Source organism: Nocardioides immobilis (assembly GCF_003515065.1).
Classification (GTDB): domain Bacteria; phylum Actinomycetota; class Actinomycetes; order Propionibacteriales; family Nocardioidaceae; genus Nocardioides; species Nocardioides immobilis.
Genome location: NZ_QXGH01000023.1, coordinates 1 through 56,862, shown reverse-complemented (window position 1 = coordinate 56,862; position 56,862 = coordinate 1). Strand labels below are relative to the sequence as shown.

54 protein-coding genes (1 of these 54 only partly in view) are annotated in these 56,862 nt (G+C 70.5%); 21 read left to right on the top strand and 33 right to left on the bottom strand.

Annotated features, from left to right (window positions below):
• A protein-coding gene (locus D0Z08_RS18675) for an ABC transporter permease (protein WP_245994108.1) crosses the window boundary here: on the top strand, positions 1 to 422 show its 3' portion. The gene continues 340 nt to the left of window position 1, outside the view; the window shows 422 of its 762 coding nt (coding positions 341-762); the start codon falls outside the window, past its left edge; its stop codon occupies positions 420 to 422.
• Entirely contained in the window at positions 413 to 1,318 is a 906-nt protein-coding gene (locus D0Z08_RS18670) for a COX15/CtaA family protein (RefSeq protein WP_118926773.1), read from the top strand. Before D0Z08_RS18675 ends, D0Z08_RS18670 begins: the two co-directional genes overlap by 10 nt.
• 247 nt (positions 1,319 to 1,565) lie before the next feature.
• Here the strand turns inward: D0Z08_RS18670 and D0Z08_RS18665 are convergent, their stop codons facing one another.
• A complete protein-coding gene (locus D0Z08_RS18665; protein ID WP_425454064.1) occupies positions 1,566 to 2,543 on the bottom strand; it encodes a heme o synthase in 978 nt (325 codons plus the stop codon).
• A gap of 124 nt (positions 2,544 to 2,667) precedes the next feature.
• Between D0Z08_RS18665 and tkt the strand changes: the two genes are divergently transcribed.
• From tkt to pgl, 4 genes are read left to right on the top strand one after another with little or no spacing between them, the layout of a single operon-like run.
• The gene (gene tkt / locus D0Z08_RS18660) at positions 2,668 to 4,779 is read left to right on the top strand and encodes a transketolase (protein ID WP_118926772.1); all 2,112 of its coding nucleotides are present in this window, start codon (positions 2,668 to 2,670) and stop codon (positions 4,777 to 4,779) included.
• 29 nt (positions 4,780 to 4,808) lie between these two features.
• Positions 4,809 to 5,903 carry a transaldolase gene (tal, locus tag D0Z08_RS18655; protein ID WP_118926771.1) on the top strand — a complete coding sequence of 365 codons (1,095 nt, stop codon included), beginning with the start codon at positions 4,809 to 4,811 and terminating at the stop codon, positions 5,901 to 5,903.
• A gap of 27 nt (positions 5,904 to 5,930) precedes the next feature.
• The gene (pgi, locus tag D0Z08_RS18650; RefSeq protein ID WP_118926770.1) at positions 5,931 to 7,595 is read left to right on the top strand and encodes a glucose-6-phosphate isomerase; all 1,665 of its coding nucleotides are present in this window, start codon (positions 5,931 to 5,933) and stop codon (positions 7,593 to 7,595) included.
• Positions 7,592 to 8,329 carry a 6-phosphogluconolactonase gene (gene pgl, locus D0Z08_RS18645; RefSeq protein ID WP_118926769.1) on the top strand — a complete coding sequence of 246 codons (738 nt, stop codon included), beginning with the start codon at positions 7,592 to 7,594 and terminating at the stop codon, positions 8,327 to 8,329. The genes pgi and pgl overlap by 4 nt, the downstream gene beginning before the upstream one ends.
• A 138-nt stretch (positions 8,330 to 8,467) precedes the next feature.
• On the opposite strand, the gene D0Z08_RS18640 is transcribed toward pgl, so the two are convergent.
• The 15 genes from D0Z08_RS18640 to uvrA form a co-directional block, all read right to left on the bottom strand.
• The gene (locus D0Z08_RS18640) at positions 8,468 to 8,827 is read right to left on the bottom strand and encodes an RNA polymerase-binding protein RbpA (protein WP_118926768.1); all 360 of its coding nucleotides are present in this window, start codon (positions 8,825 to 8,827) and stop codon (positions 8,468 to 8,470) included.
• Between the two features lie 92 nt (positions 8,828 to 8,919).
• Positions 8,920 to 9,153 (bottom strand): preprotein translocase subunit SecG, encoded by a 234-nt coding sequence (gene secG / locus D0Z08_RS18635; RefSeq protein WP_118926859.1) that lies wholly within the window; start codon positions 9,151 to 9,153, stop codon positions 8,920 to 8,922.
• 85 nt (positions 9,154 to 9,238) lie between these two features.
• A complete protein-coding gene (gene tpiA, locus D0Z08_RS18630) occupies positions 9,239 to 10,048 on the bottom strand; it encodes a triose-phosphate isomerase (protein WP_182481382.1) in 810 nt (269 codons plus the stop codon).
• 7 nt (positions 10,049 to 10,055) lie between these two features.
• Positions 10,056 to 11,273, bottom strand: a complete 1,218-nt coding sequence (locus D0Z08_RS18625) for a phosphoglycerate kinase (protein ID WP_118926767.1) — start codon at positions 11,271 to 11,273, stop codon at positions 10,056 to 10,058.
• A gap of 2 nt (positions 11,274 to 11,275) precedes the next feature.
• Positions 11,276 to 12,274: a type I glyceraldehyde-3-phosphate dehydrogenase gene (gap, locus tag D0Z08_RS18620; RefSeq protein ID WP_118926766.1), complete on the bottom strand. Its 999-nt coding sequence runs from the start codon at positions 12,272 to 12,274 to the stop codon at positions 11,276 to 11,278.
• Between the two features lie 165 nt (positions 12,275 to 12,439).
• Positions 12,440 to 12,625, bottom strand: coding sequence for a DUF1918 domain-containing protein (locus D0Z08_RS18615; RefSeq protein ID WP_118926765.1), 186 nt, complete (start codon positions 12,623 to 12,625; stop codon positions 12,440 to 12,442).
• A 41-nt stretch (positions 12,626 to 12,666) separates the two neighbouring features.
• A complete protein-coding gene (gene whiA, locus D0Z08_RS18610) occupies positions 12,667 to 13,650 on the bottom strand; it encodes a DNA-binding protein WhiA (protein WP_118926764.1) in 984 nt (327 codons plus the stop codon).
• A 47-nt stretch (positions 13,651 to 13,697) separates the two neighbouring features.
• Positions 13,698 to 14,684 (bottom strand): gluconeogenesis factor YvcK family protein, encoded by a 987-nt coding sequence (locus D0Z08_RS18605; protein ID WP_118926763.1) that lies wholly within the window; start codon positions 14,682 to 14,684, stop codon positions 13,698 to 13,700.
• Entirely contained in the window at positions 14,681 to 15,550 is an 870-nt protein-coding gene (gene rapZ, locus D0Z08_RS18600) for an RNase adapter RapZ (RefSeq protein WP_118926762.1), read from the bottom strand. Before rapZ ends, D0Z08_RS18605 begins: the two co-directional genes overlap by 4 nt.
• On the bottom strand, positions 15,547 to 17,475 hold the full coding sequence (gene uvrC / locus D0Z08_RS18595) for an excinuclease ABC subunit UvrC (protein WP_118926761.1): 1,929 nt from the start codon (positions 17,473 to 17,475) through the stop codon (positions 15,547 to 15,549). The genes rapZ and uvrC overlap by 4 nt, the downstream gene beginning before the upstream one ends.
• A gap of 29 nt (positions 17,476 to 17,504) precedes the next feature.
• Entirely contained in the window at positions 17,505 to 17,840 is a 336-nt protein-coding gene (locus D0Z08_RS18590) for a PIN domain-containing protein (RefSeq protein WP_118926760.1), read from the bottom strand.
• Positions 17,841 to 17,843: 3 nt separating this feature from the next.
• Positions 17,844 to 18,938 (bottom strand): hypothetical protein, encoded by a 1,095-nt coding sequence (locus D0Z08_RS33085; protein ID WP_245994103.1) that lies wholly within the window; start codon positions 18,936 to 18,938, stop codon positions 17,844 to 17,846.
• 282 nt (positions 18,939 to 19,220) lie between these two features.
• Positions 19,221 to 19,643 (bottom strand): Rieske (2Fe-2S) protein, encoded by a 423-nt coding sequence (locus D0Z08_RS18580; RefSeq protein ID WP_118926759.1) that lies wholly within the window; start codon positions 19,641 to 19,643, stop codon positions 19,221 to 19,223.
• Complete coding sequence (locus tag D0Z08_RS18575) at positions 19,640 to 20,137, bottom strand: Rieske (2Fe-2S) protein (protein ID WP_220454252.1); 498 nt, start codon at positions 20,135 to 20,137, stop codon at positions 19,640 to 19,642. Before D0Z08_RS18575 ends, D0Z08_RS18580 begins: the two co-directional genes overlap by 4 nt.
• Positions 20,138 to 20,199: 62 nt before the next feature.
• On the bottom strand, positions 20,200 to 23,139 hold the full coding sequence (gene uvrA / locus D0Z08_RS18570; protein WP_118926757.1) for an excinuclease ABC subunit UvrA: 2,940 nt from the start codon (positions 23,137 to 23,139) through the stop codon (positions 20,200 to 20,202).
• A gap of 182 nt (positions 23,140 to 23,321) precedes the next feature.
• On the opposite strand from uvrA, the gene D0Z08_RS18565 reads away from it, so the two are divergent.
• Genes D0Z08_RS18565 through D0Z08_RS18555 form a run of 3 tightly spaced genes read left to right on the top strand, consistent with a single transcriptional unit; the run spans position 23,322 to position 25,886 of the window.
• Positions 23,322 to 24,008, top strand: a complete 687-nt coding sequence (locus D0Z08_RS18565; RefSeq protein ID WP_182481381.1) for a maleylpyruvate isomerase family mycothiol-dependent enzyme — start codon at positions 23,322 to 23,324, stop codon at positions 24,006 to 24,008.
• Entirely contained in the window at positions 24,005 to 24,682 is a 678-nt protein-coding gene (locus tag D0Z08_RS18560) for an MBL fold metallo-hydrolase (protein WP_118926755.1), read from the top strand. The genes D0Z08_RS18565 and D0Z08_RS18560 overlap by 4 nt, the downstream gene beginning before the upstream one ends.
• A gap of 7 nt (positions 24,683 to 24,689) precedes the next feature.
• Positions 24,690 to 25,886: a cytochrome P450 gene (locus tag D0Z08_RS18555; RefSeq protein ID WP_118926754.1), complete on the top strand. Its 1,197-nt coding sequence runs from the start codon at positions 24,690 to 24,692 to the stop codon at positions 25,884 to 25,886.
• A gap of 306 nt (positions 25,887 to 26,192) precedes the next feature.
• Here D0Z08_RS18555 and D0Z08_RS18550 read toward each other — a convergent pair whose 3' ends face one another.
• A complete protein-coding gene (locus tag D0Z08_RS18550) occupies positions 26,193 to 26,396 on the bottom strand; it encodes a cold-shock protein (RefSeq protein WP_118926753.1) in 204 nt (67 codons plus the stop codon).
• 337 nt (positions 26,397 to 26,733) lie between these two features.
• Here D0Z08_RS18550 and D0Z08_RS18545 point away from each other — a divergent pair, with 337 nt between their 5' ends.
• The 5 genes from D0Z08_RS18545 (at position 26,734) to D0Z08_RS18525 (ending at position 33,228) form a co-directional block, all read left to right on the top strand.
• The gene (locus D0Z08_RS18545) at positions 26,734 to 28,650 is read left to right on the top strand and encodes an ABC transporter permease (protein ID WP_118926752.1); all 1,917 of its coding nucleotides are present in this window, start codon (positions 26,734 to 26,736) and stop codon (positions 28,648 to 28,650) included.
• The gene (locus D0Z08_RS18540) at positions 28,647 to 29,549 is read left to right on the top strand and encodes an SDR family oxidoreductase (RefSeq protein ID WP_118926751.1); all 903 of its coding nucleotides are present in this window, start codon (positions 28,647 to 28,649) and stop codon (positions 29,547 to 29,549) included. The genes D0Z08_RS18545 and D0Z08_RS18540 overlap by 4 nt, the downstream gene beginning before the upstream one ends.
• Positions 29,550 to 29,551: 2 nt before the next feature.
• Positions 29,552 to 31,006 (top strand): flavin-containing monooxygenase, encoded by a 1,455-nt coding sequence (locus D0Z08_RS18535; RefSeq protein WP_118926750.1) that lies wholly within the window; start codon positions 29,552 to 29,554, stop codon positions 31,004 to 31,006.
• Positions 31,007 to 31,036: 30 nt separating this feature from the next.
• Positions 31,037 to 32,977, top strand: a complete 1,941-nt coding sequence (locus tag D0Z08_RS18530; protein ID WP_118926749.1) for an FAD-dependent oxidoreductase — start codon at positions 31,037 to 31,039, stop codon at positions 32,975 to 32,977.
• Positions 32,978 to 33,039: 62 nt separating this feature from the next.
• On the top strand, positions 33,040 to 33,228 hold the full coding sequence (locus D0Z08_RS18525; protein ID WP_118926748.1) for a hypothetical protein: 189 nt from the start codon (positions 33,040 to 33,042) through the stop codon (positions 33,226 to 33,228).
• Between the two features lie 84 nt (positions 33,229 to 33,312).
• Here the strand turns inward: D0Z08_RS18525 and D0Z08_RS32690 are convergent, their stop codons facing one another.
• Positions 33,313 to 33,924 carry a TolB family protein gene (locus D0Z08_RS32690; protein WP_220454251.1) on the bottom strand — a complete coding sequence of 204 codons (612 nt, stop codon included), beginning with the start codon at positions 33,922 to 33,924 and terminating at the stop codon, positions 33,313 to 33,315.
• Between the two features lie 325 nt (positions 33,925 to 34,249).
• Between D0Z08_RS32690 and D0Z08_RS33445 the strand changes: the two genes are divergently transcribed.
• Positions 34,250 to 34,381: a hypothetical protein gene (locus tag D0Z08_RS33445; protein ID WP_281271748.1), complete on the top strand. Its 132-nt coding sequence runs from the start codon at positions 34,250 to 34,252 to the stop codon at positions 34,379 to 34,381.
• Positions 34,382 to 34,423: 42 nt separating this feature from the next.
• Here D0Z08_RS33445 and D0Z08_RS18515 read toward each other — a convergent pair whose 3' ends face one another.
• The 3 genes from D0Z08_RS18515 to D0Z08_RS18505 are packed head-to-tail and all read right to left on the bottom strand — an operon-like array spanning position 34,424 to position 36,987.
• A complete protein-coding gene (locus tag D0Z08_RS18515) occupies positions 34,424 to 35,521 on the bottom strand; it encodes a ferredoxin--NADP reductase (protein WP_118926746.1) in 1,098 nt (365 codons plus the stop codon).
• A 42-nt stretch (positions 35,522 to 35,563) separates the two neighbouring features.
• Positions 35,564 to 35,863, bottom strand: a complete 300-nt coding sequence (locus D0Z08_RS18510; RefSeq protein WP_118926745.1) for a hypothetical protein — start codon at positions 35,861 to 35,863, stop codon at positions 35,564 to 35,566.
• Complete coding sequence (locus D0Z08_RS18505) at positions 35,863 to 36,987, bottom strand: 3-ketosteroid-9-alpha-monooxygenase, oxygenase component (protein ID WP_118926744.1); 1,125 nt, start codon at positions 36,985 to 36,987, stop codon at positions 35,863 to 35,865. Before D0Z08_RS18505 ends, D0Z08_RS18510 begins: the two co-directional genes overlap by 1 nt.
• Positions 36,988 to 37,059: 72 nt before the next feature.
• Between D0Z08_RS18505 and D0Z08_RS18500 the strand changes: the two genes are divergently transcribed.
• Complete coding sequence (locus D0Z08_RS18500) at positions 37,060 to 38,247, top strand: acyl-CoA dehydrogenase family protein (protein WP_118926743.1); 1,188 nt, start codon at positions 37,060 to 37,062, stop codon at positions 38,245 to 38,247.
• Positions 38,248 to 38,257: 10 nt separating this feature from the next.
• Positions 38,258 to 39,271 carry an acyl-CoA dehydrogenase family protein gene (locus tag D0Z08_RS18495; RefSeq protein ID WP_118926742.1) on the top strand — a complete coding sequence of 338 codons (1,014 nt, stop codon included), beginning with the start codon at positions 38,258 to 38,260 and terminating at the stop codon, positions 39,269 to 39,271.
• Here the strand turns inward: D0Z08_RS18495 and D0Z08_RS18490 are convergent.
• The 6 genes from D0Z08_RS18490 to D0Z08_RS18465 are packed head-to-tail and all read right to left on the bottom strand — an operon-like array spanning position 39,228 to position 43,687.
• Positions 39,228 to 39,671 carry a DUF6463 family protein gene (locus D0Z08_RS18490; RefSeq protein ID WP_118926741.1) on the bottom strand — a complete coding sequence of 148 codons (444 nt, stop codon included), beginning with the start codon at positions 39,669 to 39,671 and terminating at the stop codon, positions 39,228 to 39,230. The two genes, D0Z08_RS18495 and D0Z08_RS18490, sit on opposite strands and share 44 nt — an antisense overlap.
• Positions 39,668 to 40,681, bottom strand: coding sequence for a hypothetical protein (locus D0Z08_RS18485; RefSeq protein WP_118926740.1), 1,014 nt, complete (start codon positions 40,679 to 40,681; stop codon positions 39,668 to 39,670). Before D0Z08_RS18485 ends, D0Z08_RS18490 begins: the two co-directional genes overlap by 4 nt.
• Complete coding sequence (locus D0Z08_RS18480; protein ID WP_118926739.1) at positions 40,678 to 41,289, bottom strand: DUF2867 domain-containing protein; 612 nt, start codon at positions 41,287 to 41,289, stop codon at positions 40,678 to 40,680. The genes D0Z08_RS18485 and D0Z08_RS18480 overlap by 4 nt, the downstream gene beginning before the upstream one ends.
• Positions 41,290 to 41,347: 58 nt before the next feature.
• Entirely contained in the window at positions 41,348 to 42,025 is a 678-nt protein-coding gene (locus D0Z08_RS18475) for a response regulator transcription factor (protein ID WP_118926857.1), read from the bottom strand.
• Between the two features lie 5 nt (positions 42,026 to 42,030).
• On the bottom strand, positions 42,031 to 43,215 hold the full coding sequence (locus D0Z08_RS18470; RefSeq protein WP_118926738.1) for a sensor histidine kinase: 1,185 nt from the start codon (positions 43,213 to 43,215) through the stop codon (positions 42,031 to 42,033).
• Between the two features lie 4 nt (positions 43,216 to 43,219).
• Positions 43,220 to 43,687 (bottom strand): MarR family winged helix-turn-helix transcriptional regulator, encoded by a 468-nt coding sequence (locus D0Z08_RS18465; protein WP_182481380.1) that lies wholly within the window; start codon positions 43,685 to 43,687, stop codon positions 43,220 to 43,222.
• A 61-nt stretch (positions 43,688 to 43,748) separates the two neighbouring features.
• Between D0Z08_RS18465 and D0Z08_RS18460 the strand changes: the two genes are divergently transcribed.
• Positions 43,749 to 45,218 carry a MurL-like N-terminal domain-containing gene (locus D0Z08_RS18460; protein WP_118926736.1) on the top strand — a complete coding sequence of 490 codons (1,470 nt, stop codon included), beginning with the start codon at positions 43,749 to 43,751 and terminating at the stop codon, positions 45,216 to 45,218.
• On the opposite strand, the gene D0Z08_RS18455 is transcribed toward D0Z08_RS18460, so the two are convergent.
• Positions 45,170 to 46,591, bottom strand: a complete 1,422-nt coding sequence (locus D0Z08_RS18455) for an LVIVD repeat-containing protein (protein ID WP_147381469.1) — start codon at positions 46,589 to 46,591, stop codon at positions 45,170 to 45,172. The two genes, D0Z08_RS18460 and D0Z08_RS18455, sit on opposite strands and share 49 nt — an antisense overlap.
• Positions 46,592 to 46,902: 311 nt before the next feature.
• Here D0Z08_RS18455 and D0Z08_RS18450 point away from each other — a divergent pair, with 311 nt between their 5' ends.
• On the top strand, positions 46,903 to 48,054 hold the full coding sequence (locus D0Z08_RS18450; RefSeq protein WP_118926734.1) for a WD40 repeat domain-containing protein: 1,152 nt from the start codon (positions 46,903 to 46,905) through the stop codon (positions 48,052 to 48,054).
• 20 nt (positions 48,055 to 48,074) lie between these two features.
• On the opposite strand, the gene D0Z08_RS18445 is transcribed toward D0Z08_RS18450, so the two are convergent.
• Entirely contained in the window at positions 48,075 to 49,181 is a 1,107-nt protein-coding gene (locus D0Z08_RS18445) for an NAD(P)H-dependent flavin oxidoreductase (protein WP_118926733.1), read from the bottom strand.
• Positions 49,181 to 50,851, bottom strand: coding sequence for an acyl-CoA synthetase (locus D0Z08_RS18440; protein ID WP_118926732.1), 1,671 nt, complete (start codon positions 50,849 to 50,851; stop codon positions 49,181 to 49,183). The genes D0Z08_RS18445 and D0Z08_RS18440 overlap by 1 nt, the downstream gene beginning before the upstream one ends.
• Positions 50,852 to 50,898: 47 nt before the next feature.
• Here D0Z08_RS18440 and D0Z08_RS18435 point away from each other — a divergent pair, with 47 nt between their 5' ends.
• Positions 50,899 to 51,726 (top strand): crotonase/enoyl-CoA hydratase family protein, encoded by an 828-nt coding sequence (locus D0Z08_RS18435; RefSeq protein WP_118926731.1) that lies wholly within the window; start codon positions 50,899 to 50,901, stop codon positions 51,724 to 51,726.
• Between the two features lie 19 nt (positions 51,727 to 51,745).
• Complete coding sequence (locus D0Z08_RS18430; protein ID WP_118926730.1) at positions 51,746 to 52,477, top strand: type III secretion system chaperone family protein; 732 nt, start codon at positions 51,746 to 51,748, stop codon at positions 52,475 to 52,477.
• 2 nt (positions 52,478 to 52,479) lie between these two features.
• Here D0Z08_RS18430 and D0Z08_RS18425 read toward each other — a convergent pair whose 3' ends face one another.
• The 3 genes from D0Z08_RS18425 to D0Z08_RS18415 all read right to left on the bottom strand — a co-directional run bounded on the left by D0Z08_RS18425 (position 52,480) and on the right by D0Z08_RS18415 (position 56,667).
• A complete protein-coding gene (locus D0Z08_RS18425; RefSeq protein ID WP_118926729.1) occupies positions 52,480 to 53,877 on the bottom strand; it encodes a hypothetical protein in 1,398 nt (465 codons plus the stop codon).
• Between the two features lie 299 nt (positions 53,878 to 54,176).
• Positions 54,177 to 55,790, bottom strand: a complete 1,614-nt coding sequence (fadD8, locus tag D0Z08_RS18420; protein ID WP_118926728.1) for a fatty-acid--CoA ligase FadD8 — start codon at positions 55,788 to 55,790, stop codon at positions 54,177 to 54,179.
• A gap of 142 nt (positions 55,791 to 55,932) precedes the next feature.
• Positions 55,933 to 56,667 (bottom strand): DinB family protein, encoded by a 735-nt coding sequence (locus tag D0Z08_RS18415; protein WP_118926727.1) that lies wholly within the window; start codon positions 56,665 to 56,667, stop codon positions 55,933 to 55,935.
• Positions 56,668 to 56,862 lie beyond the last annotated feature (195 nt).

The window sequence follows — 56,862 nt, the reverse complement described above, 5'->3', positions numbered from 1 at the left end:
GCGGCAAGGTCGGCGCGCTGCTGATCGTGGAGGTGCTCCAGTTCGTCGTGATCGGCGCCGCCGGCCTGCTGCTCGGCTGGTCGCCGGACTTCTCCGTGCCCGCCCTGGTCCTCGCGGTCCTCCTCGGGACGGCGGCGTTCGCCGGCCTCGGCATGCTGCTCGCCGGCACGCTGCGGGCCGAGGCGACGCTCGCCGCCGCGAACCTGGTCTACCTGCTGCTGCTGGCGGGTGGTGCCGTCGTACTCCCGGCCGAGGCGTACGGCGGCCTCGGCGATGTCGTGTCGTGGCTCCCGTCGGGCGCCCTCGGTGAGGCGATGCGCGCGGCCTGCGAGGGCACCGTCGCTGCCCGGGAGCTGGTCGTGCTCGCGGCCTGGGCCATCGTCGGCAGCGCCGCAGCGGCGCGGTGGTTCCGGTGGGAGTGACCACCGCCGTGCGCACGGCGCCGTCCCCCCTGCTCGTCCGACTGGCGTGGGCCAACCTGGTCGCGAACATCGGGATCGTCGTGACCGGCGGCGCGGTGCGCCTCACGGGTTCCGGGCTCGGCTGTCCGACCTGGCCGCGCTGCACCGAGGACTCGTACGTCGTCCACGGTGAGCTCGGGATCAACGGAGCGATCGAGTTCGGCAACCGGACGTTGACGTTCGTGCTCGCCGCGATCGCCATCGCCTGCTGGGTGGCTGCGATCCTCCCGGTGCTGCGCGATCGCACCGGTGCCGACAGGCGCCCGTTGATCGTCGCGACCGTCATCGCGCTCGGCGTCCCGGCCCAGGCGTTGATCGGCGGCGTCACCGTCCTCACCGACCTGAACCCCTGGGTGGTCGCGCTGCACCTGCTGGTCTCGTTCGGGATCATCGGCGCCTGCGTGCTGCTGCTGGACATCCTGGTCGGTCGCCCCCGGGCCTGGGCGGTCCCCCGGTCCCGCCAGGCCGCGCTGGCGACGTTCCTCGTCGGCTGGGTCGTGCTCTACCTCGGCACGGTCGTTACCGGTTCCGGGCCGCACAGCGGCGACCAGGAGTCGCGACGTACCGGCCTCGACCCCGGGACGATGTCCCACGTCCACGCGTGGGCGGTCTACGCCCTGGTGGCCCTGACGATCCTCACCGTCGTGCTCGCCCGCCGCGACGGCAACCTGCCGCTGCGGACCGCGGCCCTGGCGCTGCTGGCCACCGAGGCGGTGCAGGCGGTGATCGGCTACTCGCAGTACTTCCTCGACCTGCCGATCGCGCTCGTGCTGCTGCACATGCTCGGGGCGGCGCTCACCGCCGCTGCGCTCGCCTGGCTCGCGATCTCGACCCGGGCGCACCGCACGGCCCGCTGAGGGGGCTCGGGCCGTACGGGCGACGCCGCTCCTCGGGACGTCGGCGTTGGAGCGCGCCGACGTCCCGAGGAATGCGTCCGAGGGAGGACCATTGCTCGACAGCGAGTGGGGACACCCGATCTCGCCGCCCAGCCGGGGACCTCCCCGGTGAACAACTTGGCATGATGCAACCAGCATTTCGGGGAGCGCGGCACAGTTTGGTCAACAGCGCGACCACATCCGATACCAGGTCCTTTGCAGGGCCCGATCAGTGCAGCAGCGGGTCGATGGCGACCGCGACGAACAGCAGCGACAGGTAGAGGTTGCTGCTGTGGAAGAGGTGCATCGGGCGGATCACCGCGAGATCCTCGGTGCCGCGTGCCCGGCGCTCCAGCTGGTGGGCCTGGACCAGGAAGACCGCGCCGAGGACGGCAGCGGCGACCGGATAGACGAGCCCGGTGCCCGCGACCGGCCACAGCAGCAGGCTGGTCGCGACCATGACCCAGCTGTAGGCGACGATCTGCCGGGCGACCACGCGAGCGGACCGGACGACCGGCAGCATCGGCACGTCGACCTGCTTGTAGTCCTCGCGGTAGCGCAGCGCCAGCGCCCAGGTGTGGGGCGGGGTCCAGAAGAACACCACGGCGAACAGGACGAACGGCGCCCAGGCGAGCTCCTCGGTGACGGCGGTCCAGCCGATCAGGGCGGGGAAGCAGCCCGCGATGCCGCCCCAGACGATGTTCTGGGTGGTGCGGCGCTTGAGCAGCATCGTGTAGCCGAAGACGTAGAACGCGATCGCGGCCACCGACAGCCCGGCGGACAGCTCGTTGACCCACGCCCAGAGGACCACCGTGGACAGGATCCCGAGCACGAAGCCGAACACCAGCGCCGCGCGCGGGGTGATGATGTGCCGCGGCAGCGCCCGGCGCCGGGTACGGCGCATCTGCTCGTCGATGTCGCGGTCGTAGACGCAGTTGAAGACCGACGCCGAGCCGGCGGAGAGCGAGCCGCCGAGGACGGTCGCGACGACCAGCCCGAGGTCCGGCACGCCGCCAGCGGCGAAGAACATCACCGGCACCGTGGTGAGGAGCAGCAGCTCGATCACCCGGGGCTTGGTGAGGCCGACGTACGCCATCACGACGTCGCGCGCCGAAGCACGTCCCTCGTGGGCGTCGCCCTGCTCGACGACGCCGTTCACTCCGACGACCAGCCGAGCAGCTGGTCGATCAGGGTCGACGGTCGTCACAATAGGAACCTCACGGCCAGGGATCAGGCAGAGGCGAGTGTATCGGTGTTCACGCTCGGTTCCGCCATTCGGCCCAGGGAGACTGCCTGTCGGCTCGCGTCAGCCGCTGAGTAGGCTCAGACGCATGATCCCGGAGTTGGAGTGGACCGATCTGGACCGCAAGGCGGTCGACACCGTGCGGGTGCTGGCGATGGACTCGGTGCAGAAGGTCGGCAACGGTCACCCGGGCACCGCGATGAGCCTGGCGCCGGCGGCGTACCTCCTCTTCCAGAAGGTGATGCGGCACGACCCTGCCGACCCGAACTGGATGTCCCGCGACCGGTTCGTGCTGAGCGCGGGCCACAGCTCGATCACCCTCTACATCCAGCTCTTCCTCGGCGGCTTCGGACTCGAGCTCTCCGACCTCGAGTCGCTGCGGACCTGGGGATCCAAGACCCCGGGCCACCCGGAGCTCGGCCACACCGCCGGCGTCGAGGTGACCACCGGCCCGCTCGGCCAGGGCGTCGGCAACGCGGTCGGCATGGCGATGGCCGCCCGTCGTGAGCGCGGCCTGCTCGACCCCGACGCCGCGCCCGGTGAGTCGGTCTTCGACCACCACATCTACGCGATCGCGTCCGACGGCGACCTCCAGGAGGGTGTGAGCAGCGAGGCGTCCTCGATCGCCGGCACCCAGGAGCTGGGCAACCTCACCGTCATCTACGACGCCAACCGGATCTCGATCGAGGGCGACACCGACATCGCGTTCAACGAGGACGTCGCCAAGCGCTACGAGGCCTACGGCTGGCACGTCCAGACCGTCGACTGGACCAAGGGCGGCGACCACACCAACGGCGCCGACTACGCCGAGGACGTCCCGGCGCTCTACGAGGCGATCAAGGCCGCCGACGCGGTCACCGACAAGCCCTCGCTGATCGTGCTCCGGACGATCATCGCGTGGCCGGCGCCGAGCGCCCAGAACACCGAGGCCGCGCACGGCTCGGCACTGGGAGCCGACGAGGTGGCCGCCACCAAGAAGGTCCTCGGCTTCGACCCGGCCCGGACGTTCGAGGTGCCCGACGACGTCCTCGAGCACACCCGTTCGCTCCTCGAGCGCGGCAAGGTGTGGGGCGCCGAGTGGGACCGGCAGTACGACGCCTGGGCAGCGAAGCACCATGACCAGGCCACCCTGCTGCACCGGATGCGGGGCCGGGAGCTCCCCGAGGGCATCGAGGCTGCGCTCCCGACCTTCCCGGCAGACGCCAAGGGCGTCGCGACCCGCGCTGCGTCCGGGCAGATCATCAACGCGATCGCGCCGATCATGCCGGAGCTCTGGGGCGGCTCGGCCGATCTCGCCGGCTCGAACAACACGACCATCAAGGGCGTGCCGTCGTTCCTCCCGAAGGACCGGTCCGTCGAGGAGTGGCAGGGCGATCCGCACCACGGCCGGGTCCTCCACTTCGGCATCCGTGAGCACGGCATGGGCGCGGTCATGAACGGCATCGCCGTCCACGGCGGCACCCGCGTCTTCGGCGGCACGTTCCTCACCTTCTCCGACTACATGCGCGGCGCCGTCCGCGTGGCAGCGCTGATGCAGGCGCCCGTCGTCTACGTCTGGACCCACGACTCGATCGGTCTCGGCGAGGACGGTCCGACCCACCAGCCGGTCGAGCACCTCTGGGCGCTGCGCGGCATCCCCGGGCTCGACATCGTGCGCCCGGCCGACGCCAACGAGACCGCCGCGGCGTGGCTGCAGGTCCTCAAGAACACCGACCGTCCGGCGGGCCTGATCCTGACCCGGCAGAACGTCCCGGTCTTCCCCCGCGGCGAGGAAGGGTTCGCGACGACCGACGACGTCGGCAAGGGCGGCTACGTGCTCGTCGAGGCCGCCGGCGGCCAGCCCGACGTGATCCTGATCGGCACCGGGTCGGAGGTGCAGCTCGCGGTCCAGGCGCGGGAGCTGCTGGCCACCGACGGCATCAACGCACGCGTGGTCTCGATGCCCTCGATCGAGTGGTTCGAGCAGCAGACCCAGGCCTACCGCGACGAGGTCATCCCGCCGACGGTGAAGGCCCGGGTCAGCGTCGAGGCGGGCATCCGGCAGGGCTGGCGCGAGTACGTCGGCGACGCCGGCCGGATGGTGAGCCTCGAGCACTTCGGCGCCTCAGCCGACGGCGCCCGGATCTTCCGCGAGTTCGGCTTCACCGCAGAGAACGTCGCGCAGGCGGCCAAGGACAGCATCGAGGACGCCGCGAAGTAACCCCGCACGATTCACGAAGGAGAACCCCGGTGAGCGATCGTCTGAAAGCACTGGCCGACGCCGGTGTGTCCATCTGGCTCGACGACCTGTCGCGCGAACGGATCGAGACCGGCAACCTGGCCGATCTCGTCAAGGAGAAGTCGGTGGTCGGCGTCACGACGAACCCGACCATCTTCGCCGCGGCGATCTCCGACGGGGAGCGGTACGACGAACAGGTGCGCGCCCTCGTCGCCGACGGGGCCGACGTCGACCGGGTGGTGTTCGACCTGACCACCGACGACGTACGGAACGCCTGCGACATCCTGGCGCCGGTCGCCGAGGCAACCGCCGACGACGGCCGGGTGTCGATCGAGGTGGAGCCGACGCTGGCCAACGACACCGACGCGACCATCGCCTCCGCGAAGGCACTGTGGGCGGCGGTCGACCGGCCGAACGTGCTGATCAAGATCCCCGCCACCCTCGAGGGGCTGCCGGCGATCACCGCCGCCATCGCCGAGGGGATCAGCGTCAACGTGACCCTGATCTTCTCGACCGAGCGCTACCAGGCGGTCATGGACGCCTACCTGTCCGGGCTCGAGCAGGCCAAGGCCAACGGCGTCGACCTCGCGACGATCCGCTCGGTCGCGTCGTTCTTCGTCTCCCGGGTCGACACCGAGATCGACGCCCGCCTGGACAAGATCGGCACCGAGGAGGCGCTGGCGCTGCGCGGCAAGGCAGCCGTGGCGAACGCCCGGATCGCGTACGCCGCCTTCGAGGAGGTCCTCGCATCGGAGCGCTGGCAGGCTCTCGCCGCCGCGGGGGCGAACGTGCAGCGCCCGCTGTGGGCGTCGACCGGCGTGAAGAACCCGGACTACCCGGACACCCTCTACGTCACCGACCTGGTCGTCGCCGACACGGTCAACACGATGCCGGAGAAGACGCTGGAGGCGTTCGCCGACCACGGCGAGGTCACCGGCGACCAGGTGACCGGCAGGGCCGTGGAGGCACAGGAGCTCTTCGCCCGGCTGGCCGACGCCGGCGTCGACATGAGCGACGTGTTCGAGGTCCTCGAGACCGAGGGCGTCGACAAGTTCAAGAAGTCATGGCTCGAGCTGCTCGAGACGGTCAAGGGGCAGATGGGCTGACCGGCCCGCTGCGGTCAGGAGCACGTGGTGAGCGATCAGTCCCCGGTGGACCCGACGACGACCGCGGCTTGGGCGCGCCTGACGACGCTCGCCGCCGCCGGACCACCCGATCTGCGGCGCGCCTTCGCTGACGACCCGGAGCGGGTGGACCGGCTGACGTTCGCCGCCGGCGAGCTGCTGGTCGACCTCTCCAAGAACCTCGTCGACGAACCCGTGCTCGACGCCCTGCTCGCGCTGGCGCGTGAGGTCGGGCTCGAGCAGCGCCGCGATGCGATGTTCGCGGGCGAGCACATCAACGTCACCGAGGACCGCGCGGTGCTGCACACCGCACTACGCGACCCGGTCGGCGTCCAGCTGGAGGTCGACGGCCAGGACACCGTGGCCGACGTGCACAGCGTGCTCAAGCGGGTCTACGCCTTCGCGGAGCAGGTGCGGACGGGCCAGTGGCTCGGTGTCACCGGCCAGCGGATCCGCACGGTGGTCAACATCGGGATCGGCGGGTCGGACCTGGGGCCGGTGATGGCCTACGAAGCGCTCAAGCCCTACCGCCAGGACGGGATCGAGTGCCGCTTCATCAGCAACATCGACCCGACGGACGCGGCCGAGACGCTGGCCGGCCTTGACCCGGCCACGACGCTGTTCATCGTCGCCAGCAAGACGTTCGGCACCCTCGAGACGCTCACGAACGCGCGGCTGTGCCGGAGCTGGCTGCTCGACGGTCTCGGCGGAGCGCCCGGCGCCGTCGCGAAGCACTTCGTCGCCGTGTCGACCGCGCTCGACAAGGTCGAGGCGTTCGGCATCGACCCGGCCAACGCGTTCGGTTTCTGGGATTGGGTCGGTGGCCGCTACTCCGTCGACTCCGCCATCGGCACCTCGCTCGTGATCGCGATCGGCCCGGAACGGTTCGCGGAGTTCCTCGCGGGCTTCCACACCATCGACGACCACTTCTGCGACGCACCCCTCGACCAGAACGTCCCGGCCCTGATGGGCCTGCTGAACATCTGGTACGTCAACTTCCTCGGCGCGCACACGCACGCCGTACTCCCCTATGCCCAGTCACTGCACCGGTTCGCGGCCTACCTGCAGCAGCTGACCATGGAGAGCAACGGCAAGGGGGTGCGCTGGGACGGCTCGCCGGTGACGACCGACACCGGGGAGATCTTCTGGGGCGAGCCCGGCACCAACGGCCAACACGCGTTCTACCAGCTGATCCACCAGGGCACCCGGCTGATCCCGGCCGACTTCATCGCCTTCGCCAACCCGGCTCATCCGCTCCGGGACGGCGACGTCGACGTCCACGAGCTGTTCCTCGCGAACTTCTTCGCGCAGACCAAGGCGCTGGCGTTCGGCAAGACCGCCGACGAGGTGCGGGACGAAGGTGGCGCCAGCTCCGGCCAGGAAGCGATCGTCCAGGCGAGGGTGTTCCCGGGCAACCGGCCCACCACGTCGATCATGGCGCCCGAGCTCTCACCGGCGGTCCTGGGCCAGCTGATCGCTCTCTACGAGCACATCACCTTCACCCAGGGCGTGGTGTGGGGCATCGACAGCTTCGACCAGTGGGGTGTCGAGCTGGGCAAGCAGCTCGCCCAGCAGGTCACGCCCGCGGTCGCCGGCGACGAGACAGCGCTCGCGCAGCAGGACGCGTCGACCAGGGCGCTCATCGACTACTACCGAAAGCACCGAGACCCGTGACGACCGACGACCGACCGGCACCCCTGATCGAGGTCCACACCGACCCGGAGACGCTCGCGACCGCGGTGGCCGGTGAGCTGCTCAACCGGATCGCCGACGCCCAGGCGGCCGGTCACGTCCCGGACATCGGCCTCACCGGCGGCACCATCGCCGACGCCATCCACCGGGAGGTCGCCCGGATGGCTGCGGACTCCGGCGTCGACTGGGGTGCGGTGCGGTTCTGGTTCGGAGACGAGCGGTTCGTCGATGCCGACTCCCCCGACCGCAACGCGGTCCAGGCCCGCGCGGCCTTCCTCGACGAGGTCGGCGCGACGCGGGTGCACGAGGTGCCGGCAGCGGACCAGGCCCCGGACGCCGAGTCGGCCGCGTCGTCGTACTCCTCGACGGTGCGGGCCGAGGGCAACGGCGGCTTCGACGTCCTCATGCTCGGCGTCGGCCCCGACGGCCACATCGCGTCGCTCTTCCCCGGACACCCCGGCCTCGACGTCACCGACGCCATCGCGACCGCCGTCCACGACTCCCCCAAGCCGCCGCCGGACCGGGTGACGCTCACGTTCGAGGCCCTCGACCGCTCCCAGGCGGTGTGGTTCCTCGTCTCGGGCGACGCCAAGGCCGACGCCGTCGCCCGGGCGCTCGCCGACGACGGCACCATCGCCGAGACCCCCGCCCGCGGCGTCAAGGGCCGGGCCGAGACCACCTGGTTCCTCGACCACGCCGCCGCCAGCAAGCTCTGACCCCCGCGAAGTGTCACTCTTGGTCGCGCGAAGTGTCACTCCTGGTCGCGCGAAGTATTAAACCTGGTCGCGCGAAGGATGACATCTCGAGCGACCAACGCTGACACTTCGAGGCGCCAACCCTGACACTTCGGCGGGTCAGAAGATGATCTCGCCGGACTTGCGGCGGGAGCGGAGGAGCTGGATCGCCTCATCGAGGATGACCTCGGCCTCCTTGTCGGAGCGGCGCTCCTTCACGTAGGCGAGGTGCGTCTTGTAGGGCTCGATCTTCGGCGCCGGAGGGGCGTTCTCGGAGTCGAGGCCGGCCGGGAGGCCGCACTTCGGGCAGTCCCAGGAGTCGGGCACGACGGCCTCGACCGAGAATGCGATCACGGATCGGTGCCCGTGTGCGCAGAAGTAGGTCACGGCCTGACGGGGTGCGGCTTCGCCACGCTCGGCCTCACCCATCGGGCCTGCGCCTACACGACTACCGCGGATCGCGTTGCCACCACCAGCCAACGGACTCTCTCCTCAGCTCGGACCGGCGGAGCCGGACACGTTCTTCATTCGGGGGGTCGATCTCGGGGTCGGGGGTCGGTCTCGGAGCTAGCTCACTGGTAGGCCAGCAGGAGGCCGAGGGCGATGACACAGGCGAACCAGATGACACCGATGCCGATCGTGAATCGGTCAAGGTTCCGCTCGGCGATCGACGATCCTCCCAGTGAGCTGGAGACGCCGCCACCGAACATGTCCGAGAGTCCGCCGCCACGCCCCTTGTGCAGCAGCACCAGCAGGATCATCAACACACTGGTGAGCACAAGCAGGACGGTGAACACGGTTTCCAACACGGCAGGATCCTACGTCAGCACCGGTGCCCGGCCGAAGCCGGGACACCGGAGTGGACACTGATGGCGCGTCGCCCTGTTCCGGTCACAGCGCCGGCATGTCGTAGAAGCGGCAGATGCCACCGAACTCGTCCGCCTGGAGGCTCGCGCCACCGACCAGGCAGCCGTCGATGTCAGGCTGCGCCATGATCCCGGCGACGTTCGCGGCCTTCACCGAGCCGCCGTACTGGATCCGTACGGCGTCGGCGACGTCGGCGCCGTAGGACTCCTTGACCTGGGCCCGGATCGCGGCGCAGACCTCCTGCGCGTCCTCCGGTGTGGCCACCTCCCCGGTGCCGATCGCCCACACGGGCTCGTAGGCGATCACGAGCGCGGCGACCTGCTTCGCCGTCAGCCCGGCGAGAGAGCCGACGACCTGGGCCGTGCAGTAGGGCACGTGCGTGCCCTCCTTGCGGATGTCCAGGCCCTCGCCCACGCAGACGATCGGCGTGATCTTGGCGCCGATGGCCGCCTTCGCCTTCGCCGCGACGAGCTCGTCGGTCTCGGCGTGGAACTGGCGGCGCTCCGAGTGGCCGACCGTCACGTACGAGCAGCCGAGCTTCGCCAGCATGCCAGCCGAGATCTCGCCGGTGTAGGCGCCCGACTCGTGCACCGAGACGTCCTGCGCGCCGTACTTGATCGACAGCCGGTCACCGTCGACCAGCGTCTGGACGGACCGGATGTCGGTGAACGGCGGAAGTACGGCGACCTCGACCTTGCCGAAGTCGTGCCGCTTGTCCGAGAGGGTCCACGCGAGCTTCTGGACCAGCACCACCGCTTCCTGGTGGTTCAGGTTCATCTTCCAGTTGCCCGCCATGATCGGCGTGCGTCCGCCGTTGGACACAGTGCTTGCCATTCGGTTCTCAGCTTTCCAGGACGGTGATGCCGGGGAGTTCCTTGCCCTCGAGGTATTCGAGGCTGGCGCCACCACCGGTGGAGATGTGGCCGAACGCGTCTTCGTCGAAGCCGAGCTTGCGGACCGCAGCCGCCGAGTCGCCGCCGCCCACGACGGTCAGCCCGCCGGCAGCCGAGACCCTGGTGAGCGCCTCGGCGACCGCCTTGGTGCCGGCTGCGAACGCGTCGACCTCGAACACGCCCATCGGGCCGTTCCAGAAGACGGTCCGCGCGTCGGACAGTGCCCGCGCGTAGCTCGCGGCGCTCTCCGGGCCGATGTCGAGACCGAGGCTGTCGGCAGGGATCTCCGACGACGGAACCGAACCCGGCGCCGGCGTCCGGTCGCCCGAGGGGAACTCGGTGTCGACGATGATGTCGGACGGGAGCACCAGCTCCACGCCGGCCTCCCGCGCCCGGCGCAGGTAGTCGCGGCAGGTGTCGAGCTGATCCTCTTCGAGCAGGCTCTTGCCGACCTCGTGACCCTCAGCGGCGAGGAAGGTGAACACCATCCCGCCGCCGATGAGCAGCTTGTCGGCCTTGCCGAGCAGGTTGTCGATGACACCCAGCTTGTCGGACACCTTCGAGCCGCCGAGCACGACCACGTACGGGCGCTCGGGCTTGACGGTGAGCCGCCGGAGCACGTCGATCTCGGCCGCGACCAGGCCGCCCATCGCGTGCGGCAGCCGCTGCGCGACGTCGTAGACCGACGCCTGCTTGCGGTGCACGACACCGAAGCCGTCGGAGACGAACGCGCCGTCAGGACCGGTGAGCGCCACCAGCTGGTCGGCGAACGCACCGCGCTCGGCGTCGTCCTTGCTGGTCTCGCCCGGGTTGAAACGCACGTTCTCCAGCACCGCGACCTGGCCGTCGGCCAGCGCGGCCACGGTCTCCTTCGCGGAGTCACCCACGGTGTCGGTCGCGAACGCGACCTCCTGGCCGAGCAGCTCGCCGAGCCGGGCTGCGACCGGGCCGAGGGAGTACGCCGGCTCGGGCGCGCCCTTCGGGCGGCCGAGGTGCGCCGTCACGACCACCCGGGCGCCGGCGTCCGCCAGTGCCTTGATGGTCGGGACGCTGGCCCGGATCCGGCCGTCGTCGGTGATCGTCGTACCGTCCAGCGGCACGTTGAGGTCCGACCGGACGAGGACTGTCTTTCCGCTGACCTCGCCGAGTCCCGCGTACTCCCCCACCGTCAGAGGGTGGCGCCGACGTGGACGATCAGGTCCGCGAGGCGGTTGGAGTAGCCCCACTCGTTGTCGTACCAGCCCGCGACCTTGACCTGGTTGCCGATGACCTTGGTCAGCGGCGCGTCGAAGATGCAGGACGCCGGGTCGGTGACGATGTCCGAGGACACGATCGGGTCGGTGGAGTAGCGGAGGATCTTGCCGTCTGCGGCAGCCTTCACGATCTCGTTGACCTCCTCGACGCTGGTCTCACGCGCCGCCTCGAACGAGAGGTCGGTGAGTGAGCCGGTCGGGGTGGGCACGCGGAGCGCGTAGCCGTCGAGCTTGCCCTTGAGCTCGGGCAGCACCAGGCCGATCGCCTTAGCGGCGCCGGTCGACGTCGGCACGATGTTGAGCGCGGCAGCGCGGGCGCGACGCGGGTCCTTGTGGATGTTGTCGTGCAGGTTCTGGTCGGCGGTGTAGGCGTGGATGGTGGTCATCAGGCCCTTGTTGATGCCGAGACCGTCGTTGAGCGCCTTCGCCATCGGGCCGAGGCAGTTGGTCGTGCACGACGCGTTGGAGATCACGGTGTGCTGCTCGGGGTCGTAGAGCCCGTCGTTGACGCCCATCACGATGGTGATGTCCTCGTTGGAGGCGGGCGCGGAGATGATGACCTTCTTGGCGCCGCCGCCGTCGACGTGCGCGCGGGCCTTGGTGGCGTCGGTGAAGAAGCCGGTGGACTCGACGACGACGTCGACGCCCAGGTCGGCCCACTTGAGCATGGCCGGGTCGCGCTCGGCGAACGCCTTGATCTCGGTGTCGCCGACGACGATCGCGTCGCTGGTCGAGCTCACGTCCGCGTCGAGGCGGCCGAGGATCGAGTCGTACTTGAGAAGGTGCGCCAGCGTGGCGTTGTCGGTCAGGTCGTTGACGCCGACGATCTCGATGTCGAGTCCGCTGGCGCGCACTGCGCGGAAGAAGTTACGGCCGATCCGGCCGAAGCCGTTGATGCCTACACGAACGGTCACAGCAATGTTCTCCTGGTCTCGGTGGTGGGTGTTTGGTCACCCGCCTTGACGGAAGTTGCGGGCGTTCAGTCACCCGCGCATCGACCCTACCGTCCGCTCCCGGACAGCCCGCGCCGTGTCCCGGCGTACGTCCCGGTAACAACGATCACACGCGCCGGGACGCTGTCACGGAGCGGGTACGACGTGCGCGTCGGCCCCTGGGAAGGTCAACGCCTCATGGCCGTCCTCCCAGCGGACGAGGTACGGCGGAGCGCCGTCCTCTCCCCGCACCTCCAGCACCTCGGCCTCGCGTCGGTGCATCGAGTCCGTCCGGCCCTCGACGACGAGTCGGTCGCCCACGTTCGCTCGCATGTGCCCACGATGCTCCGTGCAGCGCCGGGACACAAGACCGATCAGGACTCGGCGAGCATCTCCGGCGTCAGCGACGCCTCGGTGTCGGGCACACCCAGCTCCTCGGCGCGCTTGTCGGCCATTGCGAGCAGCCGCCGGATCCGGCCGGCGATCGCGTCCTTGGTCAGCACCGGCTCGTGCAGCTGGCCGAGCTCCTCCAGCGACGCCTGCTTGTGCTCGAGGCGGAGGGTGCCGGCCATCCGGAGGTGGTCGGGCACCTCGTCGCCGAGGATCTCCATCGCGCGCTCGACCCGCGCGCCGGCGGTGACCGCGGCTCGTGCCGAACGGCGCAGGTTGGCGTCGTCGAAGTTGGCGAGCCGGTTGGCGGTGGCCCGGACCTCGCGCCGCATCCGGCGCTCCTCCCAGGCCATCAGGGTCTCGTGGGCGCCGAGCCTGGTCAGCAGCTGACCGATCGCGTCGCCGTCGCGGATGACGACCCGGTCGACACCGCGGACCTCCCGCGCCTTCGCCTGGATCCCGAGCCGCCGGGCGACGCCGACCAGGGCGAGCGCGGCCTCGGAGCCGGGGCACGTGACCTCCAGGGACGACGACCGGCCCGGTTCGGTGAGGGAGCCGTGCGCCAGGAACGCGCCCCGCCACGCGGCGACGGCGTCGCAGCCCCCGCCGGACACGACGGCGGGCGGGAGCCCGCGCACCGGACGACCGCGCTGGTCGAGCAGGCCGGTCTGGCGGGCCAGGGCCTCGCCGTCCTTGACCACCCGCACGATGTAGCGGCTGCCCTTGCGGATGCCGTTGCCCTGCACCATCACCACGTCGGAGGACTGGCCGTACATCTCCGCGATGTCGCGACGCAGCCGCCGGGCCGCCGCACCGGTGTCCAGCTCGGCCTCGACCACGATCCGGCCGCCGACGATGTGAAGGCCCCCGGCGAAGCGCAGTGTCGAGGCGACCTCCGCCTTGCGACAACACGCCTTGGTGACCGGGGTGGAGGCCAGTTCCGCCTTGACCTGAGCCGTCATCGCCATAAGGGCGATCCTGCCACGACGGTCAACTACCGAAGAACCGGAACGGCCTAACTGGACTGCATGATCCGGGCGTACGCCGCCGCGAGCAGCACCGGGTCGTGCCGTGGGGTCCCGTCACCCATCGCGATGTCGTCGATCACGAGCCGGGCGCCGAGCGCGCGCACCACGGAACGCAGCTCGTCGGCGTCGTCACCGACGCTCTCCCGATCGGCGAGCACGGTGTGGACGGCGAGGGCGGGGGCGTGCTCGGCGAGCACGGCGAGGTGGTCGGCCGGGCCGAACCCGCCCGTCTCCCCCTGCTGCTCGGCGAGGTTGAGGACGACGATGAGCCGGGCGTCGGTCGCGACCAGCGCGTCGCGCAGCTGCGGCACCAGCAGGTGCGGGATCACCGAGGTGAACCACGACCCCGGGCCGAGCACGGCCCAGTCGGCCTCGTCGATCGCGGTGAGCACCGCCGAGCTGACGTCGGGATCGGGCGGGTCGAGCGCGATCGACACGATCACCCCGTCGGTCGTGGCGACCTCCACCTGGCCCCGCACCACGGTCAGCTCGTCCGGATCGTCGGCCAGGCCCCGCACTTCGGCAGTGATGTCCATCGGCGTCATCGCCATCGGCAGTACCCGCCCCTTGGCGCCGAGCAGCCGACCGACCCAGTCGAGCGCGTCGACGTGGTCGCCGAGCAGCTCCCAGAGGCCGACGATGAGCAGGTTGCCGACGACATGGCCCCGCATCTCGCCGTCGCCCTCGAACCGGTGCTGGAGCACCCGCGCCCAGGTGTCGCCCCACTCGTCGTCGCCGCACAGCGCCGCGAGCGCCATCCGCAGGTCACCGGGAGGGAGTACGCCGAACTCGCCCCTCAGCCGCCCGGACGACCCGCCGTTGTCCGCCACGGTCACGACGGCGGTGAGCTCGTCGACGGTCAGGTCGTCGACGAGCATCCGCAGCGCGGTCAGCGAGCCGTGCAGGCCGTGGCCGCCCCCGAGGGCCACCACCGCCTGAGCCCGGTCGTGCGGCCGGTGCGGACGAGGCGTCATTCTCGCCCCAGGTCGCGGTGGAGGGCGCGCGCGACGTAGCCCAGCTCCTGCATCCGGCGGGCGATCTCCTCGCTCATCGCGACGCTGCGGTGCTTCCCGCCGGTGCAGCCGATCGCCACCCGCATGAAGCGCTTGCCCTCGCGGAGGTAGCCCTCGGCCACGCCGGCGAGGAGAGGGACGTACTGCTCGAGGAACTCCTCGGCGCCCGGCCGGCCGAGGACGTAGTCGACGACGTCCTGGTCGCGGCCGTTGTGCGCGCGGAGCTCGGGCACCCAGTGCGGGTTGGGGAGGAAGCGCATGTCCGCCACGTAGTCGGCGTCCGCCGGAATGCCGTACTTGAAGCCGAAGCTGATCGTCGTCACCCGCAGCCGGGTGGTCTCCGGCGTGCCGAACGCCTCGGCGATCCGGTCGGTGAGCTGGTGCACGTTGAGGTTGGAGGTGTCGATCACCAGGTCCGCGTCGGCGCGGAGGTCGGCCAGCACGACCCGCTCACGCGCCAGCCCGTCGAGCAGCCGGCCACCCTCCTGCAGCGGGTGCGGCCGGCGTACGGCCTCCTGGCGGCGGACCAGGACCTCGTCGGTGGCGTCGAGGAACACCAGCGTCGTGTCGCGGCCGGTGACGCCGAGCGCGAGGGCGCTGCGCAGGCCCTGGAAGAAGGAGCCGGACCGGACGTCGACCACGACCGCCACCCGTTGGCTGCGGCCCTGGCTCTCGTCGACAAGTCGCATGACCTCGGGCAGCAGGCTCGGCGGCAGGTTGTCGACGACGTAGAACCCGAGGTCCTCGAGCTCCTTGGCCGCGGTGCTGCGGCCGGCACCGGTCATCCCGGTCACCACCACCAGCTCGCCCGCCGGTTGATCGTTCATGAGGCGGGATTCTTCCGTGCGGCGTCACCTGCCGCCACGGCGGCCTTGATGGCTGCCGCGGTGCGCGGGCCGATGCCGGGTACGGCGGCGATCTCGTCGGCTTCCGCCTCTCGCAGCTTCTTCAGCGAGCCGAAGTGGCGCAGCAGCGTCTTGCGGCGCACCTCTCCCAGTCCGGGTACGTCGTCGAGCAGGCTCTCGACCATCGACTTCGAGCGCCGGCCCCGGTGGTGGGCGATCGCGAACCGGTGTGCCTCGTCGCGCACCCGCTGCAGCAGGTAGAGCCCCTCGGAGGTCCGACGGAGGATCACCGGGTCCTCCTCGCCGGGAAGCCACACCTCCTCCAGCCGCTTCGCCAGGCCGCAGACCGGGATGTCGTCGATGCCGAGCTCGTCCAGCGCCCGCTGGGCGGCGGCGACCTGGGGGGGACCGCCGTCCACCACGACCAGCCCCGGCGCGTAGGCGAACTTCCGTGGGCGCCCGGTGTCGGGGTCGACCAGCATCGGGCCGTCCTCCCCCATCCGCTCCTCGCTCCGCGCCTGCTCGTCGAGCAGCCGGCGGAATCGGCGCGTGATCACCTCGTGCATGGCGGCCACGTCGTCCGAACCCTCCTGGTCGCGGATCACGAACCGGCGGTACTCCCCCTTGCGGGCGAGGCCGTCCTCGAACACCACCATCGACGCGACGATCTCGGTGCCCTGCATGTGGGACACGTCGTAGCACTCGATCCGCAGCGGCGCCTCGTCGAGCCCGAGCGCGTCGGCGATCTCGGCGAGCGCCCGGTTGCGCGTGGTCAGGTCGCTCGCCCGCTTGGTCTTGTGCAGGGCGAGCGACTCCTTGGCGTTGCGGGCGACGTTCTCCTGCAGGGCCTTCTTGTCGCCGCGCTGCGGAACCCGGATCGCCACCTTCGACCCGCGGAGGTCGCCGAGCAGCTGCTCGAACGTCACCCGGTCCGGCGGCAGCTCCGGCACCAGGATCTCCTTCGGGACGGCATCGGGCTCCCCGCCGTACAGCTGGAGCAGGAAGGTCTCCACCAGCTCGGCGGTCTCGGCGTCGTCGGTGCGGTCGGCGACCCACCCGCGCTGGCCCCGCACCCGTCCGCCGCGCACGTAGAAGACCTGGACGGCCACCTCCAGCGGGTCCTCCGCCAGCGCGATCACGTCGGCGTCGGCGCCGTCGCCCAGCACCACCGCCTGCTTCTCGAGCGCCTTCTGCATCGCGCCGAGGTCGTCGCGGAGCCGGGCCGCCCGCTCGAAGTCCTCGGCGTCGCTGGCGGCGTACATCTCCTTCTCGATGCGCCTGATGAACGGCTTGGTGCGGCCCGCCATGAACTCGCAGAAGTCGTCGACGATCGCGCGGTGCTCCTCGGCCGTGACGTTGCCGACGCACGGTGCGGCGCACTTGTCGATGTAGCCGAGCAGGCACGGCCGCCCGATCTGCTGCGACCGCTTGAAGACGCCGTTGCTGCACGACCGCATCGGGAAGACCCGGAGCAGGATGTCGACGGTCTCGCGGATCGCCCACGCGTGGCTGTAGGGACCGAAGTAGCGGGTGCCCTTGCGCTTCGCACCGCGCCCCACCATCACACGCGGGAACTCGTCGCCGACCGTGACCGCCAGCCACGGGTAGGACTTGTCGTCGCGGTACTTCACGTTGAAGCGCGGGTCGTACTCCTTGATCCAGGAGTACTCCAGCTGCAGCGCCTCGACCTCGGTCTTGACGACCGTCCACTCCACCGAGGCCGCGGTCGCGACCATCGTCGCGGTGCGCTGGTGCAGGTTGCCGATGTCCTGGAAGTACGACGACAGCCGCGCCCTCAGGTTCTTCGCCTTGCCGACGTAGATCACCCGTCGCTGCTTGTCGCGGAAGCGGTAGACCCCGGGTTCGGTGGGGATCTCGCCCGGCTTCGGACGGTAGCTCTGCGACACGCCACCACCCTACGGACCGACGTCGACAGTCAGTCAGCGGCTTCCGGCCCGCGCCACGGATCGACCAGGTCGAGCCCCAGGCCCTCGAAGTCGGACCGGTCGCGGGTCGCGACCGAAGCACCGCTCACCCGCGCTATCGCAGCGACCAAGGCGTCCATCGAACCGATCGGCGGGCCGGTGGAACGACGCGACGCGACGATCGAGGCGTACGCCGACGCCGCCTCGGGCATCAGCGGGAGGCACACCCCCAGCGTGTCGAACGCGGTGCCCGCGACCTCGCTCAGGCGGCGCTTCCGCTCCCCGTCCGGGAGAACGGCGATCCCGGCCAGGATCTCCGCGCGATTGACGACCGTCGTCACCGGCATCTATCACTGCTGCACGACTACGGCCGGCGCCATCACACAGTGATCGGCAGACGCGCTCACCGATTCCGTGACGCGTGACGGAACGCGGGAGAGACTGCAGGCATGGGTTGTCGGGAGGACTACGGCTATCCGCTGACCACGAGTCCGGCGGCAGCGGCGGCGTACGTCGCCGGCGTCCGTGACCTGCTCCGCCTCCGCCGCGACGCACACGTCCGGATCGCCTCGTCGCTCGCGCACGACCCGACGTTCGCCCTCGCCCACGCCGACCTGGCACTGCTCGGCCACGAGATGTGCGTCGACGTCGACATCGCCTCGCGGCTCGACGACGCGCGACGGCTCTCGGGCCGGGCGAGCGAGCGCGAGCGCAGCCACGTCCACGCGGTCGACCGTCACCTCCAGGGTGACCACCGCCCGCTGCTCGCGCACCTGACCGCCTATCCCCGCGACGCGGTGCTGCTGTCCGTCGCGATGCCCACGATCGCCTTCGCCGGCGTGACCGAGGTTCCGGCCGAGGCGTGGGCGATCGTCGAGGAAGCAGCGCCGTCGTACGGAGACGACCCCTGGTTCCTCGGCCTCCTCGCCTTCGTGCGCCAGGAGCAGCGGCGGTACGACGACGCCATGGCGCTCTCGTGGCGAGCACTGGCCGCGGACCCGACGGCCGGTCACGCCGCCCACGCGCGGGCGCACGCCCACTACGAGACCGGCGACCACGTGGCCGGGCTGGCCTGGATGGACGCGTGGGTGACCGGCGAGGGAGCAGAGACCGAGAGCCTCACCCACTTCTCCTGGCACGCGGCGCTGCACGAGCTCTCGCTCGGCGACCTCGAGGCGGTCCGCCGTCGCTACACCACCCAGCTCCAGCCACGGCACGCCGTCGGGTGTCGAGCCCTGGTCGACACCGGCTCGCTGCTCTACCGCTGGGCGCTGACCCCCGACGCCGAAGCGGTGCCCGGGCTCGAGGAGGTCGCCCGGGTCACCGGGTGCGGCGGCCTCGAAGCACCGGCCACCGCCTTCCTCGGGATGCATGCCGCGGTGACCCTGCTCGCGCTCGACGACCTCGACGGCCTCCGCCGGCTGGCGAAGCGGTGCACGACCCACCAGCACGCCGCCCAGCGCGAGGTGGTCGCACCCCTGGCCGAGGCGCTCTGGGTGCTCGGCTCGGGACGCGCGTCCGAGGCCGCCGACCGGCTGGCCGCATTGGCGCCATCTGTTGGCGGCTCGGCGGCTCCGACGCGCAGCGCGAGATCGTCGAGGAGACCCGGATCGCGGCGCTGCTCCGCGCCGAGAGGTACGACGACGCCCGTTCGCTGCTCGACGCCCGACTCGATCGGCGGCCCTCCCCCCGCGACCAGCGCTGGCGACAGGTCGCGGTCGAGCCCCTCAGTCCGTGAGGATCTTGTCGCCGTCGACCTTGATGGCGACCTCGGTCAGCGCCGCAGGCGCGGGCCCGCCGGCCACCTCACCGGTCGCCGCGTCGTACGAGCTGCCGTGGTTGGCGCAGTGGATCGTGCCTTCCTCGACCGACGTCACCAGCAGCTGCTGGTGGGTGCAGACCGCGGTGAACGCCTTGAACTCGCCCTCGGTCGGCTGCGTGACGACGATCTTCTGGTCGGTCAGCACGACCCCGCCGCCGACCGGCACCTCGTCGGTGGTGGTCAGCTGGGTGCCGGACGCGACGTCGTCGCCGTCGCTCGAGCCGTCGTCACCACCGCCGCAGCCGGCGAGCGCAGCGGCCACGCCGAGCGCGCCGAGCCCGTGGAACACGATCCGTCGGTTGGCCCGGACCTCCCCGAGGCCGCTCATGCGAGCGTGATCCGGTCGCCGGAGACCGTGAAGTCGGCCGCGGCCAACGGCGCCGGCGCCGGCCCACCGACGACCGAGCCGTCCTCGATCGAGAACCGGCTGCCGTGACAGTCGCACTCGATCTCGGTGGTGACCCGCGCCACCGGGCACCCGGCGTGGGTGCAGATGGCGGTGAACGCCTGGAACTCACCCTCGGCAGGCTGCGTGACGACCACCCGCGGATCGGTCAGGACGATCCCGCCGCCCACCGGGACGTCCGAGGTCGGGACCCCGTCAGTGGCCGGCTCCGACGGCGCGGTCGTCTTCGGCGGCCCCGACTTCTTGGTCCCCTTCGTGGTGCGGGTCGACGACGTGCTCGTGGCCGACGAGGACGGGTCGGCCGCCGAGTCGTCGCCATCGGCGCCGCATGCCGCCAGCAGCGGCACGCCGATCCCCGCTGTCGCGGCTCCCGAGAGCGCCCGCCGCCTGCTGATAGTTGATATTTCCACCGTCATGTCTGGGTCAACGTACGCGACCGGCATCTGGTTCAGATCCCGCCCGGATTCACAGGCAACGCTCAGCGACGCGCGGTGCTCTTCGCCTTCGTCGGCCGGGCGTTCGCCGCCGAGGCCCGCTTGCGCTTCGGCTGGGCGGCCGCGCGACCGTCGAGCAGCGTCGCCAGGAACTCGCCGGTGAAGCTGCCCTGAGTCTCCGCGATCTGCTCGGGCGTGCCCTCAGCGACGACCGTGCCGCCGCGGGATCCACCCTCCGGACCCATGTCGACGATCCAGTCGGCGGTCTTGATGACGTCGAGGTTGTGCTCGATCACCAGCACCGAGTTGCCCTTGTCGACCAGCGACGACAGCACGCCCAGCAGCTTGCGGATGTCCTCGAAGTGCAGGCCCGTGGTCGGCTCGTCGAGGACGTAGACCGTGCGCCCGGTCGACCGCTTCTGCAGCTCGGTGGAGAGCTTGACCCGCTGCGCCTCGCCGCCGGACAGCGTGGTCGCCGGCTGGCCGAGCCGGACGTAGCCGAGCCCCACCTCGCACAGCGTCTTCATGTGCCGGGAGATCGCAGGCACCGCCGCGAAGAACTCCGCCGCCTCCTCGATCGGCATGTCGAGGACCTCGGCGATGGTCTTGCCCTTGTAGTGCACCTCGAGCGTCTCGCGGTTGTAGCGGGCGCCGTGGCAGACCTCGCACGGGACGTAGACGTCCGGCAGGAAGTTCATCTCGATCTTGATCGTGCCGTCACCGGCGCACGCCTCGCAGCGCCCGCCCTTGACGTTGAACGAGAACCGGCCCTGCTGGTAGCCGCGGATCTTCGCCTCCGGGGTGGAGGCGAAGAGCTTGCGGATGTGGTCGAAGACCCCGGTGTACGTCGCCGGGTTGGACCGTGGCGTCCGGCCGATCGGGCCCTGGTCGACATGGATCACCTTGTCGACGTTGTCGATGCCGGTGATCTTCTGGTGCCGGCCGGGGATGGTCCGCGCGCGGTGCAGCTCCTTGGCCAGCGAGGTGTAGAGGATGTCGTTGACGAGCGTGGACTTGCCGGAGCCGGACACGCCGGTGACCGCGACGAACAGCCCGAGCGGGAAGCTGACGTCGATGTTCTTGAGGTTGTGCTCACGGGCGCCGTGGACCTTGAGCTCGCGGCCGACGGTCCGCGGGCGGCGTACGGCGGGCACCGGGATCTCGCGGCGGCCGGAGAGGTACTCGCCCGTCATCGAGTCGGGGTGCTCCAGCAGTCCCTTGACCGTGCCGGAGTGGACGACCTGACCGCCGTGCTCGCCGGCGCCGGGGCCGATGTCGACCACCCAGTCGGCGACCCGGATGGTGTCCTCGTCGTGCTCGACGACGATCAGCGTGTTGCCGAGGTCCTTGAGGCGGAGCAGGGTCTCGATCAGCTTCTTGTTGTCGCGCTGGTGGAGACCGATCGAGGGCTCGTCGAGGACGTAGAGCACGCCGACCAGACCGGCGCCGATCTGGGTCGCCAGCCGGATCCGCTGCGCCTCGCCGCCGGACAGCGACCCGGACGGCCGGTCGAGGCTCAGGTAGTCGAGACCGACGTCGAGCAGGAACTGCAGTCGCTCCTGGATCTCCTTGAGCACCCGCTCGCCGATCTGGCGCTCGCGGGTGGACAGGTCGAGGTTGCGCAGGTGGTCGGCCGCCTCGTTGATCGGCAGCGCACACACCTCGGCGATGTTCTTGCCGCCCTCGGAGCGCGAGCCGAGGGTCACCGACATCGACACCGGCTTCAGCCGCGAGCCCTCGCAGACCGGGCACGGCACCTCGCGCATGAAGCCCTCGAACCGCTCCCGGCTGACGTCGCTCTCGGCCTCGCGGTGGCGCCGCTCGATGTAGGACCGGACGCCCTCGAAGTCGGCGTAGTAGGACCGCTCACGGCCGTAGCGGTTGCGGGTCACGACGTGGACCTTGGTCGGGTGGCCGTCGAGGACCGCCTTCTGGGCCTTCGCCGGGAGCTGCTCCCACGGCGTGTCCATGTCGAAGCCCAGCTCCTCGCCGAGCGCCTGGACCAGCTTGCCGAAGTAGTCGGCGACGTGCGCATGGCTCCACGGCTGGAGCGCGCCCTCGGCGAGGGTCGCGCTCGGGTCGGGGACGACCAGCTCCGGGTCGACCTCCATCCGGGTGCCGAGGCCGGTGCAGGAGGAGCAGGCGCCGAACGGCGAGTTGAACGAGAAGGACCGCGGCTCGAGGTCGTCGGTGTCGATCGGGTGCTCGTTCGGGCACGCCATCTTCTCGCTGAACCGCATCTCGCGGTGCGGGTCGTCGTCGGGCAGGTCGACGAAGTCCAGGACGACCAGCCCGCTGGCGAGGCCGAGCGCGGTCTCGACCGAGTCGGTCAGCCGGCGCTTCGCGGACGCCTTCACCGCGAGCCGGTCGACGACGACCTCGATCGAGTGCTTGATCTTCTTGTCGAGCTTCGGCGGGGCGTCGAGGTTGTGGATGGTGCCGTCGACGCGGGCCCGGCTGAAGCCCTGCGTCTGCAGCTGCCGGAAGAGATCGACGAACTCGCCCTTGCGACCGCGGATGACCGGGGCCAGCACCTGGAACCGCCGGCCCTCCTCCAGCGTGAGCACCCGGTCGACGATCTGCTGCGGGGTCTGCCGCTCGATGGGGGCGCCGCAGGTCGGGCAGTGAGGGCGCCCGGCGCGGGCGTAGAGCAGCCGGAGGTAGTCGTAGACCTCGGTGATCGTGCCGACCGTCGAGCGCGGGTTCTTCGACGTGGACTTCTGGTCGATCGACACCGCGGGCGACAGGCCCTCGATGAAGTCGACGTCGGGCTTGTCCATCTGGCCGAGGAACTGACGGGCGTACGCCGACAGCGACTCGACGTACCGCCGCTGACCCTCGGCGAAGATCGTGTCGAACGCCAGGCTGGACTTCCCGGAGCCGGAGAGACCGGTGAAGACGATGAGGGAGTCGCGGGGAAGGTCGAGCGAGACGTCCTTGAGGTTGTGCTCGCGGGCGCCGCGGATGATGAGCTGGTCCGCCACTAACGTTCCGTCCTGAAATCGGTGGTCGAGCCTCGGCCCGGTGGTCGGGCTGGTCGAGACCTTCGAACAAGTGTTCGCTATGGTACGGCCGGCGCACAAGGCGCCACACCGTCGAACACGATCTCACGCAGCACCGACAACGGCCGTTTCGAGGGCATCCGGTAGTTGGGCATGATGGCGGGGTGACACCTCCCGTCGCAGCCGCGACCGACCGGCTGCTGCACACCGTCGACCACCTGCCCGACGACGAATGGGGCGCCGAGAGCGGCTGCGCCGGCTGGACGCGCGGCCACGTCATCGCTCACCTGGCACTCAACGCCGAGGGGCTCGGCGGCGCGGTCCGTGGGCTGCTCGACGGCGTGCCGACCCTGATGTACCTCTCCAACGAGGCCCGCGACGCCGACATCGCAGCGCTCGGTGCGGCCGAGCCTGACGAGGTCCGCGAGCGGCTGCGTACCTCCTCCGCCTTCATCGCCGCCGTACTCGACGAGGTGCAGGCGCTCCCCGCCGACGCGACCTTCGAGCGGACACCGGGCGGCATCCGGATGCGCGCTCATGACGTACCCCGGCTCCGGCTGCGGGAGGTCGAGATCCACCACGCCGACCTGCGCGCCGGCTACACCCACGCGGACTGGCCGACGGAGACAGCGGCCCAGTTCCTCGAGCACGACGCGGGCAGGCACGCCGGCCCGCCCGTCGTCGCCCGGGCCACCGACCTCGGCCGCACCTTCGCGTTCGGCGAGGCCGACCAGCACACCCCGGTCGTCACCGGTACGGCGTCCGCGCTGGCCTGGTGGGCCACTGGCCGGGACCCCGGCGGCCTGGTGACGAGCTCGACCGGCACACTGCCCACCATGGAGGGACGATGACCGACAACTACACCGGCAACGTGAAGCCCGGCGGCCCCGCCGACGTACGAACACTCGGCGGCCTGACCATCACCAAGGTCGCCGTCGACGAGCAGATGTCCAACAACGCCTACCTGTTGCGCTGCTGCGACACCGGCGACCAGGTGCTCGTCGACGCCGCGGCCGAGCCCACCACGCTGCTGCCCCTGGTCGGCGACGCCGGGCTCACGGCCGTCGTCACGACCCACCAGCACTGGGACCACCACCGCGCGCTCGCCGACGTCGTGGCCGCGACCGGCGCCCAGGTCGTCGCAGGAGAGCCGGACGCCGACGCGATCACCGAGCAGACCGGCGTCCCCGTCGACCGGCGGGTCACCGACGGCGACACGGTCGCGGTCGGGTCCTGCGAGCTCGAGGTCATCCGGGTCACCGGCCACACGCCCGGCTCGATCTGCCTGCTCTACCGCGACCCCGACGGCCCCCCGCACCTGTTCACCGGCGACTCGCTGTTCCCCGGGGGCGTCGGCAACACCTTCGGCGACAACGACGCCTTCGCGACCCTGATCGACGACGTCGAGACCAAGATCTTCGACGCACTGCCGGACGACACCTGGTTCTACCCGGGCCACGGCGACGACTCGACCCTCGGCGCCGAGCGCCCGCACCTGGCCGAGTGGCGCGCGCGGGGCTGGTGACCCCGCGATGACCGCCCGGTTCGACCTGTCCGACCCCGCCTTCGACGTCACCTCCCCCACCGTCCACGCCGCGCGCGACGACGACTGGGTCGCGGAGACCAACTTGGGCTGGGCGGTGCTCCGGTACGACGAGGGCCAGGCGCTGCTCAAGGACCGGCGGTTCCGCCAGGGCAACGCCCGGTGGCCCGCGCAGAACGGCATCCACTCGGGACTGTTCTCCGACTGGTGGGGCGAGACACTGCTCAGCCTCGAGGGCGACGACCACCACCGGTTGCGCGCGCTGTTCAGGCCGGCGTTCCGCAACAAGGCCATCGCCGCGATGTCGCCGACGTTCCAGGCGCTCGCCCACGAGCTGATCGACGGGTTCGCGCCGCGGGGCGAGGTGGAGTTCGTGTCGGAGTTCGCCGAGCCGTACGCCGCGCGGATCATCTGCATCCTGCTGGGCCTCCCCGAGGACCACTGGCAGCAGGTCGCGCACTGGGCCGACGACCTCGGCAAGAGCTTCGGCATCAACGTGGCCAACGACCTCCCCCGGATCGAGGCCGCCCTCGCCGGTCTCCACGAGTACGTCGACGAGGTGATCTCGGACCGGCAGGCCAACCCGCGCGACGACCTGGTCACGACGCTGCTGCAGGCACAGGAGCAGGACGGCGCGCTGAGCCGGCACGAGGTCGGCGTCGGCCTGGTCTTCCTCGCGTTCGCCGGGATGGAGACGACCCGCAACCAGCTGGGACTGGCGCTGCGGACGCTGCTGGCGCACCCGGACCAGTGGCGGCTCCTCGGCGATCGCCCCGACCTCGGCCCGTCAGCGGTCGAGGAGGTGATGCGGGTCAACCCGACCGTCACCTGGATCACCCGGGAGGCGATCGAGGAGGTCGAGCTCAACGGCCTCCGGATCCCGGCAGGCGGCATCGTCCAGGTGCTCTCGCACGTCGCGGGCACCGACCCGGGTGCGATCCCCGACCCGACGTTCGACATTACCCAGACCCGGCCGCCGCACCTCGGCTTCGGGGCCGGGGTCCACCACTGTCTCGGGCACTTCGTCGCCCGCACCGACATGTCCGTCGCGCTGCCACTGCTCGCGGCGCGGATGCCGGACGCCCGACCGGACGGGCCCGGCACCTGGCTGCCGATGTCCGGGAACACCGGGCCCGTGCACTACCCGATCCGGTTCACGGCCGGCACTGAAAAATGGCTCTTGTGACCTATCCGTGGGTCGGGCTCGGGGTGGGCGGCCGCGCGGTAGCCGACCGTCTCCCACGGACCTCGGTGGGCTCCCACGGACCTCGGTGTGCTTGCGGGGTGCTGTGACCAGTCAGAGCGGCGAGGTAGTGGACCTATCGCCGAGGAAGTGCCCCTTGCCGTCGCCAGCCTTTCGGTCGCCACCACCCGCGACCCGTCACCGGCGCGCGCGAGCTCCGCTGGATGACGCACGGATAAGTCACAAGATCCCGAAAAAAGTGCGAACGGCCCCACCCGAAGGTGGGGCCGTCCGCGATGTCGTACTCGCTCAGATGGCGCGAACGTTCTCAGCCTGCAGACCCTTGGGGCCGCGGGTCACGTCGAACTCGACCTTCTGGTCCTCGGCGAGGGACTTGAAGCCCGAGCCCGCGATGCCGGTGTGGTGAACGAACACGTCGCCGTCACCGCCGTCCTGCGCGATGAAGCCGAAGCCCTTGGTGTCGTTGAACCACTTGACGGTTCCGGTGGCCATTTTTTTCTCCTTGATGGTTACTGCTGTCGAGACGCGCAGACGATGGTGCCTGCCGCGCGGATGAACACACCTCTACCGAACCTCGACGGCAGCCCATACGACAGGCCGCAAGGAAACTTGAAGATGAACCAGCGTCGTGCAGTCGGACGCTGGGGGGACCCGTGCGTGACGCGCCCCTTCAACTGAGCACAAGGCTACCAGCGCAGTCGCCAGATGCCTGCTTCCTCGCGGCAAGACAGTGTTTTCACCTCGGGTCGGTATTTAGCGCTACACCCTGTACCGCAAATCACGGCGGGGATGCTTGACCCGCCGTTCCGCCGCGCCCTACGTTCACGAAATGGACACCTTGATGGTGGCGCCGGAGACTCCCCCGGCGGCAGGCGCGGCGTTCAGCGAGATCCTCATCGCAGGCGGGATGGCCGGCGTCGTCATCCTGTTCTTCGGCTGGGTCGTGCTGCGCGAGCGTGCCGACAGGCCGACGTTCGTGAGCAGACTGGCCGACTGGGCCGCCGAGCTGGTGAAGCTCCCCCGCTGGGTGGCGCTCCCCGCTGCGCTCGGCCTGGGCTCGGCCCTCCTCGCCGGCTGGGGGGTGTGGTGGGACGTCCCGATCCACATGCAGAACGGTCGCGACGAGGGGCCGCTGGCCAACCCGAGCCACTACCCGATCTTCCTCGGCATCCTCGGCTTCTGCCACGCCGGCATCCTCAGCATGGGCCTGGCCCGTGATCCGCTGCCGCGCCACACGATCAAGCTGGCCAAGAACTGGCGGGTGCCGCTGGGCTCGGTCGTCATCACCGGCGCCGGGCTGATCGCCCTGGTCGGCTTCCCTGCGGACGACCTGTGGCACCGACTGTTCGGTCAGGACGTCACCGAGTGGGGCCCGACCCACGTGATGATGATCGGCGGCGCCGTCACCTTCGTGCTCGGCATCCCGCTGCTGCTGGCGGAGGCCGCCCAGGTGAGCGCCCCGCGCACCGAGGGGATCATCGGCCGGGTCCTCGGGGCCCTCGGGATCACCGTCTGCGGCGTCCCGTTCGCGTTCCTGATGGAGTTCGACCTCGGCGTGCCGCAGTTCCCCGCGGTCACCCAGTTCATCATCTTCGCGTTCCTCGTCGCCTGGATCGGCTGCGCCGTACGACTGTGGCTCGGGCCCGGCGGCGCCCTCCTCGTAGCGGGCGCGTTCCTGGTGGCGCACGGCTTCCTGTGGGTGACGATCTGGGTCCTCCCCGACGTGCTCACCGCTCGCTTCCTCCTGCTGATCCCGTCGGCCGTGATCATCGAGGTCGTCGCCGCGCTCATCCAGCCCAAGCGCAAGGACCGCCGCGTGCCGTTCGCGCTGGTGTCCGGCCTCCTGGTCGGCTCGCTCGGCATGTACGGCGAATGGCTGTGGTCGAAGTTCTTCATGCCCCTGCCCCAGCCGTTCAACGCCGACAGCCTCCCGTTCCTGCTCGGCATGAGCACGATCGCCGGTGTCGGCGGTGGCTGCATGGCCATCTGGATGCTGAGCCGACTGACCCTGAGCGGCCGCAGTGTCCCGCCGCCAGCCGGCGAGCCGCTCCCCCGCCGCTGGTTCGGACTGGCCGCGTTCGCGATCTTCGTGGTCCTGATGGGTGTGTTCGCCGTACCGCGTGCACCGGAGACCTACGAGGGCGTCGTGACGTTCAGCGACGCCACCGGCGGCGCCCCCTCCTGTGCCGGCGGCGAGACCGAGTGCCTCGCGACCGTCACCATCCAGATCGCCGAGGAGGACCAGGAGGCCGTGGACGACGCGGTCTGGTTCTACGCGTTGGCGTGGCAGGGCCGGCCCGGCGGCGATTCCGAGGGCGTGCCGCGGGACCCAGAGGCCAACGTCCCCGGCATCGTCCGCACCGCGTTGGAGCCGACCGGGAACCCCGGTGAGTACCGCACCGAGCACCCGGTGCCGCTCTACGGCAATTGGAAGACGCTGCTGCGGCTGCACGTCGCGCCGAGCGAGATGATCTCCTTCCCGATGTACGCCCCCGACGACCCCGCGATCGAGGGTCCGCAGGGCAGGGCCGTCATCGTCGAGGACGGTGCCACGGTGGAGACCGTCCTCGAGAGCAAGTTCCTGCAGCGCGAGAAGAAGGAGGACGTGCCCACCTGGTGGTGGACCGTCGGCTACCTCGTGGTGATCGCGGCCTGGCTGGCGCTGATCCTGTTCTACGGCTGGTGCTACAACCGCGCCGCGCAGCCCGTCGCTCCCGCGCCGGCGAAGACGAAGGAGACGGTATGAGCATCAAGGGGCAGGTCATCCTTATCACCGGCGGCGCCCGGGGCATCGGTGCGGAGACGGCGAAGGCGCTGGCCGCCAAGGGCGCACGGCTGATCCTCACCGATCTCGACCAGGCGGCGCTCGACGAGACCGCGGGCGTCATCGGCAGTGACCGCTGCCTGGCGCTGGTCGCCGACGTCTGCGACCTGCCGTCGATGGAGGCCGCGGTGGCGGCCGGCATCGCCCGGTTCGGGCGGCTCGACGCAGCCGTGGCGAACGCCGGCATCGCGTCGTACGGCTCGGTCATGAACACCGACCCCGCCGCCTTCAAGCGCGTGATCGACATCAACGTCCTCGGCGTCTTCCACACCGCCCGGGCGGCACTGCCCGCGCTCGTCGAGAGCAAGGGCTACTTCCTCGTCGTCTCGTCGCTCGCCGCCTTCGCCGCGGCCCCGGGGCTGGGGGCCTACAACGCGAGCAAGGCCGGCGCCGAGCACTTCGCCAACGCGCTGCGCCTGGAGGTGAAGCACCAGGGCGTCGACGTCGGGTGCGCCCACATGTCCTGGATCGACACCCCGCTGGTGCGCGACGCGAAGAAGGACCTGTCGACCTTCAGCGAGCTGATCGCCAAGCTGCCCTACCCGCTCAGCAAGACGACGTCGGTCGACGCGTGCGTGAAGGCGTTCGTCACCGGCATCGACAAGCGGGCCCGCCACGTCTACTGCCCCGGCTGGGTCCGCGGCGTCGGCCTCAACCGCAACGTCGTCAACTCCGCCGCCGGCGCCAAGGCCGTGCTGCGCCACGTGCCGGAGCTGCTCCCCCGCATGGACGCGGAGGTCGCCGCTCTCGGCCGCGCCACCAGTGCGCGCAACGTCGCCAACGACGCCAGCCCCGCCGCCGCCATCGAGCCCAAGGAGTGACCATGACCGAGGCCACCCACCTGGAGGTGCTGATCGTCGGGGCCGGACTGTCCGGCATCGACGCCGCCGTCCACATCAGCCAGGCGTTCCCGGCGAAGAACTACGCGGTCCTGGAGCAGCGCGGCGAGCTCGGCGGCACCTGGAGCCTGTTCAAGTACCCCGGCATCCGGTCCGACTCGGACATGTACACCCTCGGCTTCGGCTTCCGCCCGTGGGACGGCAAGCACGCGATCGCCGACGGCGCCGACATCCTCCGCTACCTGCAGGAGACGGCACAGGAGTACGGCGTCGACGAGCGGATCCGCTACCACCGCAAGGCCACGACGTTCGAGTGGTCGTCCGACGACCAGTACTGGACGGTCACCGTCGAGAACACCGAGACCGGCACGACCGAGACGCTGACCTGCGACTTCCTGTTCTCCACCAGCGGCTACTACAACTACGAAGCCGGCTACACCCCTGACTGGCCGGGCTTCTCCGAGTACCAGGGCACCGTCATCCACCCCCAGCACTGGCCGGAAGACCTCGACTACACCGGCAAGCGGGTCGTGGTGATCGGCTCCGGAGCCACCGCCGTCACGCTGATCCCGTCGATGGCGCGCGACGCCGGCCACATCACGATGCTGCAGCGCACGCCGACCTACATCGTCAGCCAGCCGAAGATCGACCCGATCGCGCAGACGCTGAAGCGGACGATGCCGGCGAAGCTCGCCGCCAAGGCGATCCACGCCCGGTACGCCGCGGTGACGATCGGCTTCTACGAGTTCTGCCGCCGCAACCCGAAGGTCGCGAAGACCCTGCTGAAGCGGTGGGCGAAGCTCCACCTGCCCGACGACTTCGACTACGAGACCCACCTGACGCCGCCGTACGACCCGTGGGACCAGCGGCTCTGCGTCGTGCCCGGCGCCGACCTGTTCAAGGCGATCCACAGCCACAAGGTCGACGTCGTCACCGGCCACATCGAGCGGTTCACCAGCGACAGCATCGTGCTGACGTCGGGCGAGGAGCTGAAGGCCGACATCGTGGTCACGGCGACCGGTCTCGACGTGGTCGCCATGGGTGGCGCCGAGCTCGTCGTCGAAGGCGAGAAGGTCGACCTCGGCGAGACGTTCACCTACAAGGCGCTGATGCTCAGCGACGTCCCGAACTTCGCGTTCATCATCGGCTACTCCAACGCGTCCTGGACGCTGAAGGCCGACCTGGTCTGCGAGTACGTCGTCCGGCTGCTGGAGTACATGGACCAGCACGCCCTCAAGGTCGTCGTCCCGCGCAAGCACGAGGGTCTCGAGCCCGCGCCGGTCTTCGACCTCACCTCCGGCTACCTCCAGCGCGCCGCGGGCAGGCTTCCGGTGGCCGGCGACAAGGACCCGTGGCGGCTCAAGCACAACTGGTACTTCGACAAGAAGTTCCTGCGCGGCAGCAAGCTCGACGACGGCGTCGTGGAGTTCAGCGCCTGACCAGGTGCCGACAGGTTTAGCCTCACCTCCATGACCTTCACCGCCCGCGAACGCGAGGCGATGCGCCTCATCTGCGACACGTTCGCTCCGGGCGACGGAGCCGGGGTACCGGCGGCCAGCGAGGTCGGTGCCGTCGACCTGGCGCTGCGGGTGGCGGCGGCCAACCCCCGGGCACCCGAGGTCCGGCAGCTGCGGTTGCTGCTCCGGGCGTGGGACACCCGGCCGCTCGCGCTCGCCCTCACCGGGCGAGCGCAACGGTTCTCCCAGCTCGACCAGGCGGGCCGCGAGCGGTTCCTGCTCGCGCTCTCCGACTCGGGCTCCGCACCGAAGCGGGCGCTCTTCGGAGCACTCAAGGGCGCCGCCCTGCTCCCCTACTACCTGAAGGGCGGTCCCGCCGTCTGGGACCCGATGGGCTACCCGGGACCGCTGGGTCCGACCGACGCCGTACCGACCCTGGCGCTGGCGCCGCTCCGGGCCAGCACCGACGCCGACCTGACCTGCGACGTGGTCGTGGTCGGCTCGGGCGCCGGCGGCGGTACGGCGGCGGGGGTGCTGGCCGCCGCTGGTCTCGACGTCGTCGTCCTCGAGGCCGGTGACTACCACGACGAGCGGCACTTCGACGGAGGCGAGGAGACCGGCTTCCTCACCCTCTACGCGTTGGCGCCGCAGGCCACGGCCGAGGGGCAGATCGGCCTGCTCGCGGGCCGTGGCCTGGGCGGCGGCACGGTCGTCAACTACACGACGTCGTTCCGCACCCCCGACCACGTACGCCAGGAGTGGGCGGGCCTCGGCGCGAAGCAGTTCGCCGGCGAGGAGTACGGCGCCGCGCTCGACGCCGTCTGCGCGCGACTCGGGGTGAACACCGATCACGACCGCGCGGCGCCGCGCGACGCGATCCTCGAGCGGGGAGCGACGAAGCTCGGCTGGAGCTCGGAGGCGATGCCGCGCAACGTGATCGGCTGCGACCAGGGCATCGAGTGCGGCCGCTGCGGCATGGGCTGCCGGCTCGGTGCCAAGCAGTCGGTCACCAAGACCTGGCTCGTCGATGCCGCCGACGCCGGCGCCCGGATCTACACCGGGGTGACCGTGCGCCGGGTGACCCAGGCGAACGGCCGCGCGACCGGCGTCGAGGCGGTGAGCGCCGAGGGCCACCGGGTGACGGTCCGCTCCCGGGCCGTGGTGGCCGCCGCCGGTGCGATCCAGACGCCCGCCCTGCTCCAGCGCAGCGGCCTGCGCAACCCGAACGTCGGGAGCCACCTCAGGCTCCATCCGGCCACGGCGGTCTGGGGCCTGATGGACGAGGTCGTCGAGCCCTGGGTCGGCGCCATGCAGAGCCGCTACGTCAACACGCTCACCGATCTCGACGACGGGTACGGCGTGCTGTTCGAGACCGCGCCCCTCACCCCTGGCTTCGGCTCCGGGTTCGTCAGCTGGCGAGGCGCCGACGCCTTCCGACGGCAGATGAACGAGCTGCGGGACAGCCTCGGCGTCGCCGTCATCCTCCGGGACCGCGACTCCGTCGGCACCGTCCGCACCGGGCGCGACGGCGAGCCCGTGGTCCGCTACCGGCTGTCCGGCTACGACGCCGAGCACCTGGTCCAGGGCCTCGTGGGCGGAGCGCGGATCGCCGAGGCGGCGGGCGCCCGGCGGATCACCACGTCCCATCACCGCACCGTCGGCTACGAGCCGGGCGTCCGCGGCTCGCTGGAGACCTTCGAGCAGGACATCCGCGCCGAGGGCCTGGACCCGGGCCGGCTCGCGCTCGCGGCGCTCCACATCATGGGCTCCGCCCGGATGGGTGGCTCGCCCGCCACGTCGGCGACCGATCCCGATGGCCAGACGTGGGACCTGCCGGGCCTCTACGTCGCCGACGCCTCCTGCTTCCCGATGTCGTCGGGCGTCAACCCGATGATCTCGATCGAGGCGATCGCCTACATGAACGCGACGCGTCTCGCCGACCGGCTCGCTTAGCTGCTCAGCTCTGGGCGGGCGTGCCGGTGGCCGCCACGCGGCGAAGCGAGCACACTGTTGCGATGCCAGTCATCCTCGCGGTCATCCTTCTCTGCGGTCCGCTCATGATCCTGACTGGACTCGGTGCCCGCCGACGTGGACAGGCCCTGGCGCCGGCCGCGGCAGCGGGGCTGTTCTTTCCCGTCGCCTGGATCGTTTGGTACGTGCGGGACGAGCACCCCTACCGTCGTACTCACCACCAGAACGTCTGACTCCGCCCTCCGCAAGTCGGCAAGTGGGCGAGACGGCATCGGCGCTCACTCAGCGAGGCGCTGTGCGCACGTCGGAAAGGCAGGTCAGTTCCAAGTCGCAGTTGGCGCGTACTTGATCGGTTCGACGACTGTCGCCGTGGTCGGGCTGGCCTCGGTCAGCCATGTCACGATCGCGTCGGATCCGTCGTCGCCGCCACTCATGCGATATGCCAGCAGTGCGGAGGCGTCGTGGTTGGGGGTGACGTCGTAGAACGTCGCGACACGAACAGGGTCGCCTTGCGTGAAGAGCCGATGTTGATCGCTTCCGTCTGGCGCACTGATCCACACGGACCGCGAGTTCTTTCGCCATCGCTCAGTGATGATCCGACTGCCATCGCCCGAGATGCGGACCGAACGAGCACGGCGCAGGACGAGGGTGGATTCGCCTCCTTTCACCATGCGGAGATTGTGACCGTTGGAGAACAAGATCCCTTCAGTCGTCCAGGCCAGTGCGTCGTTGATGAAGAGGTTGTTGTCGACCGACCCCAAGTTGTAGATGGGCCTTAGCCCGGTGCCGTCCGGACGCACGGTCCACAGGTATGTCACGCGGTCCGGATACGAGCCCGTCGTGCCCTCGAAAGCGATACGACGGCCGTTCGGGGACCAGCCGATGCCGCCGACTGCATCGACCTTCGGATGGTGGGCGAGCGGCTTCAACGGAGTCCCGCCGCGGACCCGTGCTACGACCAGGACCGGGTCATGCACGTTGCAGCAGGGAGAGAAGGCAACCCGTCGGCCCGCGCGGTCCAGAGTCAAGTCGGTGACGAACCCCCGTCGGGAGTCGTACACCCTTCGCACTCCCGTGCCGTTCATGCGGGCTGAGCGCAAGTGAATGCCACGCCGGCCCGCCCTGTGCTGATCCCAGACGTATCGGTGAACCACGAGCGTTGGAGCACTGCGGTTCTCATCGCTTCCGGCAGCATCTGCCGAGTCGGGATCTGCGGCGGTCGCTGAGGAAGGCAGCGAGCAGAGGAGCAGAGCCATGGCCGCCATGATGGAAACGATCCGCAGCGACCGGGGACAAGTTGGTGACACCGCCGCAGCGTACGTCGCCCCGGACAGGTTCATTGAGCCTTTCGCAATGACGATGGGCGACCGGCAGTACGGCGCCTAGCTTGGGCTGGGCCGGCACCAGGTGCCGGCTCAGCGCGAGCTATCAGCTGTAGGTGACCTTGAGCGTGTCGGTCATCGGGAGCGACTGACAGCCGAGCCGGATGCCGTCGGCGAGGTCCTCCTCGTCGAGGACGTCGTTGTGGAGCAGCCGCACCTCGCCCTCGATCAACCGGATCGCGCAGGCCGAGCACTCGCCCTCACGGCAGGAGTACGGCGCCTTCACGCCCTTGCTCTCGAGGAAGTCGAGGAGCTTCACCTTCGGGTCCCAGTCGTCGAAGGTGTAGCTGGCGCCGTCGAGCTCCACCTCGACCTTCACCGGTCCGGCCGGACCGCCCGCGAACACGTCGGCGGCCGAGCCGTCCTCGTCTGACTCCGCGAGCGCGATCTCCTCCTCGGCCTGCTGCAGCTCGGCCAGGTCGCCGAACGGGTTGCCGCCGAGGGAGACGAACTTCTCCTGGTGCCGCCGGTCGCGCGGGAACTCGAGCTCACGCAGCACGGTCGTGACCATCTTCATGTACGGCGCCGGGCCGCACACGAAGGCGTCGTACCCGAGGTAGGGCTGGATGAAGGCCTTGACCTGCTCCGGCGACGGGATGCCCTGGACCGACTCCAGCCAGTGGATCACCATCAGCCGGTCCGGGTTCTCGGCGGCCAGCCGAGTGAACTCATCGCCGAAGATCACGGAGCTCTCGTCGCGGTTGGCGTAGAAGACGACGATCTTGCCGCTGCCCTCGGACAACGCGGTGCGGGTGATCGACATGATCGGAGTCACACCGCTGCCGCCCGCGAAGAGCAGCAGGTCGGCGTCGATCGACGACGGGGTGAAGATCCCCGACGGAGGCAGCACCCGCAGCGTGTCGCCGACCTTCAGGTTGTCGCAGATCCAGTTCGACGCATAGCCGTCGGCGGTGCGCTTGACGGTGACCGTCAGCGGGCCGCCGTCGTGCGGGCTGCTGGACAACGAGTAGCACCGCGCGGCGACGCCCGTCTGGTCGCTCGGGACGGCCACCGTGAGGAACTGCCCCGGCTTGTAGACGAACTTCTCCGGCGCGTCGGCCGGCACCTCGAAGCTGATGGAGCGGGCATCCGCCGTCTCGTCGACGATGTCGACGACGCGCAGCAGAAAGGACTCGATGTCCAACGTCTCCCCTAGGTCAGTGGCCGTGGCCGGGTGGTCTTCGGCTCAGTAGCCGTCTTGGGCGCCGATCTGGACCACCCCGTCCGCCACAGCGGCATCGATGCTAGCCAACAGCCGAGGGCACCCCCGGTGTCCGTCCCGACTACCGGAACGTGACCTCCGGCACAGCTCCGGGCACGCGGCGACGGCCTCGGCAGTCCACTGGATCGACGTCTGGTGGTCGGAATTCTTCTTCACCTGGACCGTCGCCAAGCAGTCGAGACAGGCGACCTCGATGAGCCGCGCCTGCGTGTAGAGCCGCTGCTCCTCGAGGGTCTCTGCCGAGGTGGGGACGAAGGAAGCCATCAGCGATTCGCCAGGTTCTCGGCTACCTCGGCGTGCCAGAACTCGTTGGCCCGGGTGGTGTCGACCTCGAACTCGAACCGGTCGGTCATCTCGGGCTTGATCTCGGCGACGTCGGTGTAGAACTGCTCGTACCAGCGGCGGAGCTGGTAGACGGGTCCGTCCTCCTCGCACAACAGCGGGTTCTGGACCGCGACCTTGTTCTCCCAGATGGCGACGTCCTGGAGGAAGCCGTCGCCGAAGGACTCGGTGTAGCGCTCGGCGATGTAGTTGACGGTCTTCTCGTCGAGACCCTCCGGCTTCCGGACGCTGATGCCGTACTGCAGCGTGAACGAGTCCGGCCCGGTCGGGATGTGGCAGTTGATGAGGATGACCTCGGTGACGAAGCCCTTGTAGTCGACCTCGAGCCAGTTGATCATGTACGCCGGTCCGAAGTAGGTGGCCTCCGACTTGAGCGTGGAGTCCTCCCCGCTGTAGCCACCCTCGGACTTGTCCGGACGCCCCTTCGACTCCATGAACTGGGTCGCGGTGTGGCCCTCGAAGATGTTGCGGAAGCTCGTCGGGAACGCGAAGTGGACGTAGTAGAAGTGCGCCATGTCAGCGACGTTGTCGATCAGCTCCCGGCAGTGCGAGCCGTTGATCTCCTTGATGTGCCAGGACCACGGGGTGTACTTGTCGGTCAGCACCTCCGGGAGCTCGGGCGGCAGGATGTCGTGGTCGGCCGCCGACCCCTCCGGGTCGTTCCACATCAGCAGCTGGCCGTTGACCACCGCGGTCTCGTAGCGGCGCGTGCGAGCGCGGAGCGGGACCCGGCGCGCGTACGGGATCTCCTTGCACTTCCCGTCGCCACCCCACCGCCAGTCGTGGAAGGGGCACGCGATGTTGTCACCCTTGATCTCGCCCTGGGTGAGGTCGCCGCCCATGTGCCTGCAGTAGCCGTCGAGGACGTTGAGCTTGCCCGTGCTGTCCTGCCAGACCACGAGCTTGGTGCCGAACCCGTGGATCGCGTGCGGCTTCCCGTCAGCGAACGTCGAGGCGAGCCCGAGGCAGTGCCAACCTCGCGCGTAGCGGAGCGGCGTCGTCCCGTGGTCGAGGCTGCGCACATCGGACTTGGCGGTGTCACTCATGTAGAACACGTTACAGTTTTGCCGCTAGTCTGACAACGAACACCCCGATTGATCCACGCCACAGGAGGCGCCGTGCACGTCGAGTTGGAGCCGCAGCAGGTCGCGCTGCGCGAAGAGCTCCGTGAGTACTTCGCCGACCTGGTCACCCCCGAGATCCGGGCCGGGCTGTCGTCCGCCACCGGCGAGTTCGGCGAGGCCGGTGTCTACCGCGACATCATCCGCCGGATCGGACAGGACGGCTGGCTCGGCATCGGCTGGCCGAAGGAGTACGGCGGGCAGGACCGCTCGATGATCGAGCAGCTGATCTTCACCGACGTCGCTGCCGTCGCCGGCGTACCGATCCCCTACCTGACGCTCAACACCGTCGGGCCCACGATCATGCGGTTCGGCACCGAGGAGCAGAAGGAGCTCTTCCTCCCGAAGATCCTGGCCGGCGACCTGCACTTCTCCATCGGCTACTCCGAGCCGGGCTCGGGCACCGACCTGGCGTCGCTGCAGACCAAGGCGGTGCTCGAGGGCGACGAGTGGGTCATCAACGGCCAGAAGATGTGGACCTCGCTGATCCAGTACGCCGACTGGATCTGGCTGGCCTGCCGCACCGAGCCCGACCAGCCCCGGCACAAGGGGCTGTCGATGATCCTGGTGCCGGCGGACTCCCCCGGCTTCTCCTACACCCCGGTGCACACCGTCGCCGGCGTCGGCACCTCGGCCACCTACTACGAGGACGTGCGGGTGCCCGCGGGCAACCTGGTCGGCGAGAGGGGCGGCGGCTGGGCGCTGATGACCAACCAGCTCAACCACGAGCGGGTCGCCCTCACCTCGGCGGCTCCGCTGATCCACTCGCTGCAGCTGGTGCGGGACTGGGCGACCGAGACCCACAGCCCGGACGGCACGCGGGTGATCGACACCGAGTGGGTGCAGATCGCGCTCGGCCGGGCGCACGCCCGGGTCGAGGCGCTGTCGCTCATCAACTGGAAGCTCGCGGCCGACGCCGACCACGGTGTGGCGCTCTCGCCCGCCGAGGCCTCGGCCACGAAGGTCTACGGCTCCGAGCTCGCGACCGAGGTCTACCGGACCCTGATGGAGGTGGTGGGACCGCACGCCGGGATCACCGCCGACTCCCCCGGCGCCGCGATCGCCGGCCGGCTCGAGCGGTTCCACCGCTCGTCGCTGGTCATGACCTTCGGCGGCGGCACCAACGAGATCCAGCGCGACATCATCGGCTACGTGGGTCTCGGCCTGCCCGCGGCGAAGAGGTAAGGGACCCAGCATGGACTTTCTGTTCACCCCTGAGCAGGACGAGGCCGCCGGCCTCGCGGCCGAGATCCTCCGCGACAAGGCGACCCCCGACCGGATGAAGGCGGTCGAGGCTGCCGGCGACCGCTTCGACCGCGAGCTCTGGGCGACGCTCGGCGACGCCTTCGACTGGACCGACCTCGGGCTCGTCGAGCTGGCCCGGGTGCTGGTCGAGGTCGGCCGAACGGTCGCCCCGGTGCCACTGGCCGTCCACGGCGCCTGCGTCGCGTTCCTGGGCCAGGTCGGCCAGCCGGCCGATCGGGCGTTGTACGCCGCGGCCGTCGCCGAGGAGCGGGACCACCTCCCGGCAGCGCCGACCGTGGTCGCCGACGCCTCGGGCGCACTGACCGGGACGAAGACCCTGGTCCGGGCCGGCATGCCCGCGGACGCCCTGCTGGTCACGGCAACCGGGGCCGACGGCGACGTCGGTGTCTACCTGGTCGACGCCGCGAGCGTCGACCGGCAGCCGCAGCACACCAGCGACGGCGACGTCACCGCGCTGATCACGTTCGACGCGACGCCCGCGACCCGGATCGGTGACGAGACGTCGCCCCATCGCCTGGGCCAGCTCCTCACGGTGTGCGCCGCGGCCGAGCAGCTGGGCGTCACCGAGGGGGCGCTCGCGCTCACGGCGTCGTACGCCAAGACGCGCGAGCAGTTCGGCCGTCCGATCGGGACGTTCCAAGCGGTGTCCCAGCGCCTCGCCGACGGCTTCATCGACGTGCTCGGCCAGCGCCTGACCCTGTGGCAGGCGGTGTGGCGGCTCGAGCAGGGCCTGCCCGCTGCCACCGAGGTCGCCGTCGCGAAGCTGTGGGCGGCCGATGCCGGCCACCGGCTCGCACACACGACGGTGCACGTGCACGGTGGCGTCGGCATCGACCTCGACGGCGAGGCGCACCGCTTCTTCACCACGGCGAAGCGCTTCGAGTTCCAGTACGGCGGCGCTACCGACCAGGCACTGACGATCGGTCGGGCGCTGGCGCAGTAGCGACCGGCCGGTCGTCGCGCGCCGCGAGCACGATCAGCACGCCCGGGACCACGCCGACGAAGAACGGCGACGGCACCAGCATGATCCCGCCCAGCACGCACCACCCGGCCACTCCCCAGCCGACCCACGCAGGCACCGGCACCCCGCGCGCTGCCAGGTGTCGCACCAGCAGGCCGAGCAGGACCAGAGGTACGGCGAAGCTGCCCACGCCGCCCCAGAAGGCGGCGACGACCGCCTGATCGTCGACGGTCTGCTCGGGGATGAGCGGAACCGTCGCCCAGAGCCCGTCGCCCAGCCAGTCGGCGACGCGGGACCAGTCGATGATCACCGAGACCACCGCGTGGCCGACGCCGAGCACGAGCAGGATCCCGCTCGCCCAGCTCAGCAGCCGCCTGCTCATGCGACCCTCCTCGCGAGGTAGGCCAGGCACGCGACCGCGAGGGCAACGCCCCAGACCGGCCACAGCAGCTCCGGCGCCCAGGCGGCCCAGTCCGACGTGGCCCCCGGCACCTTCGACAGGTGACCCGTGAGGACGAGCCGCCAGAACGACAGGCCGGCCGAGGTGACCGCTCCGGCCACCAGCAGTCCCGGCACCAGCGCCAGACCGATCGGCACCGGGCGGCCACCGACCCGCGGCACCCACGCCCAGAACACCTCGCCCCAGCGCGCCCGCAGACCGGTGGTGAGCCAGGCGCCGACGACGGCGAACAGGGCGAGCCCGAGTCCGGCGTACCGCCCCGACCCGAGGTCGTCGAGCATCTCCCGTCGTACTCCCAGCGGCACGTCGAGCGCCCACGCGATCCGAGTCACGGCGTACAGCAGCGGTACGACGACCGCGACCCCGACCGCCGCTGGCCCCCCGCGGGCCCAGCGCCGCCGGTCCGGACGCCCGCCCCGGCCGAGAGCCGTTGCCCGGTCGAGCAGGTCGAACCCGGTCACGGCGATCGCGACTCCGCCGACGGCATGGGCAAGCGCGGCGGCCGAGTCGATGAGGATCGAGCCGTCGAGGTGACCCGCCGCGGGCCCGACACCGACGAGCGCCATCAGCGACATCGGCAGGTACCCGAGGAACGCCAGCGCGCGCACGTCGGAGATCGCGACCGCCACCACGATCCCGAGCCCGATGAGCGTCCATCCGGCGATCCTGCGCATCGACGGACTGCGTCCGACGGTGCCGACGACCTGTGCGGCGAGGACCATCGCCGCCGTCACCGCGATCACCCAGGACATCTGGCCCGCCGTCAGCCCGCCCAGGGCGGAGGCCTCCTCCGGCGACCACGGGTGCGGCGTACGGCCGACGACGGCCAGCGCCGTCAGCGCGAGGAACGCGACACCCCAGACCGCAGCGACCCACGGGGTCGCCTGCAGCACGCGCGGACGGGCCGCGGTGCGCTCGAGCAGGGCGGTCATGCGGACACCTGTCGCGCCCACTGACGGCCGATGGTGCGCAGCAACGCCGGGTAGACGACGAGGTGGCGGAACGGCTTGATGAAGGCCATGTAGGCCTCGCCGAACCAGCCGTTGGGCTTGACCAGCACCGCCATCTGCGCCCGATGTCCGCCCCGGACGGAGGCGTCCTCCACCCAACCCAGGTGCAGGAGGGCGTGCACGGTGCTGTTGGCAACCTCGGCGACGTACTCGTCCTCGGTCAGGTACACCGGCTCGAACGGGACTTTCTCAAACCCGGGACCGGTCGTCCCCCGCAGGTCGTCGGGCAGCCGGTCCCGGAGGGAGGCCACCCGGTCCCCGACGCCCGTCGACTCGTCGTCGAGGCCGAACAGGTCCCCGAGCCGCCAGCGGATCGCGAGCAGGATCCGGTACGGGAGCGGGAAGTCGCGCTCGTCGCCACCGGCGGCCAGCTGCTCGACGAGGCGCGACAGGTCGTCGGGCCCTCCTGGTGTGGGCAGAGCCCACACGTCCTCGAGCCGGAAGTCCGGGGCGATCTCGTGGATCCGCCACGGCCGGCCGGTGTGGGCCTCGGGCGGAAGTGGTCGGGTGCGAAGAGCTGTCTCGGTCATGCACCCGACGATGCTTCGTGACCACCCGTTCCCGCGTCGCCCGCTGTTCGCTCCTCGCTCACCCTCGAGGGTGAGAGCGCTTCACCAGGCCGGACTCGTAGGCCAGGACGACGGCCTGCACTCGGTCCCGCAGCCCGAGCTTGGACAGGACGTGGCCGACGTGGGTCTTGACGGTGTTCTCCGACAGGTGGAGCCGGTGGGCGATCTCGGCGTTGGTGTCGCCCGTCGCCAGCTCGCGCAGCATGTCGAGCTCGCGCGGCGTCAGCCGCTCCCGGATTGCCGCCGCCTTCGCCCCGGTGTCGGCCGGGGTGGCGGCGACGTGCTCGATGAGCCGCCGGGTCGTCGAGGGCGCGACCACGCCGTGACCGGCGTGCACGGTGCGGATCGCGTCCACGATCTCCTCGGCGCGGGCGTCCTTGAGGAGGAACCCGCTCGCGCCGGCGCGGATCGCGGGGAAGGCGTACTCGTCGAGGTCGAAGGTCGTCAGGGCCAGCACCCGGGTCGCCGGCAGCTCGCGCGTGATGATCTCGGTCGCCTGGATGCCGTCGAGCCGTGGCATCCGCAGGTCCATGAGTACGACGTCGACGCGCCGGCCACGCACCAGCGCGAGTGCGTCGTGACCGTCTGCCGCCTCGCCGACCAGCTCGAGGTCGGCCTGGCTCTCGACCATCATCCGGAGGGCCGAGCGCATCAGCTCCTGGTCGTCGACGACAGCCACCCTGATCCGGTCGCGCAGCTCGCTCACAGGGGCATCCTCGCGCTGACCTGCCAGCCCGTCCCGACCGGCCCCGCCTCGAGGCTGCCGCCGACGGCCTCGACCCGTTCCCGCATTCCCGTGAGCCCCCGACCGGGCGCCGCACCGGCCGCAGGCGGCCCGCCGTCATCGACCACCACGACCCGCAGCCCGTCCGGATCGCGATCCACCCGGACCCGGGCGCCCGACCCGGGGCGGGCGTGCCGTGCCACGTTGGTCAGCGCCTCCTGGACGACCCGGTAGGCGGTGAGACCGACTCCGGGCGGCACCGTGGCGAGGTCCGCGGCGTCGTACTCCACCGCCAGGCCGGCGTCCCGCAACCGTTCGACCAGCGCCGGGAGGTCGGCCAGGCCGGGCTGGGGGTCGGTCGGCGCTTCGTCGTCGCGGAGGACGCCGAGCAGGCCGCGCATCTCGGTGAGCGCTTCTCGTCCGGTGCCGGCGATGGTCTCGAGGATCTCGGGAGCGCGGTCCGGCGACTGGGCGACGACAAGCCGCCCGGCCTCGGCGTGGCTCACCACCACGGCGAGCGAGTGCGCCACCACGTCGTGCATCTCGCGCGCGATCCGGCGGCGCTCGTCGGCGGCGCCCCGCTCGGCCAGCTGCGCGACCCAGGCCAACCGGGTGGCGCGGAACTGCCCCAGCGCCCAGGCCGCGACCGTGCCGCCGACCGTCGCCGTGCCGAGCATCGCCCACCAGGTCCAGCCCTCGAGCGCGGCTCCGGCGAAGCCCCAGAGCCGCACCACGGTCAGCAGGCAGCCGACCAGCCCGCCGACCAGGGCCACGGTCGGCCACGGCCGGGGAGCGTGCGCGCTGACCGCGTAGAGCAGCACGAAGAAGCACAGGCTGCTCGGCAGCAGCACCGGGCCGTAGTCGCTCCCCGCCGCCGTCGCGGTCGGGCCGCCCAGGTCTGGAGCGGCGACCAGCACGAGCTCGGCCACCGCCCCGACGGCGTACGACGCCAGCGGCCACTGTCGCGCGGTCGCGACCGCGGCGTGCACCGCCACCAGAGCGACGAGGAGAGCCGCCTCCCATCCCGTCGCCACCTCGCCCTCGACCACGGCGGTCCACCCGACCGGGAGGACGACCAGCGCCAGCAGCCCGGCGAGCGCCAGCTGGGCGGCATCGCCGAGCCAGCGCGGGCCGGGGCCCGTCACGGTCACGGTCGCGGTCATGGCCTCAACCTACGGCCGGGTCGTTGTCGAGCCCCGGAGCGAGCGCGTCGATCACCTCTCCGAGGAGCCTCCGCAGCTCTGCCAGCCGCTTCTTCCCGAGCACCGAGGCGAGCTGCGCCTCCACGTCGTCGATGTGCTGCTGTCCCTCATGGACACACCTCAGTCCCCGCTCGGTGTAGCTGACGAGCTTCGCCCGCCCGTCCGTCGGGTCGGGATCGATCCGAACGATCCCGTCCCGCTCGAGGTCGCGCACGATCTCCGCCATCGACTGCTTGGTGATCCCGGCCTCCGCCGCCATCGCGGAGATCCGGGCGCCCTCCGCGGGAAGCGACGCGAAGACCGCGTCGTGCGTCGCCCGCACCTCGGGGAAGCCGGCCGCGGTCGCTGCGCGGGCCATGTCGTCCCGGAGCGCTCGGTGGACGTCCTCGACGACCCCGATCAGGGGTCGCGCCGGCGGCACTCGGGGCGTCATTGACATTAGACAGGCTACCTTTCTATATTAGACAGGCAGCCTAACTATATCGGAGACCTCGATGCCGGACGACCCGCGACACTCGGACACCGGCACCTTGTGGATCGGCCGCCACACCCGCTCGCGGCACCAGCTGTCCCTGGTGTTCGGCCTCGACGACCTGCGGTTCACGGCGTCGTACTGGTATGGCGACGTCGACCTGCTCGCGCTCGAGCATCGGTTCGGCGAGGAGTGCATGGAACGGGTGTACTTCCACATCGCCGCCTTCACCGCCAACACGCTGGTGAGCCTGCGGCCCACGGTGTTCGACCCGGGGCCCTACGGACGCTTCTGCACCGAGGAGTTCTGGACGCTCTGGACCCGGGTCGTCCGAGGCGTGTGGGCGCAGTGGCGGTTCGAGCACGACCTGCCCGACTATCGCGGCCCGAGCCTCGGCGGGACGCCGAGCCGCTCCCCCGCGGTTCCGGTGTCCGTGGCACCAGGACGCCGCCCGGACCGGGCCGAGACGCTCGCGTTCTTCGGCGGCGGCAAGGACAGCGTCGTCTCCCTGCGGCTCCTCCAGCAGGCCGGCCTCCGTTGCGACACCCTCGTCTACTCGAGCTCGACGTACGGCTCGGCCGACAAGCAGCACACCCTGTGCGACGACCTGCTGGACTCCCTCGGCTCACCCCCGACGAGCCGGCGCCGCGTCTGGTCCTACGACGACGTCCTCGACAGCCCCGTCGTACGGCTGGCGCCCCAGCTCGGGTCGTCGGCCCTGACTGCTGCCGAGACGCCGGCGTCCTTGTTCGTCGCCCTTCCGCTGGCGCTGGAGCACGGCTACAAGCGGATCTGCCTCGGGCACGAGCGGAGCGCGGACCGCGGCAACGTCGTGTGGGCGCGCACCGGGGAGTCGGTCAACCACCAGTGGGGCAAGTCCACGGAGTGCGAGGAGCTGCTCGCCCGCTACCTCCGCGCCGAGCTGATCGACGACTGTCACTACTTCAGCCCGCTCAAGCCCGTCTACGACCCGCTCATCCTCACGATGCTCGCCGCGGCTCCGGCCTCCGTCCCCTTCACCCACTCCTGCAACGTCGCCAAGCCCTGGTGCGGACGGTGCGCCAAGTGCGCCTACGTGTGGCTCGGCTACAGCGCCTACCTGCCGGCCGACGTGGTGGCGCGGACGTTCGCCGGCCTCGGCAACCTGCTGGACGTCCCGGAGAACGACGCCTGGTTCCGCGGGCTGCTCGGCCTGACGGACCACACTCCGTTCGAGTGCGTCGGCGGCGTCGACGAGACGGTCCTGGCGTTCGAGCTCTGCCGACGGCGAGGGCTGCGCGGCCGCGCCATGACCATGTTCGAGCGCGAGGTGCCGCCGGTCGACGTCGTACTCCTCCTCGAGCGCTACCTGGGCGTCGAGGGATTCGCGGAGTCCTTCCCTGCCGACCTGCGCGGGCCCATTGCGAGTCGCCTGCTCCTGGCCTCGGACGACGCCTGGTCCAGCTACGGCGCCAGCAACCTAGCGGCACCGTTGGTGAGGCGGACCGCGTAGAAGCCGGTGTGGACGTCGGTGTACCAGATCGACCGGCGCCGCGGGTCCCAGGCCGGAGCCGACATCGCGTAGGAGCCGGGCTCGGGGATCAAGGTGGTGCCGGGAAGGGACGGCTTGTTGAAGTAGGCGACCTCGCGCGGGTGCTCCGGGTCGCGGATGTCGAAGACCCGCAGGCCGGACAGGATCATCGAGCAGGCGGCGATCCGTGGGTTCTTGCGGCGCGGCACCGAGCAGTAGTGGGCGGCGTAGCCCTGGCCCGGCGACACCGTGCCGGGATCGCGGAACAGGTCGTCGGTGCGGTACGCCGGCTGGTGGACCTCGAGCCGGATGTCGGACACGATCCGTGGCCGGCGCGGGTCGTCGACGTCGATGATCCGCGCGGCGCCGACAGGCGACTCACTCAGGTTGGTCAGCCCGTCGAACGAGAACAGGTCGACGAACTCGTCGACCTCGAGGACGTACTGGTGGCCGTCGACCGTGAACGGCTCCGCCACCTGCGGGATGGCGAGCTCCGGCCAGGTCAGGTCGGACAGCACCCTGACCTGGGGGTCGTCCCTGCGGGCGTGCACCTCCGAGACGTCGAGGATCCGCAGTCCACCGTCGCTGACTCCGGTGCTGCTGGGCGATCCGATGTTCGCGACGTACATCCGCCGGCCGTCCGCGGAGAACCGCAGCCCGTGGTAGACGACGCCGCCCTTGCTGTAGACGATCCTCGGCGAGCGCGGGTTCGCGATGTCGACGGCGACCAGCGTCAGTCCGGCGGCGCCCGCCGACCAGAACGTCCGCCCGTCGGGCGAGAGCCCGCTCTCATGGCCGAACAGGCCCGACGGCGTGCTCGAGAGGAGTCGCGGGCGCCGGCAGTTCTCGCTGATGTCGTAGATGTCGACGATCCCCGGCGCGGTGGCAAGGGTGCCCATCACTGCGATCAGCAGCCCGCGCCGCTGGTGCAGCAGCAGCGACTCGTGGGGCGCCAGCATCGCCGGCGTCACCAGGCTCGCGGTCCGGCGTGGGTGCGCGGGGTCGTTCATGTCCAGGGCAACCACGCCCACCCCGGCGAGCGTGTCACCGAGGACGTCGCGCGGCATGATCGGGCTGGAGTCGTAGTACGCGCAGGTGTTGCCTGCCTCGTCGCGGTAACGCAGGGTCTTGAACCCGCCGGACTTACCGATGTGGCTGACCATCCGGGTGTTGCAGGTGTAGCCGCGCGCGGCCCGGCCGGACTGGTAGTCGGCCTTCGGCACCCGCCCCTGGACGGATCCCTCCGGACGCGATCCGGGACCGCACGTCGCCTCCGGGACCGGACGGGCGGAACGCGGTCCGTCATCGAAGGCGGCCGCGGCGAGGGCGCCTCCACACATCAGGCTCGCGGCCACGAGAGCGAGTGCCAGTCGGCGCCAAGCGCCAGCGCGTTCCGAGCTCGGCGGCGTCACCAGCGCATCAGACCAGATGTACGGCGGGCCGTCGAGTGCCTCCCGCGTGCCGGACCGGTGCGGACCGGTGCAGACCGGTCTAGACCGACCCCGCCGTCCGCGCGCCGAAAGTGAACTCCCGTTGTACTCTTAAGCACTCGCTCGTGCGGTTCTTCCTGTGTGTGCTCCAACACGCTCCAACAGGAGGCGGCTCCAACCACCCGCACCCGCGATGGCTCCAACCACGCACGTCACTCGAATTGGGGGTTGGCCTCATGGCCACGAACACTCTGCACGCGCGCCTGCGCGTTCTCGCCGGCGCCGTCGCCGCCGGCCTCAGCCTGACCATGGCGATCCAGGGCTCGGCGCACGCGTCCGTGTCACCGACGCCGACCAAGACCGCCGGCCTCTCCGGCGAGGCCGTCTTCGACCTCGCCGTGCTCGACAGCGGCCGGGTCATCCTGGGCGGTCGCTTCACCGGCGTCGGCGCGTTCCCGCGCACCAGCCTCGGCGCCCTCCTGCCGTCCGGCAAGGCCGACCCGGCCTTCGCTCCGACCACGAACGGCGAGGTCCGCGCGGTCGCCGCGTCCGAGGATGGCACCCGAGTGTTCATCGGCGGCACCTTCACGGAGGTCAGCGGCGTGCCCCGCCAGAACCTCGCTGCGCTCGATGCGGTGACCGGCGCCCTGATCGAGGACTGGCAGGCGGACACGGCCGGAACGGTGCCGACGGTGCGGTCGCTCGACGTCCACGGCAATCGGCTGTACGTCGGCGGCAGGTTCGACACGATCGACGGCGGCGCCAAGCAGAAGCTCGCCGCGGTCGGCGTGACCACCGGTGACCTGGTGCCGTGGAGCACGTGGATCAACGGCAACGTCAACGAGGTCCGGGTGTCACCGGACGGGTCCACCGTCTGGGTGGGCGGGGCCTTCACGAAGATCCGCGGCGTCGCGCGTGCTTACTTCGGCGGCATCAACGCCGGCACGGGAGTTCCCACGTCCTTCAACCGCTCCTCCTTCGGCGGCGTGGTCATCACCGTCGCGGTGAGTCCCGACGGCGGCTGGGTCTACGCCACCACGGAGAACAACTTCCTCTACGCCTACCGGCCGACCGTGTCGAACAACCACGTGTGGGGCACGAAGATGAGCGGCAACGTGCAGGCGGTCGCGGTCTCGCCGACCGAGATCTACATCGGCGGACACTTCTCGCAGTTCACGGAGTACGGCGTCAAGCGGCCCTCCCTGGCGAGCGTCGACTTCGCCACCGGTGCCCCGACCTCGTGGGACCCGAAGACCACCGGGCTCCTGGGCGGCGGCTGGGCCCTCGTGATCGAGGACAACTACCTCCACGCCGGCGGCCAGTTCACCCACTTCGACGGCGTTCAGCAACGGCTCTACGCGAGGTTCGCCGGCACCCCGACGCCCTGAGGCGGAGTCGCCGGGATCGATCAGATCCCGGCGATCCCGTCGAGCTTCTTGACCGTCGCCTCGAACTCGGCGACCAGGTCCGACATCACCTCGACGACCGGGCGAACCTCGTTCATCCGGCCGACGATCTGGCCCACCGGCATCGAGATCACGTCCGGGTCCCCGGAGGCGTTGATCCGGTTGTGCGCGTCGGCGACCAGGAGGTTCTGGAGCGGCATCGGCAGCGGCGCCGGTGCGTCCTCCTCCGACCACGCCTCGGTCCACTTGGTCTTGAGCAGCCGCGCGGGCTTCCCGGTGTAGATCCGGGTGCGGACAGTGTCGGACGAGGTCGCCCGGAGGAACGCGGTCTCCCAGCCCTTGTTGCCGGCCAGGTTGCGGTACTCCTCGGTGCCGAGCCAGATCGACCCGGTCCACACACCCTGCGCACCGAGGGCGAGCGAGGCCGCGATCTGCCGTCCCGACCCGATGCCGCCGGCACCGAGCACGGGCACGTCGGGCCCGACAGCGTCCACGATGTCCGGGGTGAGGACCATCGAGGCGATCTCACCGGTGTGGCCGCCCGCCTCGTAGCCCTGGGCGACGATGATGTCGACGCCGTTGGCGACGTGGCTCACCGCGTGCTTCGGCGCACCCGCGAGCGCAGCGACCTTCAGCCCGGCCTCGTGGCACTGCTCGATCACGTCGTTCGGCGGGGTGCCGAGGGCGTTCGCGATGAGCACCGGCCGGTGCTGGAGCGCGACGTCGACGTGGGAGCGGGCCATCGAATGCAGCCAGCCGAGGACCCCCTCCCGGCCCTCGCCCTCGGGCAGCGGCGGCACGCCGAGCTTGAGCAGGGTCTCGTCGACCCACTTCTTGTGCTCGCCGGGGATGTACTCCGCGAGATCGGTCGATGTTCCCTCGGTGGGGATCTTCATCGGCATCACGACGTCGACGCCGTACGGCTTGCCGTCGGTGTTCTCGTCCATCCACGTCAGCGCCTTGTCGAGCTCGTCCGCCTCGTTGAAGCGGACGCAGCCGAGGACGCCGAGGCCACCGGCGCGGGACACCGCGGCGGCGACGTGCTCGGAGGGCGTGAAGGCGAAGATCGGGTACTCGATGCCGAAGGCATCGCAGAGGGCGGTGTGCATCAGGCGTTCGCTCCGTTGGTGGCGGTCTGGGCGGTGCCGGCGGCCTGGGCGCTCAGCGCCATCTCCTTGGCAGCCGGGTACTGCGCCTTGCCGGTGGCATTGCGCGGGATCTCGTCGACGAGGGTGAGCACCCGCGGCAGCTTGTAGCCGGACAGGTGGGTGCGCAGGAAGGTCCGCAGCTCCTCCAGCTCGACCTTCTGGCCTTCCCGGGGCTGGACGACGGCGGCCACGGTCTGGCCGTACTTCTCGTCCGGCAGGCCGACCACGAGTACGTCGTACACCGCCGGGTGCCCCTTGATGGCCATCTCGACCTCTTCGGGGTACACCTTCTCGCCGCCGGTGTTGACGCAGTTCGAGCCGCGGCCGAGCAGCGTGATCCGGTTGCCCTCCTCGAGCCGCGCGAAGTCGCCCGGGACCGAGTAGCGGACACCGTCGATCTCGTAGAACGTGCGCGCCGACTTCTCCGGGTCCTTGTAGTAGCCGACCGGCACGTTGCCCGACCGCGCGGTGCGGCCGACCTTGCCGACGTCGGCGACCGGGTCGAGGACGTGGCCCTCGTCGGAGATGACCGCGGTGTTCGGTCCGATCGACACGACCGGGCCGTCGGTCGACAGGGCGCTCGCGTCCTGCATCCCGGTGCCCTGGAAGCCGGTCTCCGACGAGCCGACGGAGTCCGTGAAGATCGCGTTCGGGAACTGCGCCATCCAGCGTTCCTTCACCGCCTTGCTGAAGACGGCAGCGCTGCTGGCGATCGCGAACAGCGACTGCCCGCTGAAACTCTGCCCATTTCCGGGGCCGGCTTCGTAGGCCTCGATCAGCGGCCGCGCCATCGCGTCGCCGGTCATGAACATCATGTGGCACTGCTCGCGGTCGACGATCTCCCAGGTCCGCACCGGGTCGAACTTCGGCTCGAGGATGGTGAGCTGTCCGGAGAAGAGGTGCATCAGCAGGCTGGCCTGGGCACCGCCGTGCATGAGCGGGCTGAGCGGGAAGGTGATCAGCCCCGGCTCGGCGGCCTTCTTCGACTGGTCGTACTCGCTGAGCGGCTCGCCGGTCGTGAAGTCGATGCCGCCGCCCAGCACCCGCCAGAAGTCCTCGTGGCGCCACATGACGCCCTTCGGATAGCCGGTGGTGCCGCCGGTGTAGATGATGTGGATGTCGTCGGGGCTGCGCTCCCCGAAGTCGCGGGCGTCGCTCTGGTCGGCGACGGCGTCGGCGAGCAGGACCCCGTCGTACGACGAGAAGTCGCTCGCGTCGTCCGGCTCGACGGGGTCGGGCAGTACGACGAACGTCTGCAGCAGCTGGTGCTTCGGCGACACCTCGGCCACCAGGTCGCTGTAGACCCGGTCGTGCACCAGGCCCTTGAGGTCGGCGTTGTCGAAGATGTAGTCGAGCTCGCCCGCGACGTAGCGGTAGTTCACGTTGATCGCCACGGCCCGCACCTTGAGGATCGCCAGCAGGGCGATCACGTGCTCGATGCTGTTCTTGGCGTAGAGACCCACGTGGTCGCCCGCGCCGATGCCGCGCGAGGCGAGGAAGTGCGCGAGCTTGTTGCTCTCGGACTCCAGCTCTGCGTAGGTGATCGTGCGCGCGCCCACCTTGACGGCAGGCCGGTCCGGCGGGGCGGCGTCGACGGCGTGTTCGAAGAGGTCAGCGATGTTCAAGGCCACAGCTCCGAGACTAGAACACGTTCCAGTTTTTCGCTAGCGTGGCTCGCATGACGACCACGGATGGACAGACGAAGACCGACACCGCACAAGAGGAGCCGCACTGCCTCGTCGAGCTGGTCGGGCACACCCTCGTGGTCACCATGAACCGGCCCCAGGTGCGCAACGCGCTGTCCGGCGAGATGCTCGCGATCATGGAGCAGGCCTGGGACCGGGTGAACTCCGACCCGGAGGTCCGGGTGTGCATCCTCACCGGCGCGGGCGGCGCGTTCTGTGCGGGCGCGGACCTCAAGTCGATGAACAAGCGGCCGCCCTCGGAGAGCTTCGAGTCCGGCGAGTACGACCCGTCCGTCATCAAGGGCCTCCTCAAGGGCTTCCGCCTCACCAAGCCGCTCATCGCGGCGGTCGAGGGGCCGGCGATCGCCGGCGGGACCGAGATCCTCCAGGGCACCGACATCCGGGTCGCCGGCGAGTCGGCGAAGTTCGGCGTGTCCGAGGCGCGGTGGAGCCTCTACCCGATGGGCGGGTCCGCCGTACGGCTCCCCCGTCAGATCCCCTACACCGTCGCCGCCGACCTGCTGCTGACCGGCCGGCACGTGAAGGCGCCGGAGGCCAAGGAGATCGGCCTGGTCGGCCACGTCGTCCCGGACGGCCAGGCCCTCGCCAAGGCACACGAGCTCGCCGACCTGATCGCCGCCAACGGCCCGCTCGCGGTGCAGGCCATCCTGCGGACGATGCGGGACTCCGAGGGCAAGCACGAGGACGACTGCTGGGCCGACGACGCCCGGGTCGGCGCCGCCGTGTTCGCCTCCGACGACGCCAAGGAGGGTCCGCGCGCGTTCATGGAGAAGCGCAAACCCGAGTTCAAGGGACGGTAGCCCCGATACCTTGCCGGGCATGGATCTCTCCGGTCTGGCCGGGTTCCTCTTCGGAGCCGTGTTCTGCGTAGGCATCGCCGCCGTCGGGATCTACGGCGGGATCCAGGCCCAGAAGCGGGCGGCCGAGCGGCGGGCGGCGCTGGCCGGATATGCCATTCAGCGGGAGTGGGAGTACCGGCAGAGCGACCCGTCACTGGTCAGCCGGTTCGGCGGCCCGCCGTTCGGCAACGGCTACAGCCGGAGCGCGACCAACGTCTTCCTCGGACGCCACGACGGCCGCCCCTTCGTGGCGTTCGACTACGACTACGTCACCAGCTCCGGCAGTGGGAGGATCACCGGCTCGCGCACTGGGAACCGCCGCACCCAGCACCACCACTACTCGGTGGTCGCTCTGAGCCTCGGCCTGCCGACGCCCGGCCTGGCGGTCGGACCCACCAGCACGTTCGGCAGCCTGATCAACGCCGTGACCGGCCGGGACGTCCAGGTCGGCAACCCGGCGTTCGACCAGTTCTTCACCGTCACCTCGCCGTCGCCGGAGTTCGCCCTCGACGTGCTCCACCCCGACGTCGTCGCGGTGGTGATGCACCACCCCGAGCTCGCCTGGCGACTCGAGGGCGACTCGATGCTGGTCATCCGTGCGGGGCAGCACTCGCCCCAGGAGATCGAGGCCAAGCTGCACTTCATGGACGCCGTCCTCGACCGGATCCCCGAGCACGTCCGGATGCGGCTGCTGGGCGAGCCTCCGCGCTGACGTCAGCGACCTTCGTACGGCGGGGGCGGCGGGGGCGGCGGGTACGACGGAGGCGGGGGCGGCGGCGCGGCGCTGCCCGGGTTCGCCTGGAACCGGCCGAGGAGCGCCCGGAGCTGCGCGGCACTCAGCCCGCCGCGGATCCACGTGATCACGATCGACACCGCGACCGCGATCAGGAAGGTGTAGAACGTCGCCTCGCCTCCGGCCAGGCCGACGAAGCCGCTGAACTCGGCCTCTTCGTCGTCGAAGTCGTAGCTCCCGGCGCCGTGGAGGTTCGCCAGCCGGATCAGCCACGGCACGGCGACGAGAAGCAGCAGGCACCAGATGCCGAGGTTGCGCGCCACGTGGGACACCTCCCGACTTCGCGACGCGACCCAGGCAGCGCAGCCGACCAGGACAGCGAGCAGGATCGCGGGCGCTGCCCACAGGGCCGGCTCCTCGCCCTCGTCACCGGCGTACCAGGCCAGCCGGTGGAACTCTTCGTCGGTCTCGTCCTCGTCCGACAGTCCCCCACTCGCCTCGTACTCTCCGCCGGCGCCGAGCTCCGCACCGGACCCGAGGCCGAGGAGCGCCTGACCGCCGTTGCCGAGCCCGCCGGCGAGCACCGCGATCGCCGCCCACGTCTCGTCGGTCGACGTGTCGTGCAGGTCGTTGTCGTTGTCGGGCCCGAACATGAGCAGACCCAGCCCGATCAGGCCGCAGAGCGGCAGCAGCACCGCCATCAGCGCGACGCCCTGGACGGCGGGCGCAAGCCACTCCGCGGCCGGCCGGGACTGTCCCGGCCACCAGTCACGCCGCGCCAGGCACGCGAACGCCAGGACGAGGGCGACCAGCCCGAAGGAGACGAACAGCGCGCTCGGTGCGCTGGTGCCCCAGGTCGCCGAGTCGCCGTTGCTCACCTCGTCGCCCGCCTCGGCGATCCAGCCACCGCCGAGCTCGTCGAGGTCGGACCGGAACACGAGGGAGCCCACGAAGAGGGGAAGTGCGACGAACAGGGCGACCCGAAGGACGTCGCCCAGTGCCGGCACCACGCTCGAGTAGGAGCGGACCATGCGGCGGAACGCCAGCACGCCGACGGCGAACGTGATGATCGTGACCGTCAGCGGATAGGTACTGGTGAAGGTGTCGATCTCCAGGTCGTCACCGAGGAACTCGCCCTCGAGGAACGCGTCGGCGCCGAACGTGGCGGCCAGGATCATCATCACGCCGGTCAGGGTGTTGTCGATCCCGAAGTCCTCGGGCTTGGCCATCAGTCCGAGCGCCGTGCTCAGGACACCCGCAGTCGCCAGCATCACGAGCGCGACGCCGGCCGAGCCGGTCCAGTTGCCGGCCAACAGCCGGGTGACGTCGAAGGGCTTGCCGCCCGCCGCCGCCGGCGGCGCGACGGGCGGCGGCGGCATGGGCGGCGCAGTCGGGAGCGCGGCCGTCGGAGGTGGACTGGCCGGAGGTGGACTGGTCGGCGGCGGTCCGGGCGGCACCAGCGTCGGCTCGGCGGCAGGCACGGCCGCCGTCCCACAGGTGCTGCAGAACTTCGTGCCCGCGGTGGGCTCCGAACCACAGTTGGTGCACAACACGTGCGTCCTCCTCGATGGCCGCCCCCGACCACCGGTGGCACTGACCTCGAAGGTTAAGGGTTGCCCCCGCCTGTTCGGGCTAGGACGCCCGACACGGCTTGGTGTCGACGGTGAGGCCGGGAGGGTCAGCCGACGGTGCGGCCCTGCCCCTCCCAGTACTGCGCGCGCAGCGCCTTCTTGTCCGGCTTCCCGAGTGCCGTCAGCGGGAGCGCGTCGGCGACGATCACGTCCTTGGGGACGTGCACCGAGCCCTTGCGCTCCTTGACCGCGGCCCGGATCTCCTCGGTCATCCGGGCGAGGGAGTCGTCGTCCCGCGCGGCGTCCGGACGGAGTACGACGATCGCGGTGACCGCCTCGCCGAACTTCTCGTGCGGCGTCCCGATGACGCCGACCTGCGCGACCATCGGGTGCTCGGCGACGACGTCCTCGACCTCTCGCGGGAAGACGTTGAACCCGCCGGTGACGATCATGTCCTTGGTGCGGTCGACGATGTACCAGAAGCCGTCCTCGTCCTCCCGCGCGACGTCGCCGGTGTGCATCCAGCCGTCACGGAACGTCTCCGCGGTCTGCTCCGGCAGCTGCCAGTAGCCGCCCGCGAGCAGCGGGCCCGCCACGCAGATCTCCCCCGGCTCCCCCTGCGGCACCGGCTGCCCGTCCTCGCCGAGCAGCGCGGTGCGCAGGAACGCGGCCGGGCGCCCGCAGGACGTCAGCCGCTTGTCGTACGGCTTGCCGTCCGCGTCGACGTGGTCGCCCTTGGCGAAGTAGGTGATCACCATCGGCGCCTCGGACTGGCCGTAGTACTGGGCGAAGATCGGGCCGAACCGCTCGATCGCCTCCTTGAGCCGCACCGGGTTGATGGCGGATGCGCCGTAGTAGACGGTCTCGAGCGAGGACAGGTCCCGGGTCCGCGAGTCCGGGTGGTCCATCAGGGCGTAGAGCATGGTCGGCACGACCATGAGCGAGTTGATCTTCTTCTCCTCGATCGTCGCCAGCACCTCGGCCGGGTCGAACCGCGCGGAGACGAACAGGGTGCCGCCCTTGATCACGGTCGGCACGAAAAACGCAGCGCCAGCGTGTGACAGCGGCGTGCACATCAGGAAGCGGGGGTTCGCCGGCCACTCCCACTCGGCCAGCTGGACCTGGCTCATCGTGTTCATCGCCTGGACGGTGCCGATGACGCCCTTCGGCTTGCCGGTCGTGCCGCCGGTGTAGACGAGCGAGACGATGTGGTCCGGCGGCAGCGTGCGTGCGTGCAGCGGCTGCGGCTCGAACGTCGCCGCGACGGCGGTGAGGTCCGAGCCCACGGACGCCAGGGACTCGGGCACCGGACCGATGGTCAGCACCTGCTTGAGACCGGGGCACTTCTCGAGCAGCTCGCCCGCGCGCTCCGCGAAGTAGGGGTCGATGATCAGCGTCGTGATGCCCGCGTCGTTGATGACGTAGGCGTGGTCGTCGGCCGAGCCGAGCGGGTGCAGCGAGGTGCGCTGATAGCCCTGGGTCTGGCCAGCGCCGAGGATGAAGAGCACCTCCGGCCGGTTCAGCGCGAGCAGCGCCCCGGGCGCGCCGGTGCCGGCTCCGAGCGACTCGAAGGCCTGGACGTACTGGCTGATCCGCGCGGCCACCTCCCCGCCCGTCAGCGTCACGTCGCCCAGGTGGATGACGGGACGGTCCTTGTGCCGCTTGAGAGAAGCGACCATCAGGTGGCCGTTGTGGGCGCCGATCCGCAGGGTGTCGTCCATGCACCCACACTAGAACGTGTTCTAGATTGCCGACAAGGTCCGCGTTCCGCCCCTTGGGAATCCGCACGCCGGTAGGTTCCGCGCATGGCCAAGCGTTCGCGCTGTGGCCTTCGCCCGCGAGCGCGGGCTCCCGCGCTGACCGTCAGCAACGCATAAGAGCGAGATCCCGTCGGATGTAGCGCAGGTGCGCCCATTCCTCCTCCAGGATGACGCGAATGCAGTCACCGACGCTCGGACGCCAGTCTCCGCCGCCCCACGGGTTCTCGCGTCCCTCCGCGAGCAACTCCGCCGTGGCCGTGGCCAGGAAGTCGGTCACCAGCCGCTGTCGCTCGGCCCGCACCGCGAGGATCTCCTCGTAGACCGGCAGGTCGACGCGGAAGATCGACATGTCGAAGCCCATCTCGTCGGCACCGGAGAAGATCTGGCCGATCTCGTCGAACGGCTGCTGCATCCGCAGGATCCCGCCGCGGAGCCAGGCGTCGGTCGCCAGGATGAGGTGCCGCAGGGTCTGGGCCAAGGACCACTCGTCGTCGACGTGGGCGTCCACCAGGTCCGGCGGCGTGCCCGCCACCGTCGCCTGCCACGCGCTCTGCACAGCGACCCAACCCTCGCGCAGCCCTTCGGGCGTCTGCGCCTTCTGCAGCTCGCGGCCCGGGAACTGCCGGTTGAGCTCGGCATCCACGAGCGGCACCACGTCGACCCCATTGACGAAGAGGCTGCCGAAGAACAGGTCGTGGCTGTCGATGTCGAGTCCGTCAACATCGACGCTGCGCATCCTCACACCGCTGACATCGGAGAATCGCAGGGTGGCGCCCTTGAAGCTCGCCTTGACGAAGGTCGCGCCTTCGAACTCCTTCGTGCCGGAATAGGTCGTCATCCCTCGATCATCACCGATGCCGGGGACAGTCCTGACCGACAGCATCCAGCGCCCGGGTCCGCACCTAGCCTCGACGTTTCACGGGGCGGCTCGCTGAGCGGTTCGGTGCCGTGGCGCTGATCGGGATCCGTTTCGGGCGTGCGCGATCGCCGGCGCTGGTGCCGCCGGTTCTCCGGGTCTTGGTCGTGGGAGTTG

Coding starts and splice junctions, on each gene's coding strand:
- D0Z08_RS33445 (WP_281271748.1), top strand. CDS start 34,250: ATGGCCGCCATGATGGAAACGATCCGCAGCGACCGGGGACAAGTTGGT.
- D0Z08_RS18480 (WP_118926739.1), bottom strand. CDS start 41,289: ATGACCGAGACAGCTCTTCGCACCCGACCACTTCCGCCCGAGGCCCAC.
- D0Z08_RS18495 (WP_118926742.1), top strand. CDS start 38,258: ATGGACTTTCTGTTCACCCCTGAGCAGGACGAGGCCGCCGGCCTCGCG.
- D0Z08_RS18485 (WP_118926740.1), bottom strand. CDS start 40,681: ATGACCGCCCTGCTCGAGCGCACCGCGGCCCGTCCGCGCGTGCTGCAG.
- D0Z08_RS18575 (WP_220454252.1), bottom strand. CDS start 20,137: ATGACGGTGGAAATATCAACTATCAGCAGGCGGCGGGCGCTCTCGGGA.
- D0Z08_RS18555 (WP_118926754.1), top strand. CDS start 24,690: ATGACCGCCCGGTTCGACCTGTCCGACCCCGCCTTCGACGTCACCTCC.
- D0Z08_RS18510 (WP_118926745.1), bottom strand. CDS start 35,863: ATGGCTTCCTTCGTCCCCACCTCGGCAGAGACCCTCGAGGAGCAGCGG.
- D0Z08_RS18545 (WP_118926752.1), top strand. CDS start 26,734: ATGGACACCTTGATGGTGGCGCCGGAGACTCCCCCGGCGGCAGGCGCG.
- tpiA (WP_182481382.1), bottom strand. CDS start 10,048: ATGGCAAGCACTGTGTCCAACGGCGGACGCACGCCGATCATGGCGGGC.
- D0Z08_RS18445 (WP_118926733.1), bottom strand. CDS start 49,181: ATGCACACCGCCCTCTGCGATGCCTTCGGCATCGAGTACCCGATCTTC.
- D0Z08_RS18505 (WP_118926744.1), bottom strand. CDS start 36,987: ATGAGTGACACCGCCAAGTCCGATGTGCGCAGCCTCGACCACGGGACG.
- D0Z08_RS18435 (WP_118926731.1), top strand. CDS start 50,899: ATGACGACCACGGATGGACAGACGAAGACCGACACCGCACAAGAGGAG.
- D0Z08_RS18530 (WP_118926749.1), top strand. CDS start 31,037: ATGACCTTCACCGCCCGCGAACGCGAGGCGATGCGCCTCATCTGCGAC.
- whiA (WP_118926764.1), bottom strand. CDS start 13,650: ATGGCGATGACGGCTCAGGTCAAGGCGGAACTGGCCTCCACCCCGGTC.
- D0Z08_RS18580 (WP_118926759.1), bottom strand. CDS start 19,643: ATGAGCGGCCTCGGGGAGGTCCGGGCCAACCGACGGATCGTGTTCCAC.
- D0Z08_RS18615 (WP_118926765.1), bottom strand. CDS start 12,625: ATGCGAGCGAACGTGGGCGACCGACTCGTCGTCGAGGGCCGGACGGAC.
- D0Z08_RS18540 (WP_118926751.1), top strand. CDS start 28,647: ATGAGCATCAAGGGGCAGGTCATCCTTATCACCGGCGGCGCCCGGGGC.
- D0Z08_RS18560 (WP_118926755.1), top strand. CDS start 24,005: ATGACCGACAACTACACCGGCAACGTGAAGCCCGGCGGCCCCGCCGAC.
- D0Z08_RS18525 (WP_118926748.1), top strand. CDS start 33,040: ATGCCAGTCATCCTCGCGGTCATCCTTCTCTGCGGTCCGCTCATGATC.
- D0Z08_RS18590 (WP_118926760.1), bottom strand. CDS start 17,840: ATGCCGGTGACGACGGTCGTCAATCGCGCGGAGATCCTGGCCGGGATC.
- D0Z08_RS18425 (WP_118926729.1), bottom strand. CDS start 53,877: ATGCCGCCGCCGCCCGTCGCGCCGCCGGCGGCGGCGGGCGGCAAGCCC.
- D0Z08_RS18430 (WP_118926730.1), top strand. CDS start 51,746: ATGGATCTCTCCGGTCTGGCCGGGTTCCTCTTCGGAGCCGTGTTCTGC.
- D0Z08_RS18415 (WP_118926727.1), bottom strand. CDS start 56,667: ATGACGACCTATTCCGGCACGAAGGAGTTCGAAGGCGCGACCTTCGTC.
- D0Z08_RS18535 (WP_118926750.1), top strand. CDS start 29,552: ATGACCGAGGCCACCCACCTGGAGGTGCTGATCGTCGGGGCCGGACTG.
- D0Z08_RS18470 (WP_118926738.1), bottom strand. CDS start 43,215: ATGACCGCGACCGTGACCGTGACGGGCCCCGGCCCGCGCTGGCTCGGC.
- tkt (WP_118926772.1), top strand. CDS start 2,668: ATGATCCCGGAGTTGGAGTGGACCGATCTGGACCGCAAGGCGGTCGAC.
- D0Z08_RS18450 (WP_118926734.1), top strand. CDS start 46,903: ATGGCCACGAACACTCTGCACGCGCGCCTGCGCGTTCTCGCCGGCGCC.
- D0Z08_RS18465 (WP_182481380.1), bottom strand. CDS start 43,687: ATGACGCCCCGAGTGCCGCCGGCGCGACCCCTGATCGGGGTCGTCGAG.
- D0Z08_RS18460 (WP_118926736.1), top strand. CDS start 43,749: ATGCCGGACGACCCGCGACACTCGGACACCGGCACCTTGTGGATCGGC.
- rapZ (WP_118926762.1), bottom strand. CDS start 15,550: ATGAACGATCAACCGGCGGGCGAGCTGGTGGTGGTGACCGGGATGACC.
- fadD8 (WP_118926728.1), bottom strand. CDS start 55,790: ATGGACGACACCCTGCGGATCGGCGCCCACAACGGCCACCTGATGGTC.
- D0Z08_RS18550 (WP_118926753.1), bottom strand. CDS start 26,396: ATGGCCACCGGAACCGTCAAGTGGTTCAACGACACCAAGGGCTTCGGC.
- D0Z08_RS18490 (WP_118926741.1), bottom strand. CDS start 39,671: ATGAGCAGGCGGCTGCTGAGCTGGGCGAGCGGGATCCTGCTCGTGCTC.
- D0Z08_RS18605 (WP_118926763.1), bottom strand. CDS start 14,684: ATGACGCCTCGTCCGCACCGGCCGCACGACCGGGCTCAGGCGGTGGTG.